This window comes from uncultured Parvibaculum sp. (genome assembly GCF_963975745.1).
Taxonomy (GTDB): domain Bacteria; phylum Pseudomonadota; class Alphaproteobacteria; order Parvibaculales; family Parvibaculaceae; genus Parvibaculum.
In genome coordinates this window covers 1-55,810 of record NZ_CAXBIB010000012.1, presented here as the reverse complement: position 1 = coordinate 55,810, position 55,810 = coordinate 1, and the positions used below count along the sequence as shown (strand labels likewise).

Annotated in this window: 59 protein-coding genes and 1 pseudogene (1 of these 60 cut by a window edge); 39 read left to right on the top strand and 21 right to left on the bottom strand. The window is 63.2% G+C overall.

All coding sequences use genetic code 11. From position 1 onward, the window contains the following. The 3 genes from carA to greA form a co-directional block, all read left to right on the top strand. Positions 1–348, top strand: partial view of a glutamine-hydrolyzing carbamoyl-phosphate synthase small subunit gene (gene carA / locus AAC071_RS11015; protein WP_339832485.1) — the 3' end only. Its footprint begins 852 nt before the window's first position; only the last 348 of its 1,200 coding nucleotides appear in the window; its start codon lies beyond the left edge, outside the window; its stop codon occupies positions 346–348. Between the two features lie 3 nt (positions 349–351). Continuing rightward, complete coding sequence (gene carB, locus AAC071_RS11010) at positions 352–3,612, top strand: carbamoyl-phosphate synthase large subunit (RefSeq protein WP_339832483.1); 3,261 nt, start codon at positions 352–354, stop codon at positions 3,610–3,612. Positions 3,613–3,798: 186 nt separating this feature from the next. After that, on the top strand, positions 3,799–4,272 hold the full coding sequence (gene greA, locus AAC071_RS11005) for a transcription elongation factor GreA (protein ID WP_339832481.1): 474 nt from the start codon (positions 3,799–3,801) through the stop codon (positions 4,270–4,272). Positions 4,273–4,279: 7 nt separating this feature from the next. On the opposite strand, the gene AAC071_RS11000 is transcribed toward greA, so the two are convergent. Next, positions 4,280–4,765, bottom strand: coding sequence for an Lrp/AsnC family transcriptional regulator (locus AAC071_RS11000; RefSeq protein ID WP_339832480.1), 486 nt, complete (start codon positions 4,763–4,765; stop codon positions 4,280–4,282). A 98-nt stretch (positions 4,766–4,863) separates the two neighbouring features. Here AAC071_RS11000 and AAC071_RS10995 point away from each other — a divergent pair, with 98 nt between their 5' ends. The 3 genes from AAC071_RS10995 to AAC071_RS10985 all read left to right on the top strand — a co-directional run bounded on the left by AAC071_RS10995 (position 4,864) and on the right by AAC071_RS10985 (position 8,642). Then, entirely contained in the window at positions 4,864–5,862 is a 999-nt protein-coding gene (locus AAC071_RS10995; protein ID WP_339832478.1) for a mitochondrial fission ELM1 family protein, read from the top strand. Between the two features lie 112 nt (positions 5,863–5,974). Then, positions 5,975–6,622 (top strand): 2OG-Fe(II) oxygenase, encoded by a 648-nt coding sequence (locus tag AAC071_RS10990; protein ID WP_339832477.1) that lies wholly within the window; start codon positions 5,975–5,977, stop codon positions 6,620–6,622. 40 nt (positions 6,623–6,662) lie between these two features. Then, positions 6,663–8,642 (top strand): hypothetical protein, encoded by a 1,980-nt coding sequence (locus AAC071_RS10985; RefSeq protein WP_339832474.1) that lies wholly within the window; start codon positions 6,663–6,665, stop codon positions 8,640–8,642. Positions 8,643–8,703: 61 nt separating this feature from the next. Here the strand turns inward: AAC071_RS10985 and AAC071_RS10980 are convergent, their stop codons facing one another. Further along, a complete protein-coding gene (locus AAC071_RS10980; RefSeq protein WP_339832472.1) occupies positions 8,704–10,503 on the bottom strand; it encodes a hypothetical protein in 1,800 nt (599 codons plus the stop codon). A gap of 341 nt (positions 10,504–10,844) precedes the next feature. Here AAC071_RS10980 and AAC071_RS10975 point away from each other — a divergent pair, with 341 nt between their 5' ends. From AAC071_RS10975 to AAC071_RS10965, 3 genes are all read left to right on the top strand, one after another. Further along, entirely contained in the window at positions 10,845–11,450 is a 606-nt protein-coding gene (locus tag AAC071_RS10975; RefSeq protein WP_339832470.1) for a peroxiredoxin, read from the top strand. A 91-nt stretch (positions 11,451–11,541) separates the two neighbouring features. Further along, positions 11,542–12,507: a thioredoxin-disulfide reductase gene (gene trxB, locus AAC071_RS10970; RefSeq protein WP_339832468.1), complete on the top strand. Its 966-nt coding sequence runs from the start codon at positions 11,542–11,544 to the stop codon at positions 12,505–12,507. 157 nt (positions 12,508–12,664) lie between these two features. Beyond that, positions 12,665–13,588 (top strand): sulfotransferase domain-containing protein, encoded by a 924-nt coding sequence (locus tag AAC071_RS10965; protein ID WP_339832466.1) that lies wholly within the window; start codon positions 12,665–12,667, stop codon positions 13,586–13,588. Here the strand turns inward: AAC071_RS10965 and AAC071_RS10960 are convergent. Together AAC071_RS10960 and AAC071_RS10955 are read right to left on the bottom strand one after the other, a co-directional pair. Then, complete coding sequence (locus AAC071_RS10960; RefSeq protein ID WP_339832464.1) at positions 13,585–14,253, bottom strand: HAD family phosphatase; 669 nt, start codon at positions 14,251–14,253, stop codon at positions 13,585–13,587. The genes AAC071_RS10965 and AAC071_RS10960 overlap by 4 nt on opposite strands. Before the next feature lie 68 nt (positions 14,254–14,321). After that, entirely contained in the window at positions 14,322–14,789 is a 468-nt protein-coding gene (locus tag AAC071_RS10955) for a Dps family protein (protein ID WP_339832462.1), read from the bottom strand. Between the two features lie 163 nt (positions 14,790–14,952). Here AAC071_RS10955 and AAC071_RS10950 point away from each other — a divergent pair, with 163 nt between their 5' ends. Then, positions 14,953–15,765, top strand: a complete 813-nt coding sequence (locus AAC071_RS10950) for a M48 family metallopeptidase (protein WP_339832461.1) — start codon at positions 14,953–14,955, stop codon at positions 15,763–15,765. Between the two features lie 49 nt (positions 15,766–15,814). On the opposite strand, the gene AAC071_RS10945 is transcribed toward AAC071_RS10950, so the two are convergent. From AAC071_RS10945 to AAC071_RS10925, 5 genes are all read right to left on the bottom strand, one after another. Next, positions 15,815–17,017, bottom strand: coding sequence for a pyridoxal phosphate-dependent aminotransferase (locus AAC071_RS10945; RefSeq protein ID WP_339832459.1), 1,203 nt, complete (start codon positions 17,015–17,017; stop codon positions 15,815–15,817). 79 nt (positions 17,018–17,096) lie between these two features. Beyond that, positions 17,097–17,471, bottom strand: coding sequence for a hypothetical protein (locus tag AAC071_RS10940; protein WP_339832458.1), 375 nt, complete (start codon positions 17,469–17,471; stop codon positions 17,097–17,099). Next, on the bottom strand, positions 17,471–18,094 hold the full coding sequence (locus tag AAC071_RS10935; RefSeq protein WP_339832457.1) for an FMN-binding negative transcriptional regulator: 624 nt from the start codon (positions 18,092–18,094) through the stop codon (positions 17,471–17,473). The genes AAC071_RS10940 and AAC071_RS10935 overlap by 1 nt, the downstream gene beginning before the upstream one ends. Before the next feature lie 11 nt (positions 18,095–18,105). Beyond that, the gene (locus AAC071_RS10930; protein WP_339832456.1) at positions 18,106–18,720 is read right to left on the bottom strand and encodes a pyridoxamine 5'-phosphate oxidase family protein; all 615 of its coding nucleotides are present in this window, start codon (positions 18,718–18,720) and stop codon (positions 18,106–18,108) included. Between the two features lie 12 nt (positions 18,721–18,732). Beyond that, the gene (locus tag AAC071_RS10925) at positions 18,733–18,912 is read right to left on the bottom strand and encodes a DUF1272 domain-containing protein (RefSeq protein ID WP_339832455.1); all 180 of its coding nucleotides are present in this window, start codon (positions 18,910–18,912) and stop codon (positions 18,733–18,735) included. A gap of 117 nt (positions 18,913–19,029) precedes the next feature. On the opposite strand from AAC071_RS10925, the gene AAC071_RS10920 reads away from it, so the two are divergent. From AAC071_RS10920 to AAC071_RS10895, 6 genes are all read left to right on the top strand, one after another. Further along, complete coding sequence (locus AAC071_RS10920; RefSeq protein ID WP_339832453.1) at positions 19,030–20,538, top strand: PLP-dependent aminotransferase family protein; 1,509 nt, start codon at positions 19,030–19,032, stop codon at positions 20,536–20,538. A 13-nt stretch (positions 20,539–20,551) separates the two neighbouring features. Further along, positions 20,552–21,160, top strand: coding sequence for a glutathione S-transferase family protein (locus AAC071_RS10915; protein ID WP_339832452.1), 609 nt, complete (start codon positions 20,552–20,554; stop codon positions 21,158–21,160). A gap of 145 nt (positions 21,161–21,305) precedes the next feature. Next, positions 21,306–23,576, top strand: coding sequence for a marine proteobacterial sortase target protein (locus tag AAC071_RS10910; RefSeq protein WP_339832451.1), 2,271 nt, complete (start codon positions 21,306–21,308; stop codon positions 23,574–23,576). After that, a complete protein-coding gene (locus AAC071_RS10905) occupies positions 23,573–24,175 on the top strand; it encodes a class GN sortase (protein WP_339832450.1) in 603 nt (200 codons plus the stop codon). The genes AAC071_RS10910 and AAC071_RS10905 overlap by 4 nt, the downstream gene beginning before the upstream one ends. A 178-nt stretch (positions 24,176–24,353) precedes the next feature. Then, complete coding sequence (locus AAC071_RS10900; protein ID WP_339832448.1) at positions 24,354–24,977, top strand: TetR/AcrR family transcriptional regulator; 624 nt, start codon at positions 24,354–24,356, stop codon at positions 24,975–24,977. 25 nt (positions 24,978–25,002) lie between these two features. Next, positions 25,003–25,617 carry a TetR/AcrR family transcriptional regulator gene (locus AAC071_RS10895; RefSeq protein WP_339832446.1) on the top strand — a complete coding sequence of 205 codons (615 nt, stop codon included), beginning with the start codon at positions 25,003–25,005 and terminating at the stop codon, positions 25,615–25,617. Positions 25,618–25,623: 6 nt separating this feature from the next. On the opposite strand, the gene AAC071_RS10890 is transcribed toward AAC071_RS10895, so the two are convergent. Beyond that, entirely contained in the window at positions 25,624–26,406 is a 783-nt protein-coding gene (locus tag AAC071_RS10890) for a class I SAM-dependent methyltransferase (protein ID WP_339832577.1), read from the bottom strand. A 5-nt stretch (positions 26,407–26,411) separates the two neighbouring features. After that, positions 26,412–26,870, bottom strand: a complete 459-nt coding sequence (locus tag AAC071_RS10885) for a PH domain-containing protein (protein ID WP_339832444.1) — start codon at positions 26,868–26,870, stop codon at positions 26,412–26,414. Between the two features lie 188 nt (positions 26,871–27,058). Between AAC071_RS10885 and AAC071_RS10880 the strand changes: the two genes are divergently transcribed. Together AAC071_RS10880 and uvrB are read left to right on the top strand one after the other, a co-directional pair. Beyond that, on the top strand, positions 27,059–27,187 hold the full coding sequence (locus AAC071_RS10880) for a hypothetical protein (protein ID WP_339832443.1): 129 nt from the start codon (positions 27,059–27,061) through the stop codon (positions 27,185–27,187). A 188-nt stretch (positions 27,188–27,375) separates the two neighbouring features. Next, positions 27,376–29,553: pseudogene (uvrB, locus tag AAC071_RS10875) on the top strand (excinuclease ABC subunit UvrB); the annotation flags it as partial. Between the two features lie 4 nt (positions 29,554–29,557). Here the strand turns inward: uvrB and AAC071_RS10870 are convergent. The 3 genes from AAC071_RS10870 to AAC071_RS10860 all read right to left on the bottom strand — a co-directional run bounded on the left by AAC071_RS10870 (position 29,558) and on the right by AAC071_RS10860 (position 31,589). Then, positions 29,558–29,965 (bottom strand): hypothetical protein, encoded by a 408-nt coding sequence (locus AAC071_RS10870; RefSeq protein ID WP_339832442.1) that lies wholly within the window; start codon positions 29,963–29,965, stop codon positions 29,558–29,560. Positions 29,966–30,096: 131 nt separating this feature from the next. Beyond that, positions 30,097–30,798: a hypothetical protein gene (locus AAC071_RS10865; RefSeq protein ID WP_339832441.1), complete on the bottom strand. Its 702-nt coding sequence runs from the start codon at positions 30,796–30,798 to the stop codon at positions 30,097–30,099. Positions 30,799–30,851: 53 nt separating this feature from the next. After that, positions 30,852–31,589, bottom strand: a complete 738-nt coding sequence (locus tag AAC071_RS10860; protein ID WP_339832439.1) for a hypothetical protein — start codon at positions 31,587–31,589, stop codon at positions 30,852–30,854. A gap of 201 nt (positions 31,590–31,790) precedes the next feature. On the opposite strand from AAC071_RS10860, the gene AAC071_RS10855 reads away from it, so the two are divergent. Next, on the top strand, positions 31,791–32,345 hold the full coding sequence (locus AAC071_RS10855; protein WP_339832437.1) for a hypothetical protein: 555 nt from the start codon (positions 31,791–31,793) through the stop codon (positions 32,343–32,345). 3 nt (positions 32,346–32,348) lie between these two features. On the opposite strand, the gene AAC071_RS10850 is transcribed toward AAC071_RS10855, so the two are convergent. Together AAC071_RS10850 and AAC071_RS10845 are read right to left on the bottom strand one after the other, a co-directional pair. After that, entirely contained in the window at positions 32,349–32,960 is a 612-nt protein-coding gene (locus tag AAC071_RS10850; RefSeq protein WP_339832435.1) for a hypothetical protein, read from the bottom strand. Positions 32,961–33,036: 76 nt separating this feature from the next. Then, a complete protein-coding gene (locus AAC071_RS10845; protein WP_339832433.1) occupies positions 33,037–34,293 on the bottom strand; it encodes a GNAT family N-acetyltransferase in 1,257 nt (418 codons plus the stop codon). 138 nt (positions 34,294–34,431) lie between these two features. Here AAC071_RS10845 and AAC071_RS10840 point away from each other — a divergent pair, with 138 nt between their 5' ends. The 8 genes from AAC071_RS10840 (at position 34,432) to moaE (ending at position 40,913) form a co-directional block, all read left to right on the top strand. Continuing rightward, positions 34,432–34,785 (top strand): cupin domain-containing protein, encoded by a 354-nt coding sequence (locus AAC071_RS10840; RefSeq protein ID WP_339832432.1) that lies wholly within the window; start codon positions 34,432–34,434, stop codon positions 34,783–34,785. A 182-nt stretch (positions 34,786–34,967) separates the two neighbouring features. Then, on the top strand, positions 34,968–36,020 hold the full coding sequence (locus tag AAC071_RS10835; RefSeq protein WP_339832430.1) for a calcium/sodium antiporter: 1,053 nt from the start codon (positions 34,968–34,970) through the stop codon (positions 36,018–36,020). A gap of 10 nt (positions 36,021–36,030) precedes the next feature. Next, complete coding sequence (locus tag AAC071_RS10830; protein ID WP_339832428.1) at positions 36,031–36,792, top strand: SDR family oxidoreductase; 762 nt, start codon at positions 36,031–36,033, stop codon at positions 36,790–36,792. Between the two features lie 12 nt (positions 36,793–36,804). Continuing rightward, positions 36,805–37,212, top strand: a complete 408-nt coding sequence (gene folB / locus AAC071_RS10825) for a dihydroneopterin aldolase (protein ID WP_339832425.1) — start codon at positions 36,805–36,807, stop codon at positions 37,210–37,212. A gap of 334 nt (positions 37,213–37,546) precedes the next feature. Next, a complete protein-coding gene (uvrC, locus tag AAC071_RS10820; RefSeq protein WP_339832424.1) occupies positions 37,547–39,514 on the top strand; it encodes an excinuclease ABC subunit UvrC in 1,968 nt (655 codons plus the stop codon). 73 nt (positions 39,515–39,587) lie between these two features. Then, on the top strand, positions 39,588–40,211 hold the full coding sequence (gene pgsA, locus AAC071_RS10815; RefSeq protein ID WP_339832423.1) for a CDP-diacylglycerol--glycerol-3-phosphate 3-phosphatidyltransferase: 624 nt from the start codon (positions 39,588–39,590) through the stop codon (positions 40,209–40,211). Then, positions 40,208–40,459, top strand: coding sequence for a molybdopterin converting factor subunit 1 (moaD, locus tag AAC071_RS10810; protein WP_339832421.1), 252 nt, complete (start codon positions 40,208–40,210; stop codon positions 40,457–40,459). Before pgsA ends, moaD begins: the two co-directional genes overlap by 4 nt. Positions 40,460–40,463: 4 nt before the next feature. Next, positions 40,464–40,913: a molybdopterin synthase catalytic subunit MoaE gene (moaE, locus tag AAC071_RS10805; RefSeq protein ID WP_339832419.1), complete on the top strand. Its 450-nt coding sequence runs from the start codon at positions 40,464–40,466 to the stop codon at positions 40,911–40,913. A 58-nt stretch (positions 40,914–40,971) separates the two neighbouring features. Here moaE and AAC071_RS10800 read toward each other — a convergent pair whose 3' ends face one another. Beyond that, a complete protein-coding gene (locus AAC071_RS10800; protein WP_339832418.1) occupies positions 40,972–41,871 on the bottom strand; it encodes a branched-chain amino acid aminotransferase in 900 nt (299 codons plus the stop codon). A gap of 308 nt (positions 41,872–42,179) precedes the next feature. On the opposite strand from AAC071_RS10800, the gene AAC071_RS10795 reads away from it, so the two are divergent. The 4 genes from AAC071_RS10795 (at position 42,180) to AAC071_RS10780 (ending at position 45,322) form a co-directional block, all read left to right on the top strand. Further along, positions 42,180–42,668: a MarR family transcriptional regulator gene (locus AAC071_RS10795; protein ID WP_339832417.1), complete on the top strand. Its 489-nt coding sequence runs from the start codon at positions 42,180–42,182 to the stop codon at positions 42,666–42,668. A gap of 76 nt (positions 42,669–42,744) precedes the next feature. Beyond that, positions 42,745–43,425 carry a response regulator gene (locus tag AAC071_RS10790; protein WP_339832574.1) on the top strand — a complete coding sequence of 227 codons (681 nt, stop codon included), beginning with the start codon at positions 42,745–42,747 and terminating at the stop codon, positions 43,423–43,425. A 29-nt stretch (positions 43,426–43,454) separates the two neighbouring features. Beyond that, on the top strand, positions 43,455–44,834 hold the full coding sequence (locus AAC071_RS10785) for an ATP-binding protein (protein WP_339832415.1): 1,380 nt from the start codon (positions 43,455–43,457) through the stop codon (positions 44,832–44,834). 47 nt (positions 44,835–44,881) lie between these two features. Continuing rightward, the gene (locus AAC071_RS10780; protein ID WP_339832412.1) at positions 44,882–45,322 is read left to right on the top strand and encodes a nuclear transport factor 2 family protein; all 441 of its coding nucleotides are present in this window, start codon (positions 44,882–44,884) and stop codon (positions 45,320–45,322) included. Between the two features lie 4 nt (positions 45,323–45,326). Here the strand turns inward: AAC071_RS10780 and AAC071_RS10775 are convergent, their stop codons facing one another. The 4 genes from AAC071_RS10775 to AAC071_RS10760 form a co-directional block, all read right to left on the bottom strand. Then, on the bottom strand, positions 45,327–45,923 hold the full coding sequence (locus AAC071_RS10775) for a helix-turn-helix domain-containing protein (RefSeq protein WP_339832410.1): 597 nt from the start codon (positions 45,921–45,923) through the stop codon (positions 45,327–45,329). A 69-nt stretch (positions 45,924–45,992) separates the two neighbouring features. Beyond that, on the bottom strand, positions 45,993–46,820 hold the full coding sequence (gene proC, locus AAC071_RS10770) for a pyrroline-5-carboxylate reductase (protein WP_339832408.1): 828 nt from the start codon (positions 46,818–46,820) through the stop codon (positions 45,993–45,995). 49 nt (positions 46,821–46,869) lie between these two features. Beyond that, positions 46,870–47,373: a YbjN domain-containing protein gene (locus tag AAC071_RS10765; RefSeq protein ID WP_339832406.1), complete on the bottom strand. Its 504-nt coding sequence runs from the start codon at positions 47,371–47,373 to the stop codon at positions 46,870–46,872. Between the two features lie 172 nt (positions 47,374–47,545). Then, a complete protein-coding gene (locus AAC071_RS10760; protein ID WP_339832404.1) occupies positions 47,546–47,845 on the bottom strand; it encodes an accessory factor UbiK family protein in 300 nt (99 codons plus the stop codon). Between the two features lie 166 nt (positions 47,846–48,011). On the opposite strand from AAC071_RS10760, the gene lgt reads away from it, so the two are divergent. The 8 genes from lgt to ychF all read left to right on the top strand — a co-directional run bounded on the left by lgt (position 48,012) and on the right by ychF (position 55,445). Further along, on the top strand, positions 48,012–48,839 hold the full coding sequence (gene lgt, locus AAC071_RS10755; protein WP_339832402.1) for a prolipoprotein diacylglyceryl transferase: 828 nt from the start codon (positions 48,012–48,014) through the stop codon (positions 48,837–48,839). Then, the gene (locus AAC071_RS10750) at positions 48,836–49,918 is read left to right on the top strand and encodes an SAM-dependent methyltransferase (protein WP_339832400.1); all 1,083 of its coding nucleotides are present in this window, start codon (positions 48,836–48,838) and stop codon (positions 49,916–49,918) included. Before lgt ends, AAC071_RS10750 begins: the two co-directional genes overlap by 4 nt. A gap of 10 nt (positions 49,919–49,928) precedes the next feature. Continuing rightward, entirely contained in the window at positions 49,929–50,699 is a 771-nt protein-coding gene (gene pgeF, locus AAC071_RS10745) for a peptidoglycan editing factor PgeF (RefSeq protein ID WP_339832399.1), read from the top strand. Between the two features lie 164 nt (positions 50,700–50,863). Further along, positions 50,864–51,781, top strand: a complete 918-nt coding sequence (locus tag AAC071_RS10740) for a hypothetical protein (RefSeq protein WP_339832397.1) — start codon at positions 50,864–50,866, stop codon at positions 51,779–51,781. Between the two features lie 167 nt (positions 51,782–51,948). Next, positions 51,949–52,884, top strand: a complete 936-nt coding sequence (locus tag AAC071_RS10735) for a ribose-phosphate pyrophosphokinase (protein ID WP_339832395.1) — start codon at positions 51,949–51,951, stop codon at positions 52,882–52,884. Positions 52,885–53,037: 153 nt separating this feature from the next. Next, on the top strand, positions 53,038–53,685 hold the full coding sequence (locus tag AAC071_RS10730; protein WP_339832392.1) for a 50S ribosomal protein L25/general stress protein Ctc: 648 nt from the start codon (positions 53,038–53,040) through the stop codon (positions 53,683–53,685). 26 nt (positions 53,686–53,711) lie between these two features. Further along, positions 53,712–54,332: an aminoacyl-tRNA hydrolase gene (gene pth / locus AAC071_RS10725; protein WP_339832391.1), complete on the top strand. Its 621-nt coding sequence runs from the start codon at positions 53,712–53,714 to the stop codon at positions 54,330–54,332. 3 nt (positions 54,333–54,335) lie between these two features. Then, positions 54,336–55,445, top strand: coding sequence for a redox-regulated ATPase YchF (ychF, locus tag AAC071_RS10720; protein WP_339832390.1), 1,110 nt, complete (start codon positions 54,336–54,338; stop codon positions 55,443–55,445). The last annotated feature ends 365 nt before the right edge of the window (positions 55,446–55,810 follow it).

Genomic DNA, 55,810 nt, shown 5'->3' with positions numbered 1-55,810 from the left:
GTTTTCGGCATCTGCCTCGGCCATCAGATGCTGGCGCTGGCGCTCGGCGCGAAGACCGAAAAGATGCATCAGGGCCATCACGGCGCCAATCATCCGGTCAAGGACCACACGACCGGCAAGGTCGAGATCACCTCGATGAACCACGGCTTCGCGGTCTCGCGCGAAAGCCTCGGGGCCGATCTCGAGGAGACGCATGTCTCGCTCTTCGACGGCTCGAATTGCGGCATCCGGCTGAAGGGCAAGCCCGTCTTCTCGGTGCAGTATCACCCGGAGGCCTCGCCCGGGCCGCAGGACTCACATTATCTCTTCGACCGCTTCGTCAAGCTGATCGAGGAGGCACGCGGATAATCCATGCCCAAACGCACCGACATAAAAAGCATCATGATCATCGGCGCCGGGCCGATCATCATCGGCCAGGCCTGCGAGTTCGACTATTCGGGCACCCAGGCCTGCAAGGCGCTGAAGGACGAGGGCTACCGGATCATCCTGGTCAACTCCAATCCGGCGACGATCATGACCGACCCGGAACTGGCCGACGCCACCTATGTCGAGCCGATCACGCCGGAAGTCGTCGCCAAGATCATAGAGAAGGAGCGGCCCGACGCGCTGTTGCCGACCATGGGCGGGCAGACCGCGCTCAACACCGCGCTGGCGCTGGCCGATATGGGCGTGCTCGAAAAATTCGGCGTCGAGATGATCGGCGCCAAGCGCGAAGCGATCGAGATGGCCGAAGACCGCCAGCTCTTCCGCGACGCGATGGACCGCATCGGGCTTGAAAGCCCGCGCTCGCGCGTCGCCCACAACATGGAAGAGGCGATGGCGGCGCTCGACTTCGTCGGCCTGCCGGCGATCATCCGCCCCTCCTTCACCATGGGCGGCACCGGCGGCGGCATCGCCTACAACAAACAGGAATTCGCCGACATCATCGAAAGCGGCCTCGACGCGAGCCCGGTCAACGAAGTGCTGGTCGAGGAAAGCGTGCTCGGCTGGAAGGAATACGAGATGGAAGTCGTCCGCGACAAGGCGGACAACTGCATCATCATCTGCTCGATCGAGAATATCGACCCGATGGGCGTGCATACCGGCGACTCGATCACGATTGCCCCGGCGCTGACGCTGACCGACAAGGAATACCAGATCATGCGCAACGCCTCGATCGCGGTGCTGCGCGAGATCGGCGTCGAGACCGGCGGCTCCAATGTGCAATTCGCGGTCAACCCCAAGGACGGGCGCCTCGTCGTCATCGAAATGAACCCGCGCGTCTCGCGCTCGTCGGCCCTCGCCTCGAAAGCGACCGGCTTTCCGATTGCGAAAGTCGCCGCAAGGCTCGCCGTCGGCTACACGCTGGACGAATTGCAGAACGACATCACCAAGGTGACGCCGGCGAGCTTCGAGCCGACCATCGATTATGTGGTGACCAAGATCCCGCGCTTCGCCTTCGAGAAATTCGCAGGCGCCGAAAAGCTGCTCGGCACGGCGATGAAATCGGTCGGCGAGGCCATGGCCATCGGCCGCACCTTCCAGGAAAGCCTGCAGAAGGCGCTGCGCTCGATGGAAACGGGGCTCACCGGCCTCAACGAAGTCGCGGTGCCCGGCATGGGCGAAGGCGACGACAAGAATGCGATCCGCGCCGCGCTGGGCCGGCCGACGCCGGACCGCCTGCTGGTGATCGCGCAGGCACTGCGCCACGGCATGAGCCACGACCAGATCCACGCGGCCTGTTCCTACGATCCCTGGTTCCTCGAACAGTTGCAGGGGCTGATCGACGCCGAGGCGGCGGTGCGCGCGGACGGCCTGCCGGCAACCAAATCCGATATGCGCCGGCTGAAGGCGATGGGATTTTCGGATGCGCGTCTGGCCGAACTTTGCGGCATGGAAGAAGACGCGGTGCGCGCCGCGCGCCGCGCGCTGGACGTGCGGCCCGTCTACAAGCGCATCGACACTTGCGCGGCCGAGTTCGAAAGCCTGACGCCCTACATGTATTCGACCTACGAGACCGATTTCGACGGTCACGCCGATTGCGAGGCCGATCCGTCGGACCGCAAGAAGGCGATCATCCTGGGCGGCGGGCCGAACCGCATCGGTCAGGGCATCGAATTCGACTATTGCTGCTGCCATGCCGCCTTCGCGCTCGACGAGATCGGCATCGAAAGCATCATGGTCAACTGCAATCCGGAAACCGTCTCGACCGACTACGACACATCGGACCGTCTCTATTTCGAACCGCTGACGGCGGAAGACGTGCTGGAACTGATCGATGTCGAGTGCTCGAAGGGGACGCTGGCCGGCGTCATCGTGCAGTTCGGCGGGCAGACGCCGCTGAAACTGGCCGGCGATCTCGAACGTGCGAAAATTCCGATCCTCGGCACCTCGCCCGACGCCATCGATCTGGCCGAGGACCGCGACCGCTTCTCGGCGCTGCTCGGCAAGCTCGGCCTGAAGCAGCCGCCCAACGGCATCGCCCGTTCGGCCGCGGAAGCGAAAGCGATTGCCGAGCGCATCGGCTATCCGGTCGTCATCCGCCCCTCCTATGTGCTGGGCGGGCGCGGCATGGAGATCGTGCGCGACGCGGCGCATCTCGACCGCTACATCACCGAAGCCGTGATCGTCTCGGGCAAGAGCCCGGTGCTGATCGATTACTATCTGCGCGACGCCATCGAAGTCGATGTCGATGCGCTGTGCGACGGCAAGGACGTCGTCATCTGCGGCATCATGGAACATATCGAGGAAGCCGGCGTGCATTCGGGCGACAGCGCCTGTTCGCTGCCGCCCTATTCGCTGAAACCCGAAACCATCGCCGAGATCGAACGCCAGACGCGCGAGATGGCGCTGGCGCTGAATGTCGGCGGGCTGATGAATGTGCAATATGCCATCCAGGACGGCACGATCTATGTGCTCGAAGTCAATCCGCGCGCCTCGCGCACTGTGCCCTTCGTCGCCAAGGTGATCGGCGTGCCGGTGGCGAAGATCGCCGCCAAGGTGATGGCCGGCAAGAGCCTTGCCAGCTTCGACCTGAAGCCGAAGGTCGAGGGCCGCGTCGCGGTGAAAGAGGCCGTCTTCCCCTTCGCGCGCTTCCCCGGTGTCGACACGATCCTCGGGCCGGAAATGCGCTCGACCGGCGAGGTGATGGGTCTCGACAGGAGCTTCGCCGTCGCCTTCGCCAAGAGCCAGCTCGGCGGCGGCACGAAAGTGCCGGTCGAAGGCACGGTCTTCGTGTCGGTCAAGGATGCCGACAAGACGAAGATCATCGCGCCGGCCAGAAAACTGATCGCGATGGGCTTCAAGCTGGTGGCCACCGGCGGCACGCAGCGCTATCTGGCCGAACAGGGCGTCGAGGTCGCGACCATCAACAAGGTGCTGGAAGGCCGCCCGCATATCGTCGACGCGATCAAGAACGGCGAGGTGGCGCTGGTCTTCAACACCACCGAAGGCGCACAGGCCCTGACCGATTCGATGTCGCTGCGCCGCGCCGCGCTGATGATGAAGGTGCCTTACTACACGACCGTGGCCGGCGCCCGTGCCGCCGTCGAGGGCATTGAAGCCATCCGCAAGGGCAAACTGGAAGTTGCCTCGCTGCAGTCCTACAATATGGGGCAAAACGCGGCGGAATAACGAGGCCGGGCGGCGGCGGGCACAAAACGGATTTGACCTTTCCCGCCGCGCTGACCCACAATCGTCATCCGTCACCCGCCTTCATGGGCGCCCCGAGCGCCTGGCGGGATTTTTCATGATGCGGACCGCACCCGCCGACCCGGGATTTCCGGGCGGGGCAAACCTTGAGAGAGATCGTCGAGCGAGATGGAAAAGGTTCCAATGACTTCCGAAGGCTACAAGGCCCTGGAAGACGAGATCAGGTTTCTCAAATCCGTGGAGCGCCCGCGCATCATCAAGGCGATCTCGGAGGCGCGCGCCCATGGCGACCTCAGCGAGAACGCCGAATATCACGCGGCCAAGGAACAGCAGGGCCTCAACGAGAGCCGCGTGGCCGAGCTCGAGGACAAGATTTCGCGCGCCGATGTGATCGACGTCTCGAAACTCTCGGGCGACACGGTGAAGTTTGGTGCGACCGTGACGCTGGTCGACGAGGATAATGACGAGGAATCGACCTATCAGATCGTCGGCGAGCTTGAAGCCGATGTAAAGAAGGGCCGCATCTCGATTACCTCGCCGCTGGCGCGCGCGCTGATCGGCAAATCGGCCGGCGACTCGGTCGAGGTCGTGACGCCTGGCGGCGGCAAAAGCTACGAAGTCCTGAAGGTGGAATTCAGATAGGCGGCCGCTAGTCCTCTTCCAGCGCTTCGAGCGGCACGCCGGGCTCATGCTTCGACTGCCGGATGGTGAGCGAGGTGCGCACGCTGGCGACATTGGGTGCCGGCGTCAGCTTCTCGGTCAGGAAGCTCTGGAAGGTCGAAAGGTCCGGCGCGACGCATTTCAGGATGAAATCGATCTCGCCGTTGAGCATGTGGCATTCGCGGACCAGCGGCCAGGTCGCGACCGCGGCCTCGAAGGCCTTGAGATCGGCTTCCGCCTGGCTGTGCAGCCCGACCATCGCGAAGACGGTGACCTCGAAGCCGAGCGCGCGGCCGTCGAGATCGGCGTGATAGCCCTGAATGAGGCCGGCCTCCTCCAGCGCCCGGACGCGCCGGAGACAGGGCGGCGCCGAAATGCCGACACGGGAGGCCAGTTCGACATTGGTGATCCGCCCGTCAGCCTGGAGCTCGGCGAGGATTTGCAGGTCGATCTTGTCGAGCTTGGCCCGCTTCATGGATCGGCGCCTTCCCTCATGGCTTGTGATTGGCGGCGTAATCCTTACTCTCAACGCCGCCGCGATTCAGCAATAAAATTACCCAGTAGCGCACGATTATGACCGAAATTCCGCCTGTCAGCGAGACCGCCCGCAATCTGCGCGTCTGGGTTCTGACCAACGGCATGGCCGGCTTCGAAAGCCAGGCCATCGGCATCGCCGAGGCGCTGGGGGCGGCGCCCGAGATCAAACGCGTGGCGCCGAGAGGCCCCTGGAAATGGCTGGCCCCATGGGGCCCGGCGGCGCCGCAAGCCGACATCGCTCCGCCCTGGCCCGACCTGCTGATCGCCTCGGGCCGCCAGTCGATTCCCTATGCGCGCATGATCCGCCGCCAATCGGCCGGCCGGACCTTCACGGTCATCCTGCAGGATCCGCGCGTGGCACCAGCGCATTTCGATTTCGTCTGGGCGCCAGCCCATGACCGGCTGGAAGGGCCGAACGTGCTCTCGACACTGGCCTCGCCACATCGCCTGACACGCGAGAAACTGGCCGCCGAGGCCGCGCGTTTCGCAACGCAAGTGGCGCATCTGCCGCATCCGCGCATCGCCGTGTTGCTGGGCGGCAGCAACGCGGTCTATCGACTGAGCGAGGATACCGCCGCCCGCATCGCCGCGCAGCTGGCCGGGCTGGCCGAACGCGAAGGCGCCGGCCTGATGGTGACGCCGTCGCGGCGGACCGGCGCGGCGCAGACCGAGACGATCCGGGCCGCGCTCGAGGACAAGCCCGCCATCGTCTGGGACGGCAGCGGCGACAACCCCTATTTCGGCTTTCTGGGCCTGGCCGACGCCGTCATCGTGACCTGCGATTCCGTCAACATGGTTGGCGAGGCAGCCTTCACCGGAAAGCCCGTGCATGTGATCGAACTGGAGGCACACCGCCGGAAAAAGGAAGCCAAGTTCCGCCGCTTCCTGGACGGCATCTATGCCAGCGGCGCGGCACGACCCTTCACGGGCCGCCTTGAAAGCTGGGAGTACGCGCCATTAAATGCTACCGATGAGATCGCGGAAGCGATCGCCCTGCGGCTGCGCGCATGCATGGCAGAAGCCCGAAAGGGTTAACAAGGCGCGGCAAGGCGTCGCCGCGACATTTGTGTTGTTGCGAAGCGCGCAGGGGCTTCCGAAAATCGCCGTCACGAAGCCGACGGGCTGGACCAATCAAGGGCATCGAACCATGAGCCTTCTCGATATCGACGCGCTGCGCGCTACGCCGCTGAAGACCGATCCTTACGAATATCTGGTGGTACCAAATTTCATCCGCGCCGCCGAATTCGACAAGGTCGTCGCCGATTTTCCGTCGATCACCTCGACCGGCTCGATCCCGCCCAGCGAACTGGAGATCAAGGGGTCCTTCGAGGAGCTGCTCGAGGAGATGGAGGGACCGGCCTTCCGCCAGGCGATCGAGGAGAAATTCGGTCTCGATCTCTCCGCGAACCCGACCATGGTCACGGTGCGCGGCAACTGCGCCAGGAACAACGGCAAGATTCACACCGACACGGAATCGAAGATCATCACCGTCCTGCTCTACATGAACCAGGAATGGGACAAGGATGGCGGCCGGCTGCGCATCCTGCGCTCCGCAACCGATCTCAACGACGCGGCCGAGGAAGTCTCGCCGAATGGCGGCACGCTGCTGGTCTTCAAGCGCTCGGACAAGTCGTGGCACGGGCACGAACCCTTCGAAGGCCCGCGCCGCGCCATCCAGCTGAACTGGGTGCGCGACGAAACGGTGGTCGCGCATGAACAGCGCCGTCACCGCGTTTCGGCCTTCCTGAAGCGCATCAACCCCTTCGGAACGCAATCCGCCGCCGGAACTCATTGAGCCCCGCCTGCGGGCAAGACAAAGAACAAGGACAAGAGGCATGGCGCTTCAGATCGAAACCTTCAAGAACGCCGATCTGTCGCATGGCTGGCGGCCCGGAAACAATGCCGGCGGCGCAACGCTGTTCAAGGCGCTCGGCCATCCGCTGACGGCACCGAAAGGCAAGGCGCTGATCGCCGACCTCGCCGGCGCCGGGCCCGTCGCCATCTACGATCCGCTCGGCACGGTAAGTGATTTTCACGCCTATTACGATCTGTCGCGCCTGAAGATCGCCGGCTACTACGTGCAACGCGTCGAGGATCTTGGCGGCGCCTTTCTCGGCCACGACGCGCAACCGGTCAGCGCCATCGCGGCGTCGGGCGCGAAGGCGGTTCTGGTGCTCACTTTCGATGCGCAGAAGACGCTGCCCTCTATCGCGCATGTCTTCCCGAAAGGCGCCCGCATCGCGACGCTCGACGACATCCGCCTGCCCGACGACATGCTGACCAACAAGGCGAATTATCTCGACCCGATGAATTTCGCCACCAACTTCGCGCTGCTGCGCGACCGCAAGGGCGCAAACGGCGCCGACGGCCTGCACACCCGCGTCGCCAGCGCCAATTACTGGGCGCTGCATGGTGCCGAGCAACCGGAACTCTGGCTCTGCCTCTTCGACGAAAAGGGTGCCGAACTGGCCGAATGGCGCGAGCCGCTGCCGGCGCCGGGCGCGCCCTTCATCATCGACAGTGCCGAGGTGCGTCACCGTTTCGGCCTCGACGACTTCGCCGGCTCGCTCTTCATCCATGCGATCCGTATCAAGGGGCACGACGTCGTCAAATATGCCCTCGATATCTATGGCGAAGGCGGCCTGGCGCTCTCCTGCAGCCACGACGCCAATGCCTGGCCGGCCGACTATTATGCCGGCATGCCGGCCGGCGACGCCGATGAGAGTGTGACGCTCTACATCCAGAACTCGCATCCGATGCCGATTCCGCCACGCACGGTCGGACTCAACATCATGGGTGCGCAGGACATCGCCTGGTACGAGGACGAGATCCCGCCCTTCGGCACCCGCGCCATTCCGGTCGACACGCTGTTGCCGCAGGCGAAATGGCCCGACCAGATCGAGATCGTCGCCGGGCGCTATTTCGTCCGCCCGCGCTACGAGGTCTTGCGCGAAACCGGCCAGCGCCGTCTCGCCCATGCCAATGTCGAGCGCACCGACCTGAAGCCGAACCCGGAAATCGCGACACTCGAAAAGCACATGGGCAAGGGCTACATCATGCCGCTGCCGGTGCTGCCGCGCGACAAGTTCTCGACCGTGATGCTGCCGACGCCGATGGCGCGCGACGAACATGAAATGCCGATCCGCGCCGAAATGATCGACGCCACCGGCACGACCGTGGCAACGAAATTCCTCGGCCGCATCCCGCGCCGCGAAAGCGTCGAAGTCGATATCGAAGCCTGGATTGCGGAAGAGGCCGTCAAGCTGCCGTCAGGCTATGGCCATGTCGAGTTTCTCTACGACTTCCGCGACGGCGGCGACGGCAATGGCTGGCTGCACGCGCTGGGCCGCTTCGAACAGAAAGCGAGCGGTCACCGGGCCGAGACGATTTTCGGCGCCCATATCTACAACACGGCCGTCATCTACAAGGACGAACCGCAAAGCTACACCAACAAGCCGCCGGGGCTGACGACACGCCTGTTCCTGCGCATTGCCGGGCCGGCGCTCGAAGACGGTGCGCTCGACACGCTTTGCCACCTGATCTATCCGGCCTCGACGCCCTGGCACCCGAAGAGTTCGACGCTGCTGATCCTGCATGACGCCGAGGGCCGGCCGGTTGCCGAAAGGAAGATCGAAATCGCCTGTGGCGGTTCGTTCCACTGGCGCCTGTCGGAAGTGTTCGATGCCGAGGAGCGCGAACGGATGGGCGGCACCGGCTATGTGATCATCCGCGACACGACCTGCCGCCTCTTCGGCTTCCACGGCCTCGTCAACGGCGACAAGAGCTTCTGCCTCGATCACATGTTCGGATTCTGATCGGAGTCTTGCCCCCGGCCGGTGCGGCGGCCGTGAAAGCCGCACCGGCCGGAGTAAGGACTTACAGCCGGTCGAGCGTGATGGCGCCCGGATCGAAGGCGGCCTTCTTCAGCAAGTCCGCCGTGTAGCGCGCAGCGCCCGCATCGCCTGCCGCCTCCTGCGCCTTCATCAGTCCGTAGAGCGACCACGCATTGTTGGGGTGACGGACAAGCGCGGCCCGGAACTGCTCCACCGCCGCATCCGCCTCGCCGGCTTCCAGCAACACGGCGGCCAGTGTCTGTTCGACCGGATAGTACCAGTAGGGCGGCTCCGAATAGATCAGGCCGTCCTGGAGCACGAGCGCCTGTTCGAGTTTCACGCGCGCCGCATCGAGATTGCCTTCGTGCTGGTCGATACGGGCGCGCAGCACCGTTTCGGAGAGAAGCAGGATATCTCCCGCCGGCACATTCGCGGCGGCAAGTGCTGCCAGTGCCCCGTCGTCCCGCAGCACGGCGATGGCATCGGCCTCGGCCCGCGCCGCCGCGAGATCGCCGGCCCGCGCGGCGGCGACACCCTGCACATAGCGCCAGATTCCCTTGACGAAAGGAAGATTGGCGGGCGGTTCGGGCATGTTGGGGATGTCGTCCGACGTTCCGAATTCGAGGAAGGCATAATAGGGCGCCACCTTGACCGGCTGGACGATGGCGGCGGATGTCACCGCCTCGAAGGGAATGAGCCCGTCAAGTTTCCGCGCATATTCGAGCGCCGTTTTTGCATCGCCCGCCATCTGCGCCGAGACCAGAACGAAATGGACGTTGTGCGGATAGTAGCCGTAGCGATAGATGGGCGACCCTTCTGTCTTCGCCAGATAGGCTTCGTCCACCGCAACCGCGCGCAGATTGGTCTCGAGTGAATCGAGATAGCGGCCGATGCGGAAATAGATGTGGCCCGGCATGTGAACGAGATGTCCGGAGCCCGGCATCAGGTCGGCCAGACGATCCGCGCCTTTCTCCGCGCGCTCCGGCATGGCGGAGGCTTCCATCAGATGAATGTGGAGATGGATGGCGCCCGCATGCTTCGGATTCGCGGCGAGCACCCGCTCGACAGCCGCGATCGCGCCGGCAATATGCGGCTTCGGCGTCCGGTGATCGCGTTCCCAATAGTTCCACGGCGACAGATCCATCTGCGCCTCGGCATAGAGCACGGCGATGTCCTGATCGCCGGGATAGCGCTTGTGAATTTTCTCCATCGCCTCGGCATAGTGCTTGTCGAGGTCCGCGCGCGTCGCCTCCTGATCCGCCACGTAACGCAACGCCAGCGCCTCGATCAGCAACCGCTCTTTTGTGGAAACCTTGTCTGCAAGCGCCAGCGCCTTGTTGATCGCGGCAAGCGCGGGATCTTCCTCACCCGCATCCATCGGCGCATTGATGTTGGGCCCGCGCGCCTTCGCTTCGCCCCAGTAGCACATCGCGCAATCGGGATCGATCCGCTGCGCCTCCTGAAAGGCACGGATGGACTCCCAGTGATTGAAGCCGTAGAGCAGCGCAAAACCCTGATCGAAATAGGCCTGCGCCTCATCGCTCGCAGTCGTGATCCGGACGGTACGGTCGCCAAGGCCGGGCCAGAGCGGCAGTCGCTCGGCCGGGTTGGTCGACGCGCGTGCCGACGCCGCCAGCGCCCACTGAAAGGACGGCTTGAAGAACGCCGCACGCTCCCTGCCCCCGCGTCCGCACTGATTCTGCGCGACGAGCCGCGGATCCAGCAGGATCGCAAGGTCGGCTTCGGACGGCGCTTTGTCCTGCACCGGAACGCTCGCGAACAACGCAAAGCCCGCAGCGGCGGCAGCGGCACCAATGGCAACGAAAGACGACATTCTGGCCATGGCTCATCATCCTTTTTTCTGAACGGGAATTGTCTGCGCGGTATCTGCCCGAACCGCACCCGAACGGCAATTGAACGCATGGAACAAAGACGTCATGGACAAGAGATAAGGATTTTCGGTCAAGCGCCAGCGCCAATCATCAGCCTTGGCCGCCGGCCAGACGCGCCGCGAAGAAGCCGGTGCCAGAATGACGACCTCGTTTCGGCCACAGCCTCCCGCCTCATACGACCGAGCCAGTTTGTCGCAGTGCAGCATTTTCGCTTGAACAAATTTTAGAATGCGTCTAATTAACGGAAAACCACAGGCCCGCCCAACGAACAATCTGCAAAGGAGTTTCCGCAATGGCCGTTCTCGTAGGCAAACAGGCCCCCGATTTCACCGCCGCCGCCGTCCTGCCGGATGGCGCGATCGTCGAGGATTTCAATCTCCGCGCCCATCTCGACGGCGCCTATGGTCTGGTCTTCTTCTATCCGCTCGATTTCACCTTCGTCTGCCCCTCGGAAATCCTCGCCTATTCGAACCGCGTGCCGAAATTCGAGGCAATGAACGTGAAGGTGGTCGCGGTCAGCGTCGACAGCCAGTTCACCCATGCCGCCTGGCGCAACACTGCGCCGAAGGATGGCGGCCTCGGGCCGGTGAAGTTCCCGATGGTGGCCGACCTGACCAAGCAGATCGCGCGCGACTATGACGTGCTGATCGAAAAGGACGGCGTGGCGCTGCGCGGCACCTTCCTGATCGACCGCCAGGGCGTCGTCCGCCACCAGCTCGTCAACGACCTGCCGCTCGGCCGCAACGCCGACGAGGCGCTCCGCATGGCCGATGCGTTGCAGTTCCACGAAGAGCATGGCGAAGTCTGCCCGGCAGGATGGAACAAGGGCGACGAAGGCATGAAGGCCGATGCGGCAGGCGTCGCCAGTTATCTGGGCGCCCACGCCGAAGCGCTCTGAAACCGGACCCTTTGGCGGGCCCGCCAGACCCCTATATAGTGGGGTGCGGACCCGCCGCCCCTGCCTCATCCCGAAGCGACACGGAAACATCATGTCCGACAAGAAACACGCAAAAGTCCTGATCGTCGGCGGCGGCGCGGCCGGATATACGGCCGCCATCTATGCCGCACGCGCCATGCTGGAACCGGTACTCATTCAGGGCATCCAGCCCGGTGGCCAGCTCACCATCACGACCGAAGTTGAGAACTACCCGGGCTTTGCCGAAGCCATCCAGGGCCCGTGGCTGATGGAGCAGATGGAGGCACAGGCGCGTCATGTCGGCACCGAGATGGTTGCCGACACGATCGTCGAGGCGGATCTTTCGAAGCGCCCCTTCGTGCTGAAGGGCGACAGCGGCACCCTCTACACCGCCGATGCGCTGATCATTGCAACCGGTGCCCAGGCGAAATGGCTCGGCATCCCGTCCGAACAGAAATTCCAGGGCTTCGGCGTTTCGGCCTGTGCCACCTGCGACGGTTTCTTCTACCGCGGCAAGGAAGTGCTGGTCGTCGGCGGCGGCAACTCGGCCGTCGAGGAAGCACTGTTCCTGACCAACTTCGCCACCAAGGTGACGGTGATTCATCGCCGCGACACGTTCCGCGCCGAAAAGATCATGCAGGACCGCCTGTTCAAGCATCCGAAGATCGAAGTGATCTGGGATTCGGCCATCGACGAAATTCTCGGCACCGACAATCCGCCCGGCGTCACCGGTGCGCGCATCCGGAACGTCAAGACAGGCGAGACGCGCAACTTGAAGGCTGACGGCGTTTTCATGGCGATCGGCCATGCGCCGGCCACCGAACTCTTCAAGGGCCAGCTCGACATGAAGCCGGGCGGCTATCTGAAGACGGTGCCGGGCACGGCAACGACGAATATTGCCGGTGTCTTCGCAGCCGGTGACGTGACCGACGACATCTACCGTCAGGCGGTGACGGCAGCCGGGATGGGCTGCATGGCCGCTCTCGAAGCCGAACGCTGGCTGGCAGCCCAGGAAGCCCACGCAGAGGCCGCAGAGTAGCTTCCGGCGCGCAGGGCCCGACCCCCGGCGACACAGACCTCGGAACAACGCCATCCGGACGCCAATCCGGGTGGCGTTTTCGATGTCGATTCTTGCTTTCCAGAACCCTCCGCACAGGGATAGTCTTCGCCGCCACCCCTGCTGCAAGGAAACCCCAATGGACTCGGACGTCACCTGGCCCAAAAAGAGCCGCGAGCTGCACAGCAACCACTTTCAATCGACAGTCTGGAATGATTTCAAATTCCGGAACGACGACATCGTGATCTCGACCTATGGCAAGGCCGGCACGACATGGACCCAGCAGATTGTAGGCCAGCTGATCTTCAACGGCGCCGAAGACGTTCCGGTGAGCGAATTGTCGCCATGGCTCGATCTGCGCGTACCGCCGCCCGAGATCAAGCTGCCGCTGATGGAGGCGCAAACGCATCGCCGTTTCATGAAGACACATCTACCGGTGGACGCCCTCGTTTATTCACCCCAGGCCAAATACATCTATATCGGACGTGACGGACGCGACGTCCTCTGGTCGATGTATCATCATCACGCCAATGCGAATGATGCTTTCTATGACGCATTGAACGAAACGCCGGGTCTCGTCGGCGAAAAGCTCGGACGCGTCACCACGGATGTGAAGACCTATTTCAATACATGGATCGAGAAGGACGGCTATCCCTTCTGGTCCTTCTGGGAGAATGTGTCGGGCTGGTGGGCGATCCGGCACTTGCCGAACATTCTCGTCGTGCATTTCGAGAATCTGAAACGCGATATGCCAGGCGAAATCCGGCGGATTGCGGCATTTCTCGATATTCCCATCGATGAGACCAGGTGGCCGGCGATACTGGAACACTGCAGCTTCGACTATATGAAGAAGAACGCCGACAAGTCCGCACCGCTCGGCGGCGCGCTCTGGGAAGGTGGCGCGTCGACCTTCATCAACAAGGGCACCAACGGCCGCTGGCGTGACGCTCTGAGCGCGGAGGAGAGTGCCGCCTATGAAGCGCTGGCACGCGAGAAGCTTGGCGATGTCTGCGCCCGCTGGCTGATGACCGGCGAAGGCCTGGACGTTGCGAGAACGGCCTAGCCCAGACCGATAAGCCCCGGCAGGGCGCTCATGTCGTCAAAGACACGAGCGCCCGCACATTCAAGCGCGGCTGCATCCGTATGCGGGTCGCCGGCATAGCCGAGTACCGGCATGCCGGCCGCTACTGCGGCCCGCACACCCGGCACGGAATCCTCGATGACGAGACAGGTCTCGGGTACATGACCCATCGATGCCGCCGCATGCAGAAAGAGATCGGGCGCCGGCTTTCCGTGCGCCACTTGCTCGGCACTGAACAATACTCCCTCGACCAATGGCAGAAGCCCGGTCCTGCCGAGCGTGAACCGCATCTTTTCGAACTTGCCGGAGGACGCAACGCAACAGGGAATACTGCGGTCCGCGAGCAGCCGTAACACTTCCTGCACGCCGGACACCGCAGATACGCCGGACGCAAAGGCCTTCAGCGTCTCGTCGCGGATATGAGCCGGCCAGTGATCGCCCAGCGGGCGGCCGATTGCCGCCTCGACATGCGCCATGACCGATTCCATCGTTCGCCCGACAAAGAGCCGACGGCATTCCTCGTATGAAATGTCGAAACCGTCTTCCGCCAGCACGCGCACAAGCAGACGGTTGGCCACCGGTTCGGTATCGACCAGCACGCCGTCGCAGTCGAAAATCACCAGAGACGGAGAAACGGAAAGCGCCATGACCGGGATTTATATCCGCAGTCACGGCGCTTGCCGCATCAAATCGCGTGACGGAAAGTTACAGCGCCTTATTCGACAACGCTCCGCAACATCCATGCGGTCTTTTCGCTGGCCTGCATCCGCTGCACCATCAGATCCGCCGTCACCTCGTCATCCGCCTCGCTGGCTTCCTTGAAGAGATCGCGCGCGGTCTTGACGACCTGCTCATGGCCCTTGACGAGATTCTTGACCATCTGTTCGGCGCTCGGCACGCCATTGTCTTCCTGCAGCGAGGTCAGCTTGCCATATTCGGCATAGGTGCCCGGAGCAAAGGCGCCCAGCGCCCGGATGCGCTCGGCAATCTCGTCGGTCGCCGCCCAGAGTTCGCGGTACTGCTCCTCGAACATCAGATGAAGGGTGCGGAAATGCGGGCCGGTCACGTTCCAATGGTAATTGTGCGTCTTGAGATAGAGCGTGTAGGTGTCGGCCAGAACACGCGAGAGCCCCTCGGCGATCTCGCTCCGGTCCTTCGCTGCAATGCCTGTGTCAACTTTCACATTTGCCTCCTTTCAAAGGGTACACACTCCATATAGTTCAGGAACAAAGGATTGCAAGGCTTATTAGAATTTCTCTAATGTAAATCGTATCATATTCAGGCGACATGACCGTTAACCCTGCCCTAGAGTGCCAACGCGTCGACCCATCCACTGGAGGCTGCCGATGGAGACAACATTCCGTTTTCTCGACACGAAGCCGATCGAACTCGACCGGCGCCAGCTCGTGCGCGGCCTCGCGGCGGGATATGTCGTTGCACTGACCGGCTGTGTCGAAAACAAGGCACTCGGACGGCAGCAGCTGCTGCTGGTTTCGGAAGCGCAGATGAGCCAGCTCTCTGCATCCGCATGGACCCAGCTGCGGCAACAGAAGAAGGTTTCGACCAACAGGAAGCTCAACACGCGCCTGCAGACAGTCGGACGAAAGATTGTCACCGCAGCCAACCTCCAGAACCAGCCATGGGAGTTCACGGTCTTCGAAGGCAAGGAAGCCAATGCCTTTGTGTTGCCAGGCGGCAAGGTCGGATTCTACGAGGGCATTTTCCAGCGCATGGAAAACGACGATCAGCTCGCCACCGTCATGGGGCACGAAACGGCACATGTGACAGCGCGCCATTCGGCCGAGCGCTATAGCCAGCACATGGCGGCCGGCGTCGGCATGCAGGCGGCGCAGATCGGATTGCAGAGCGCCAATGTCAGCAATCCCGGGGCCATTGCCGCTATACTCGGCGCCGGCCTGCAATTCGGCGTGCTGCTGCCCTATTCGCGCCAGCACGAACTCGAAGCCGACCGTCTGGGCGTCGCCTACATGCAGAAAGCCGGCTACGATCCGCGGCAGTCGCTGCGCTTCTGGCAGAACATGTCCAAACAGCGCACCGGTCAGGCGCCGCCTCCGGAACTGATGTCGACCCACCCCTCCGATGCCACGCGCATGGCCGCTTTGCAGGCGCAGCTTCGCAGCATGGGCTATCAAGTGTAATGAAATTGGGCCCCGCGCTTCGCGCGGGGCCCTTCGGTTTCAGATTTCGTCAGCGCAGGCTGGCGCAGAAGCGTTGAATCCGTTCGCAGGCCTTGACGAGGTTCTCAGTCGAGGTCGCATAGGAGATTCGGAAGAAGGGCGCCAGACCGAATGCCTCACCATGCACGACGGCAACGCCTTCTTCTTCCAGCAGCGCTTCGGCAAAATCCTTGTCGGTCTCGATCAGCTTGCCCTTCGGCGTCGTCTTGCCAAGACAGCCCTCACAAGACGGATAGACATAGAACGCGCCTTCCGGCGTCGGACATTTCATGCCCGTCGCCTGATTGAGCATCGATACCACGAGATCGCGACGCTCCTTGAAGCTCTGCGCGCGTTCCGCAATGAAGTCCTGCGGTCCGTTGAGCGCCTCGACAGCCGCCCACTGGCTGATCGAGGTCGGATTCGACGTCGACTGGCTCTGGATCGTCGTCATTGCCTTGATGAGTTCGATTGGCCCGGCACAATAGCCGATGCGCCAGCCGGTCATCGAATAGGCCTTCGAGACGCCGTTCATCGTCAGCGTACGGTCGTAGAGTTTCGGCTCGACCTGCGCCGGTGTCGCGAACTTGAATCCGTCATAAGTCAGATGCTCGTACATGTCGTCGGTCAGCACCCAGACATGCGGATGCTTCACCAGTACGTCGGTCAGCTTCTTCAGTTCGTCCCATGTATAGGCGGCACCTGTCGGGTTCGACGGCGAATTGAAGATCAGCCACTTGGTCTTCGGCGTGATCGCCTTTTCCAGCGCCTCCGGCTGCAGCTTGAAACCTGTCGCCATGCCCGCTTCGGCAAAGACCGGCGTACCGCCGGCCAGCAGCACGATGTCGGGATAGGACACCCAGTAAGGCGCGGGAATGATCACCTCGTCGCCGGGGTTCAAGGTCGCCATCATCGCATTGTAGATGATCGGCTTGCCGCCGGGCGCGACAAAGCACTGGGCGGGCTTGTAGTCGAGCCCGTTCTCCCGCTTGAACTTGGCCGCTATCGCCGCCTTGAGCTCGGGGATGCCGTCGACGGCCGTGTACTTGGTTTCGCCGCGCCGGATAGCCGCGATGGCCGCTTCCTTGATGTTGTCCGGCGTATCGAAATCGGGCTCGCCCGCACCAAGGCCGATGACGTCGACACCGGCCGCTTTCAGGTCGCGTGCTTTCTGGGTCGCGGCAATGGTTGCCGACGGCTTGATGCGCGATAGCGAGTCCGAAAGGAAGCCCATGACACGGTCTCCATGAGGGCGGTTGGTCCGAAAAGCGGCTGCAACCTATGCCGCCCCGAGGGCCCACGCAACCGCCTTCCTAGCCGCGAAGCCAATAAAGCACGAGGGCAACGAACAGCAGTCCCGAGCCGGCCACATCCGCTACCGCCACCTTCGATATCCATCGGCTCGGGTCATCCTGCAGCCGGGCGAAGACCACAAAGGAGAGCATGCTGGCGAAACCGAGAACAAAAGCCGCTAGCTGAAGTTCGCGGCGGAAGGCCGCCACGATCAGGAAGGCACCGACAAGCCCCAGCATGACGGCCCGATGCTGCATCAGGGTCAGCAGGTTGGTGTCGGTGAAGGTGAGACCGTAAAGTCCGGCAAGTTGCTTCGCGCCCAGCATCCCGATGGCCGGATAGGCGTTGAGCAACCCGACCAGCACAAATATCCCGCCCACAATAAGTCCATGCATCAGACAGCCTCCCTCTCCATTCTCATGGCTTCGGCGAGCGCCGCATCGCCGCCTTCCCGTTCGAGCCCGGCGACGGCCCCCATGCGGTCCGCCTCCGCCATGTGCTGACCGAGCTTCCATTTGCCCTCAAACCGTGCGACCGGCATCTCGAAGACGACAAGCGCGGTCAGCAACTTCCCGACATCACGATTCGGCAGCACATCCACGGACCACGGCGCGGGACGCGCGCGCTCGAAGCGATCGGTAAGCGCCGCAATCATCGCCTTGGCGGCACCGGCATCGTCGACGATGCGCGGCACGCCATAAGCGTGCACGGCAATGTAATTCCATGTCGGCACGCGCCCCGCCGTCGAATACCAGGCAGGCGAGATATAACCATGCGGCCCCTGAAACACGGCAAGCGCCTCTCGTGCGCCGTCGAAGGCCTGCCAATGCGGATTTGCCCGCGCGACGTGGCCGACAAGCACAACCTCCTCGCCGCGCCGCTCGACATGAAGGGGAATATGAGTAGCGAAAGGCATGCCGTCCGCGCCCGCCGTCACGAGGAGGCCGAACGGCTCCCGTTCGATCAGCGCTATACATTCGTCACGATCCGCCTGCGCGAAACGCGGTGGCACATACATGATCTCTTCTCCTAATCCGCCTGCACGGCGGCAATGTCGCGCACCGGCTCGCCGAAAACCGTCTGCATCGGCACGATGCCGGCCCAGACCGGCAGGTCCATATCTTCCGGATCGTCGAGCGGCCCGCCACTGCGGACCTTGGCGGCGACCTCGACCAGCGGCAGCCGCAACACCTGCGTCGCCTTCAACTCCTGCGCATTGGCGGGCCGTGTCTCGGGCGGGTGCCCCTGCCGGACACGGGTCGTGAACAGGTCAAGTGCACGCGGCTTCTCCGCCTCCGCGACGGTCTCGGCGACGCCATGCGCCATCACCGAGCGATAATTCATCGAGTGATGGAAGGCCGAGCGCGCCAGCACCAGCCCGTCGATCAATGTGACCGTCAGACAGATCGGTACGCCGCCGCCGATCATCCGCATCAGCCGGCTCTTGCGCGAACCGTGCAACAGAACGCTTTCACCATCGCGGACATAAACCATCGGCAGCGCCACGGGGCCGGCCCCGCCCATGAAGGCGACATGCGCGACATAACCGGCATCGAGAATGTCGTGCATCGTCGGCCGGTCGTAAGTTGCGCGCTTCGGCACCTGCCGCACCCGGTGCGCCGCCGACGTCTCATAGTTGCTCATCACAAACTCCCTTCAGACGTCCAGCGTCCGCGGCGGCCGCGTCAGAAGCGCACCCCCGCAATTCGGACAGATGTGCCCCATCGTCTCGGCGCAACCGGGACAGAAGGTGCATTCGAAGCTGCAGATTTCGGCCGCGCCGTCTTTCGGCGTCGGCGCCGCACACTTCTCGCAACTCGGTTTCATTTCCAGCATGGCGCTCTCCTCGGCTCCGGATTGACCCGGCCCGCACCATTTGCCGAAATTGGCTCTATCAAAAGGTCCATTTGACAAAATATGATAGGTCCACTGAAGTTCACGAGGAATGCCGCCATGCCCGCAAGCCCCCTGCCCCTCGGAACGCTGGCACTCGACAATGGGGCCGAGGCCCCGCTTTATCGCCAGCTCTACGACGCACTGCGCGAGGCCATCCTCGATGGAAGGCTGCACCCCGGCGCGCGCCTGCCCTCGTCCCGCAGCCTTGCCGGCGACCTCGGGGTCGGGCGCAATACTGTGCTGACCGCCTATGATCAGTTGACCGCAGAGGGCTATCTGGAAGGACAGGTCGGCGCCGGCACCCGTGTCGCTGCAGTCCTGCCCGACAGCCTGTTGCAGATGGACCGGCAGGCCCGGCGCCCGATCCCGGAACGGCCGACAGGCAATACACGCGGTCTGTCGGAGCGCGGACAGGCGCTGTCAGCCACCCGCCGCGCCGCGCCCACCTACAGGCGCGGCGAAGGCCGGCCCTTCCTGCACGGCCTGCCGGCGGTCGACCGGTTTCCGAACCTCCTGTGGAGCCGCCTGCTCGCCCGTCACGCGCGCGACCCGCGACGGGGCAATCTGGGCTACGAAGTCGGCATCGGCCTCCAGGCGTTGCGCGAGGCGATTGCAGCCTATGCAGGCGCGGCACGTGGCGTCGTCTGCACGGCCGAGCAGGTGATCGTGACGGTCGGCGCGCAGGGCGCCCTCGACATGACGGCGCGCATGCTGCTCGACCCCGGCGATCCGGTCTGGATCGAGGATCCGGGCTATCTCGGCGCGCGCGGCGCCTTGATGGGCGCCGGTGCGGCGCTGGTGCCGGTGCCCGTCGATGCCGACGGTATCGATGTCGCGGCGGGCATCGCCCGGCACGCAGCGCCCCGCCTGATCTATGTCACGCCATCCCACCAGTTTCCGCTCGGCGCAACGCTGTCGCTGCAGCGCCGCCTCGCCCTGCTCGATCATGCGCGCCGCTGCGGTGCCTGGGTGCTCGAGGACGACTATGATTCGGAATACCGCTATCAGGGCCGCCCCATCGCCTCGCTGCAGGGCCTCGACCGTGCCGGCTCGGTCATCTACATGGGCACCTTCGCCAAGACGATGTTTCCGGCCATCAAGATCGGCTATCTGATCGTGCCTGAAAATCTGGTCGACGCTTTCGGCACCGCCATCCGCATCACCGGCCATGTGCCGCCCGCCACCATTCAGGGCGCCCTGGCCGATTTTATCGGGGAGGGACATTTTGGCGGACATGTACGACGCATGCGGGCGCTCTATGCCGAGCGGCGGGACTTGCTGCTCAAGGCGCTGGAGAATGATCTCGCGCCCTGGCTCGAAGCAGCGCCTGGCGAAGGCGGTCTGCAGCTCTCGGCCTTTCTGGCGTCCGGAGCCGACGACACGGCGCTGGCCCAGACCGCAGCCGCGGCCGACATCCATGTCAGCCCGCTTTCGCTATACCGGCTGGAACCCGGCCGGCCGGGTCTATATATGGGCTATGCCTCGGTGCCCGAGGCAGAGATCGGCAAGGCCGCGACACGCCTCGCCGAGGTACTGACATCGGCCGGTTGCCCCCGGCGCACCTGACGGAATCTCGCTCATGCGCCTCTACCAGATGCAGGACAGCGGCAATTGCTACAAGGTGAGGTTGCTGGCCCACCAGCTTGGACTGCCGCTCGAACTTGTCGATGTCGATATCCTGAAGGGCGAGAGCCGGACAGATGACTTCCTGAGCCTCAATCCGAACGGCCGCGTGCCGACGGCTGAATTCGAGGACGGGCGCACGCTGGCGGAATCGAATGCCATCATGTTCTACCTGGCCGAAGGCACGGCCATGCTGCCCGAAGACCGCATGGCCCGTGCGCAGGCCCTGCAATGGATGTTCTTCGAGCAATACAGCCATGAGCCCTATATCGCGGTCGCCCGTTTCTGGCAGTCGATCAAGCCCGGCGGCTTCGAGGAAAAGAAGGACAGCTTCCCTCTATGGCACGAACGCGGCTACCAGGCCCTCGACGTCATGGAACGTCACCTTGCCAAGCATGACTGGTTTGCCGGCGGCCGGCACTCCATCGCCGACATCGCGCTTTACGCCTACACGCATGTTGCCCATGAAGGCGGATTCGACGTCACACCCTACAAGGCGATCGGCCGTTGGATGGGCCGCATACGGAGCGAGCCAGGCCACGTCCCGATGGACTGGCGGCCCTGACAGAACGGGGCCGTCACAAAATGGCCTCAAAATGGCGCGGCTCTCGCCGGTTTTCCGGACCCGGAACGCCCCATTTCCCCGCGACACTTTGTCCGCCTGAGGAGGATCGGCTCCTCACGCATCAGCACATTGCGGGGACATCATCATGGATTACACATCGCGCCGCGCCGCATCTGCCCGGCCACGGCAGAGCCGGCTCCAGGCCCTTGGTCAAATTCTCTTCATCGTCTGCATTTCTCTCTTTGTTTTCGTCAGTCTTGCTCAGCATCAGGCCCGTGCCGACAGCACGGGCCTTGTTCGTCTGGCGGATGTGGAAAGCGGCGCCCTGCTGCTGAACTCGACCGAGCCCGGCAAGTATGTACCGGCCCCGCTTCTGGCCACGGACGTCAAGATCGACATCTCCGGCCCGATCGCCCGGGCCCGCGTGACACAGCATTTCATCAATCCGGGCGACGGCTGGGTGGAGGGAAAGTATGTCTTTCCGCTGCCGGAGAACTCGGCCGTCGACACGCTGAAAATGGTGATCGGCACCCGCATCATCGAAGGGCAGATCAAGGAAAAGCAGGAAGCGCGGCAGATCTACGAGGAAGCACGCGCCGACGGCCGCCGCGCCAGCCTGGTCGAACAGCAGCGCCCCAACGTCTTTACCAATTCGGTCGCGAATATCGGTCCGCAGGAAACGATCGTCGTCCAGATCGAGTACCAGCAGACGGTGCGCCAGGACGGCGACGCCTTCTCGCTGCGTTTCCCGATGGTCGTTGCGCCGCGCTATGTGCCGAAGAGTGCCACGCCACAGCTTGTCGACTTCAAGCCCGGCGAGGGCGGCTGGGGCGAGATACTGCCGCCCCGGGAACCGCTCGATCTCGAACAGCCGCCGGTCCTGCACCCGGACATGGGCCAGATCAACCCGGTGAGCCTCGCGATTTCGCTCGACGCCGGCTTCGCGCTCGGCACGGTCGAAAGTGCGCATCACGAGATTTTGCTGTCGCGCGACGGCACCCGCAAGGCGACGCTGACGCTGGCGGAGGAACTGACGCCCGCCAACAGGGACTTCGAGCTTGTGTGGAAACCGGCCGCTGCATCTGCGCCCGCCGCGGCCCTCTTTCGCGAACGCGTCGGCGACGAGGACTATGTCCTCGTCATGCTGACGCCGCCCGCGGGCAGCACCGTTTCGGCGGCAAAGCCGCGCGAAGTGATCCTCGTCATCGACAATTCGGGATCGATGTCCGGCCCGTCGATGGACCAGGCCAAGAAGAGCCTTATCTGGGCCCTCGACCGGCTGAAGCCCGCCGACACCTTCAATGTCATCCGCTTCGACGACACGACGACGGTGCTCTTTCCGCAGGCCGTCCCGGCGCATGGCGAGAACCTCGACCTCGCGCGCCGCTATGTCGGCAACCTTGAGGCAAACGGCGGTACCGAGATGCTGCCGGCGCTCAAGGCGTCGCTTTTGGACCCCGATGCCGGCGACAGCTCGCGTTTGCGCCAGGTCGTTTTCCTGACCGACGGGGCGATCTACAACGAACGCGAACTCTTCACCGAGATCACGAGCAATCTCGGCCGATCGCGCATCTTCACGGTCGGCATCGGTTCGGCGCCGAACAGCTACTTCATGGCCCGTGCCGCCGAAGCCGGGCGCGGCACCTTCACGCATATCGGCAGCGAGATGCAGGTTGCCGAACGCATGAGCGTGCTCTTCGAAAAGCTGCAGAACCCGGTCATGACCGACATCGCGGCAAGCTGGCCCGACGGGCGCAATACGCAGAGCTGGCCGAACCCGGTCCCCGATCTCTACAAGGGCGAACCGATCGTCCTGTCGGCCCGCATGCCGAAAGCTGAGGGTACGCTGACGCTGAAAGGCCAGCTTGCCGGCGCCCCCTGGGAAATCCGCCTGCCGCTCGACGCCGGCCAAACGCGGCCCGGCATCGGCAAGCTCTGGGCAAGGCGCAAGATCGAACAGCTTGAGGCCGATGCCCGCATCGAGGGCGACTGGCAGAAACACGACGGCGACATTCTGAAAACCGCGCTCGACCACCATCTGGTCAGCCGGCTGACCAGCCTGGTCGCGGTCGACGTGACGCCGGTGCGCCCCGATGGCGAAGAGCTGACGACCCGCGATATGCCGATCAACCTGCCGGATGGCTGGGACTACGAAAAGGTCTTCGGCAGCGAGACCGCGCCGGCGGCAAGGCGCACCACTTTGCACGCTGCTCCGTCACCGATGCTGGCGATGGCAGCAACGGCGCCAGCAGCTGACGCCGCAACGACCGGCCTCGCCTTGCCCCAGACATCGACCGACGCCGCCACAATGATCACTCGTGGCCTGTTGGTCATCATGCTGACGGCCCTGCTGGCCATAGGCCTCTGGCTGCAGCGGCAATGGCGCCGCCCTGCTGACTTCGGGCGGCCGCTGTGACCGCGATCCGACACGATGCGACGGCCCGTTTCCGGGCCGTCGCCATCATGCTCAGTCTCGGCCTCGGTCTCGGCATCTGGATGGTCGGGCAGGGCCTCTATATCAAGGCGAAAGCCGAAGTCGCGCAGATCCTGCTGGAACGCGCCTGGCAGCGGACTCTGACCAGCGGTCAGCCCCACAAGGCCTGGCCCTGGGCCGACGCATGGCCGGTTGCCCGGCTCGAAATTCCGGCAAGCGGCAAGAGCCAGATCGTGCTGTCGAATGCGAGTGGCGCGGCGCTAGCGTTCGGTCCCGGACACCTGGCCGGCTCACCTCTTCCCGGCAGCGGCGGCACGTCGGTGATTGCCGGACACCGCGATACGCATTTTTCGTTTCTGCGCGATGTCAAAAATGACGACACCGTCATCATCACGACAACCGACGGATTGCCACAACGTTACATCGTCGACGCGACAGAAATCGTCGATGCCAGACACGCGCAAATAGACCCGGGACTGGAAACAGGCATTGCCCTGGTGACATGCTATCCGTTCGACGCGAAGGAGCGCGGGGACTTGCGCTACATTGTTTTTGCGACGCCGGACGACGATGCGATCTGAAATCAAGACAGACTGATCCAACGTCGCGCCTCAAGCGTATAGGTCAACTGAGATTGACGCGCGCGTAAGGCAAGACGACGGTTTTCCCAATTCTGCTTGACCGATGAAGTGCAATTTCGCCGTATAGAGAACGGGGTATGCGTCGGCCGACTAGCGGCCTATGGAAGGCGGTTTGGGCTTGGGATTGGAAAACTATCGAAGGACGATCAGCGAAACGAAACGTGCGGCGATCCTGACGGCGGCACGCGAGAATTTTCTCAAGGGTGGCTACAGCCGCGCGGCTATGGCCGAGATTGCGCGCGATGCCGACGTGTCGACAGCGACGCTCTACAAGCATTTTGCGTCCAAGGAAGCCCTGTTCACCGCGGTTGTGGAAGCCGTCTACGAGAACATCGGCGATCCCGGCCTTGGCAATATCGAAGGCGCAACGGCGCGCGAAGTTCTGACGCGAATATGCGCCATCTATGCACGACAGCAATTCGAAGGCGAGATGAACGGCATACTCCGGATCGTCATCGCCGAAGTTCCGTCATCGCCTGAACTTGCGCGCGCCGTGTTCGAGCGCGGCGTAACGGCGCGATACGAACAGTTCAGGGCCGCACTCGATGCGCTTGTCGCACGCGGCGACCTGAAGCCTCACGACACGGCAACCGCAGTCCGGATGCTGGGCGGCATGGTGAAGGAATTTGTCGTCTGGCCCGCGCTGTTCATGAAGGACTTCGACCGGCCAAACGATATCGATCGCAAGATAGAGGCCTGCATAGACGCCTACATCAAGATGCATGAACGAATCTCGAAATAGCTGAAACCTTCAAGGGATAAGAAAATTGGGTCTGGACACGCATAGACGAAATGTCAGCGACAAGAAGCGCGCCGCCATTCTCAAGGCGGCCCTCGACAATTTCCTCCGAAACGGATTCAGCCGCGCCGGTATGGCCGATATCGCCCGCGAAGCGGATGTTTCGACGGCGACGCTCTACAAGCATTTCGATTCGAAAGAAGCCCTCTTCGCGGCAGTGGTCAAACAGGCAGCGCGAAGTGTCGGCGACTATTCCGGCCTTGTTGCACCAGACGACAGTGCCCGCGACATCCTGCGAAAGCTGTGCAGGGCCTATCTGAGCGTTCAGTTCGAGCACAATGCAAACGCCCTGATGCGTATCGTGATCGCAGAGGTGCCGGGTGCGCCGAAGCTTGCCGCCGAGATGTACGACGTGCTGGCAAATCGGCGCAACGACAGCGTAATGGCGGTCATGGATGCGATGATCGAACGTGGAATGCTGAAGCCGCATGACGCGGCCTTCAGTGCCCGGCTGGGCAGCGGCATGTTGAAGGAGCTCTTCGTCTGGCCGGCACTTTTCGACGCCGACTTCCAGCTTCCGGCCGACACCGACAGGAAGATCGACATGTGCGTGGATGCCTTTCTGGAACTTTACGGCGCCTGACGCATTCTAGCGCGTCGCCAGAAAGGCGTAGCGATTGACGCTGAAAAAGAACTCGCCGCGTTCGATCAGCCGAAGCTGATCCTCATGCCACGCCTGGGTTTCGGCATCCGTGAGACCGTATTTCGCACCATTGCCGCGCGCATAGCCGTGAATGGCGCGCATGATCCCCGCCGCATAGGAAACGGGCTGCCATTGCGCTGCAAGCATCGGCACGATCTCGACCCGCGCAACAGTGAAGCCGGTGCGCCGGAACAGCGGCCCGAGCTTTGCCGGCAAATGCGGATCAGCAAGATGTCCGTCCCAACAGGCAAGCATGCGCGCCATGCGCGCCTCATCGGACGAATGCCAGACCACGCTACGCCAGTCGGTATCGAGAATGAGCACCCGTCCGCCCGGTCGCAGAACACGATGAAGTTCCGCCAGCGCTTTCGGCATGTCAGCCACATATTCATAAACCTGCGTCGACACAGCCGCATCAAAGACACCCTCGGGAAAGTCGAGCGCCGTGGCATCGCCCGCAACACATTCTGCCTGCGGCAGCGCGGCCAGCCGCGTGCGCGCCATCTTGATCATGGCCGGTGCCATGTCGAGCCCGACGATCCGGCCGGTGTCGCCGACAAGCCGCGCCAGATCGTGTGCCAGCAGTCCCGGCCCGACGCCGATATCGATCACGCGTTCGCCGGGCTTCGGCGACAGCATGTCGAGCACGCGCATGCGCTGGCTGACGACATCGGGGGTCAGATACATGGCTTCGACGGACCTGGCCGCCGCTTCGTCGAATTCGATCATCTGGCTCACTTGCTGGTCTTCTCCCTGTCGACAAGGATTGCACGGACAATCGATTCCGGTTGCGCCAGATCGGCAATCATCCGCCGCGTGCCGTCGCTGAACGTCAGGGCCAGCGCACCCCCGCCGAAAAATCTCTGCGCAATGGCAGGACGCACCTCGGCGGCAGCCACATCGCGCACCGGCACGGCAAGCCGGCGGCGCCAGGTGAAGCCCCATTGCATGTCGATCTCGTCTGCCGCAACCTCGACACGCAGGTTTCGCGCCCGCATGAACGCATGGAACAGCAGAAGCGGGACCACCACCGCCTCGATCGCCAAAGCGATGCTGCGAATGGCGGCAAGCGGCGGTTGACGCGTATCGGCCCAGACATAGACCCCGACCCAGACCGCGGCGACGGCAAGCGATGGCAGGTAGATCGTCCAGTGGGCGCCTGAAACGGCTGACGGGGCGGCAGAATCGGTCATGGCCGCAGGATCGCAGAAGGCTCATGGCTTGAAAAGCGCCGGAACCCGCCTTCCGCCCGGAATGGCATGCATCGGCTGCCCAGACGCGCTATAAATGATACTGGCCGCGAAACGCGGGGCCCCGATAGTTCGTGCGGGCCTTCGAGACGGCGCCCGCACCCCCGACGGCAAGGACGACGGGAGGTAACATGACTGGCATTGTTCGCGATACCGACGACACACGACAGGGCGAGACCGGCCATGGCGTTCGCTATGTGCTCGGCATCTCGCTTTTCGCCGCATGGGCGGCGCTCAGTCTGATCGTCATTTTCGGCTGACCGTCACTCTGGCGAATCCGCGGCCATGGCCCCATATTGGGGCCATGGCGCGCGACAAGTTCAAATCATTCGGCCGGGGTTCGGAACGTCCCCTGCCCGCAAAAGGCGGTTCGGGCCTTGCCGAAGCGCCCGGCGCCGCCTTTGCGCCCGCGCCAGGCCGCGCCGACAGCGAAACCTGGGCGGGCGCGCTGCAGGGCGACCCCGCCAACTGGCCGCTCTTCGCGCCGCACCGGCCCGAACGCCCCGAAAAATCCGAAGGTGGCCGCACGCTGAAGCTGGTCTCGGAATACGAACCGGCCGGCGACCAGCCGACAGCCATCGCCGAACTTGTGGAAGGCATCGAGCGCGGCGAGAACGACCAGGTGCTGCTCGGCGTCACCGGCTCCGGCAAGACCTACACCATGGCCCAGGTGATCGCCCGCACCCAGCGCCCGGCGCTGATCCTCGCGCCCAACAAGACGCTGGCCGCCCAGCTCTATGGCGAATTCAAGAGCTTCTTCCCGGAAAACGCTGTCGAGTATTTCGTTTCCTATTACGACTACTACCAGCCGGAAGCCTATGTGCCGCGCACCGACACCTATATCGAGAAGGAAAGCTCGATCAACGAGCAGATCGACCGCATGCGCCACGCGGCGACCCGCGCCCTGCTCGAACGCGACGACGTCATCATCGTCGCTTCCGTTTCCTGCATCTACGGTATCGGCTCGGTCGAAACCTATTCGGCCATGACCTTTTCGGTGAAGCGTGGTGAGCGCCTCGACCGCAAGCAGCTGATCGCCGACCTCGTGGCGCTGCAATACAAGCGCAACGACCAGTCCTTCGTGCGCGGCACTTTCCGTGTGCGCGGCGACACCGTCGAGATCTTTCCGGCCCACTACGAAGACCGCGCCTGGCGCGTCTCGCTGTTCGGCGACGAGGTCGAGGAGATCGCCGAGTTCGATCCGCTGACCGGCCAGAAGACCGGCAAGCTCGACGAGATCAAGCTCTACGCCAATTCGCATTATGTGACGCCGCGCCCGACGCTCAATCAGGCGATGGAGGAGATCAAGCATGATTTGCAAGTGCGTCTTCAGGAGCTGAAGGGCCAGGGCAAGCTGCTGGAAGCGCAGCGCCTCGAACAGCGCACGCAGTTCGACATCGAGATGATGGAGGCGACCGGCAGCTGCGCCGGCATCGAGAATTATTCGCGCTACCTGACCGGCCGCAAGCCCGGCGAACCGCCGCCCACGCTCTTCGAATATCTGCCCGACAACGCCCTGGTCTTTGCCGACGAGAGCCATGTCACCGTGCCGCAGATCGGCGGCATGTTCCGCGGCGACTACCGGCGCAAATCGACGCTGGCCGAATATGGCTTCCGCCTTCCCTCCTGCGTCGACAACCGGCCGATGCGCTTTGAGGAATGGAACGCAATGCGGCCGCAATCGGTTTTCGTGTCCGCCACACCCGGCCCATGGGAGATGGAACAGACAGGCGGCGTCTTCGTCGAACAGGTGATCCGCCCGACCGGCCTGATCGACCCGCCGACCTTCATCCGCCCGGTCTCGACGCAGGTCGACGACCTGATTGCCGAATGTCACGAAGTGGCGGCCAAGGGCCAGCGCGTCCTCGTCACGACGCTGACCAAGCGCATGGCCGAGGACCTGACCGAATACATGCACGAGCAGGGCATCCGCGTCCGCTACATGCATTCGGACATCGACACGCTGGAACGCATCGAGATCCTGCGCGACCTGCGCCTTGGCGCCTTCGACGTGCTGATCGGCATCAATCTGCTGCGCGAGGGCCTCGACATCCCGGAATGCGCGCTGGTGGCGATCCTCGATGCCGACAAGGAAGGTTTCCTCAGGTCCGAAACCTCGCTGATCCAGACCATCGGCCGCGCCGCGCGCAACATCGACGGCCGCGTGATCCTCTATGCCGACAAGGTGACCGGCTCGATGGAGCGCGCGATCGCCGAAACCAACCGCCGCCGCGAGAAGCAGACGGCCTACAACATCGAGCACAACATCACGCCGGAAAGCATTCGCCGCAACATCGGCGACATTCTCGAAAGCGTCTATGAGCGCGACCATGTGCGCGTCGATACCGGCGAGGCCGACGAAGCCTTCATCGGCCACAATCTGCGCGGCCATATCGCCGAGCTCGAACGCAAGATGAAGGACGCCGCCGCCGACCTCGAATTCGAAACCGCCGCCCGCCTGCGCGACGAGATCAAACGCCTCGAAGCCACCGAACTCGCCATCGCCGACGACCCGATGGCAAGGCAATCGGCTGTCGAGGACAGCGTCGCCCGGACAACAAAGCCGAAGGGCCGTTCGACGAGCGGAAAGCCGGGAACGCGGGCAGGGAAGTACAAGAGACGGTAGGCCCTCAGACCACCATCAGGTATTCCACCACATCCTTCGCATCGAAGACCAGCGACACGATCATCGTCGCCAGCGCCGCGACGAACCAGACGCCGTAGACGCTCTTCTTGTCGATCTGCCCCCAACGGCGGATGAAGAGGAGGGCGACCGGCGTCCAGAAGACGAGATGCGTGACGCCCCAGAGCTTGTTCCAGCCGATGGTCATGCCGAGTCCCATCGCCGCGACGATGGAGAGGAAGAAGGCCAGCAGCAGCCAGCGCGCCTCGGAACGGAAGAACGAAAACACCAGGCTGCCCACGCCCAGCACGGCCAGCATCCAGAACATCCAGAACTGCACCCATTGCGGCAGTGCCGCCACATAGGCGTCCTGCGCCGCCTGCGCGGCGATGAAGGCGTCCAGAAACTCGGTCATGGCACTCCCCTCGAATGCGGCCGGGATTTTTGCAGAGGTCGGACTCCGGCCGCAGAAAATCAAGCCTGCGTCACAGAGACGTGATCGGCCGAAAGCGGGCCCGCCCCTTCGCTTGCCGGCAACCGGTTGGCTTATGTCCCTGCAGCGAGCGCTGTGCGCATCCGCGGCAGAAAGCGCTCGACATTGCGCCGGACGACGATCTGGTAGCTCTTGAGAATCGAAATCTGGACGTCGTCGCCGCTCAGGCCGGCGGGCCGCTGACCGATCGCGGCAGTCGACCCCGTGATGCCGGCGGCGACACCCTGGCCGACCGCACCGCCAATGCGCGCGCCCCATGCGATCGAATAAGGATCGACGCCGCTGTCTGTCACCCGCTCCTCATGCAGCAGGCGGCCATCTTCCGCCGAGGTCAGCCGATAGACGAAATCGGTTTCGTAACCGATGCCATTCGGTGTCGAGGCCACCCAGTACTTGTCGACCTTGACATCGAGCAGATATTTCGCGGCCGCCTTGTCGCGATTGTAGAGCTTGTTGCCATGCAGAAAATGTACGACCCACGACCGTGTATCGGGCTCGATACCGCCACTCTTGTCGACCCAGTGGGACATGAACTTCCGCTCCGACTCGACCGGGAACACGCTCTCCATCGTGTAGTCGCCGGATACACCGGTCACATGGACCGCGCCGAACAAGGGGTCGGTCTCGGTGACATGAACGACCGGCTGATAGGGCGTGCGTTGCGCGCAGCCCGCCAGCATGACAATCGCCAGCATCAGAGCCGGCATCAGAGCCGGCAGCCGCGCGGCCGCGAATGTGTTCGATCGAATGGACATCGAAATCTCCTGTCTGGCTGTCGTCCGGCGCCACCGCGTGCTGCGGACCGCGATCACTCCGCCGCAACGTCCTGCGCGGCGGCGGCCTCAAGCGCGGCTTGCCGGACCGCCGTGTTGTAGCTGATGCTTGAGGGCATATCGCTGTAGTACCTGTCGGCATTCCTTGCGATGGCATCGCGCCAGCCATAGACCAGCGCCTTCGCGAGAATGGACGGTTGCAGTCCCGACTCGGAGCCTGTCGTCATGCCGGGACCGTGGACGACGGCGGGAACGCCGGTCAGTCCGGCGGCCAGTCCTGCGCCTGCAGCCGCGAAGACGGCCCCCCAGGTGATGTTGTCGGGCTTGACGCTGAAGCCGCCATCGTCGAAGCGGCGATCGACCAGCGGCTCCGTCGTGCCGGCTTCGGTGATCCGGTAGACGAAGGATGTCCGATAGGCCATCCCCTTCGGCTTGCCGATCACCTCGATCGTCTGCACATCGACATCGAGAAAATATCTTGCGCTTTCGGCGCTGCCGGCTGCGAGCCCCTTCTCGCCCAGATAATGTCCGAGCCATTTGCGTGCATCGGCCGCAAGAAAGGCCTGATCGGAGGTCACGAGCTGGCGCTCCGCATCGACCGGAAAGACCTCGGCCAGCGTCGGCGCAAAATTGACATCGCGCAGCCATATGGCGGCGTGGAAACGGTTGCTCGCATCGTGAACCAGTTGGGGTTTGTAGGGGTCGCGCGGACCGCAGGCGACGAGCACAAATCCGCACAGGGCCAATATGGCCAATCGCCAGAATGACGTCATGTTCCATCCCCCCTCGATTCCCCGGATCATTTGGTGCCTTGCTGTCGGCATTGGCAACGACTTTCTGCAGGAAACGGGAAGGAGATCCCGTATACGGAGCACTGGTCCGCAGTTTGGATCTCGGGCGGAGCGCATGGTTGCGCCGGCGCTGATATGCGATTTCCTCCTCGATACATCGCCATGAATGCATGATAATTCCGCATGAGCACCGCCCTTCTCATCGGTACCACCGGCATGTTGTGCGATGCGGCTGCCCATGCCGCAGCACGGGTCAGGGAGGCGGTCGTCGTCTCGCGCCACGCCGACCGCTTTTCCTTCGGCAACGATGTGCTCGACGTCAAGCTGACGCGCATCGCGCAGGACTATGAGGATCAGGCCGCATTCCTGGCCGCGCTGGTGCGCCACGCGCCCTTCGATCTGGCGCTGACATGGATCCGCCCCCGCGCCGAACTGCTGCGCGCCGCGCTCGACGCATTGGTGGCGCCGGGCGGCTTGCTGGTCGAGGTGATGGGGTCGCGTTCGATCCTGACCAGCGAGAACGGTACGCCCTCGATCGCCGCCTTGCGCGGCGAGGCGCTGGCGCATCAGACGGGCTTCACCTATGCGCAGGTGGTGCTCGGCTTCGTGCGCGAGGGCGAAACGTCACGCTGGCTCAATCACGAGGAGATTTCGGCCGCGGCCATCGCCCAGATGGAAATGCCGCTCGCCCGCCGCATCGCCGGTACGCTGGAACCCTGGGAAGCGCGGCCACGATGACCCTCAGCGCGCGTACCAGCCGAACGGGCGGAACATGAAATGCAGCGCAAGCCCCAGCGCCGCGAAGACGAACGCCACGAGAAACCGTACCGAGATCAGGCTGAAGCCGATATGCGTCGGGAAGACATGCGTCTTCGAAACCGAGGCTTCCTTCAGATGCCGGATTTTTTCGGCATCCGGCCCCGTGATCATGTCGAGCATGTCGCGCATCGAACGGTAGCGCACGATGGCAACGAAATCCCAGGCATCGAGCCCTGCAGGCTCGATAAAGCGCGCGATCGGCCGCGACAGGAACACCGGATGCCCGGCGCGCGCGAAGAGCGCTGGCAGGATGACGCGATTATAGGCCTCGGCCGCAGCCATGTCGGCCGGGTCGTCGACCAGATTGACCATGAAGAATTCGCGACCGTCATCGGCACGCGCCCAGGCTTCCAGGGGCGCGCGCAGGCCTAGCGCCCCCTGTGTACCGCCAGCCAGAGCGTCGAGACGCGCCATGTAGCGGTCGACCTCCGCAGCCGAAAGCGGCTTTCCGGCGCCGCCATACCAGACCCAGAAGACCGCATAGAACAGCACGAGCGTGGCTGCGAGAATTCGGGGACCGGAAAGATGATGCACGGGGCTGCCCTCCAATTGTCGTGGGTAGCCTAGGTCCGGAGGCTTAAATTGGCAATAGATGTGTCAATATATGGGCTCAGGCGCTGCCGGTCGTACGCGCCCTCTGCCCGCGCCCCAATCGTGCGCGCGTGCGGCCGACAATGTTCATCAGCCGCTGGTCATGCTTGACCCGCCTTTTCAATGCCAGCACCGCATTTGCGGTGCCGGCGAAGGCGGCGCCGGGCAGGCTCGTCCCCTTGACAAAATTCCGCATTTTCATCGGCGTATCGCAGAAGCTTTCCTTGTAGGGAAGATAGCCGACCGAGAGATCATAGACCGTGTCGCCACGCACAATGCCGGCCTGAAGCAGTTTGAGAAGATGCATCCGGCCAGGGGAGAGGCGGCTATACGCGCCGGCGTCATAAGTATGCACCATCAACGTCGTGCGGCCCTGCCAGCGATGGCCGATGCTGCCGGAAAGAAACGCGCCGTCGAGCCGCAACTCGGCGACATCGAGCAATTGCCGTTCGGCAGGCAGCGCAGCCAAAGCCAGATAGGTGTCGCGATATGCCGGCTCGGCAAAGATCGAGGCGATGCCCTGCGCGGCAAGCTGCGCTGCCTTGCGCGCAAGAATTTCGTCTGTCATGGCAACACATTCTTCGGGCGTCTCCGCAAAGCGAAAGACAAGGTCCCCCGACGCTTCAAGTTTCCGCATCTTGGACCGATCGATGCGCCGGGTCTCGGCACGGTAGCGCAGCGTCAGTTCCTCGAAGCTCGCCGGCAGATCGAAGACATAGGCATCGTCGGGGGCAGCCACGCCGCCGAGTTCCATCAACGGATTGGCGACGGGTGCGTCCGGCGTACCGAGCGATACGGGTTGATCTGTCAGCATCACGAGATCGTGCCGCGGCAGCGCGCGCACGATCTGTCGCCACAGGGCCGGAAATCCATCCTGCGGAATGCGCGTCTCGAAATCGGGCGCCAACAGCGGCGCCTTGTAGTCAGCCATGCGTCCGCCAAGGAGGACAAGACGCCGGAGACCCATGAAACGTTCAATGCCGAAAGGTGCCAGCAGCACCGGTTGGCCCTGCCGCGACACGACGACGATCGCCGGCTCGACAGCCGCGCCGACATGGGCGTGCCAGGCGGAGAGCCAATCGAAACTCTGGAAGGCCGTACCGTTCGCACTCGCCTCGAATGCACGCCAGACTGGCTCCGCCGCCTCGAAACTCGAATAGACGGCAATGCCCGCCGCCCGGGCCAGACGCGCGGAGAAGGAAGCCGCCACGCCGGGATGGCGCCACCGCGGCGGCGTTGCCGAATCCAGATCCCGTTCGTCTGATGCCAGGCTCATCCTAAAATCCACTGTCCAGTTGCAATGCAGCGCGATCCCGATTCGGGACATGGCTCTGCCGTCGCCCAGATCCAAGCAAGCAGCCTGCCAGCAGACACATGCTAGAATTCAGCGTTTCAACCTGCCGAGGAGCGGCCCATGTCCCCTGCCCTGATCCCCTTCGACATTGACGGGATTGCGCCCGAAACCGGAACACCGACGCCCGAACGTCTGATAAGCGGCCACCCATCCAGCCGGACCTGGAACCTCCATGCATCTCCCGACGGCAAATTCTTTTCCGGCATCTGGGAAAGTGAGCCGGGCGCCTGGCGGATCGAGTACACGGAGCATGAATTCTGTCACATCATTGAAGGCATCAGCCGCATCACGCCAGACGGCGGCAATCCGGTAACCGTCAAGGCGGGAGACGCCTTTGCGATTCCGGCAGGTTTCCGAGGCATCTGGGAAGTTGTGGAAAAAACGCGGAAACACTATGCCATTTATGAAGCATGACGCTGCGTAAGTAGGCCGATTCTTGTCAGCCGCACTCCGGGGCCCTATATGGCATCGTGAACGCGTGAATGGCCCGGGGGCGGACCGTCAACGATCAAGGGGCTCGAAATCGGAAACCGGTTGAAAATTCGCTTTGGCGGCGGTCCTGCGAGCCGCATTTCCGGCAGGGAGCATCGCGTCTGATGCTGCCTGATTTTCTCGTTCTGGCAACTGGCCTCGTGATTCTGCTGGTCTGCGGCGACCTGCTCGTTCAGGGCGCCACGTCGCTTGCCACTCGCTATGGGCTCTCGCCGCTGCTGATCGCCCTCACGATCGTCGCCTTCGGAACCTCGGCCCCCGAACTGCTGGTCTCGGTACGCGCCGCACTGGCAGGTGCACCCGGCATAGCGCTCGGCAATGTCGTCGGTAGCAATACCGCGAATATCCTGCTCATTCTCGGCCTGCCCGCCCTGATTTATCCAATCGCCTGCGCCGGCCGCATCGTGCCGCACAACATGCTGATCATGATGGCGGCGAGCATTCTGCTGATTGTCCTCTGCTTCATCGGACCGCTCGGCTTCTGGCAAGGTCTGTTGCTGCTGGCGATGCTGACGGCCTATCTCGTCTATTCGGGCTGGGATGCCCGCATGAACCCTCACGAGCCGACGCCACTTGTGGCCGAAATGCCCGATGATGCGTTTGCCCAGAACCGGTCATGGGAGGACACCCGCGATCTTCCCCACGGCACATTGCCGCCTCCGATTCAGTCACGCCGCCTCATCGCGCTGAAGATCGTGTTCGGAATCGCCGGTCTTCCTCTCGGTGCGCGCCTGGTGGTCGATGGCGGCATCGATATCGCCCAGGTCTTCGGCGTATCTGACGCCGTAATCGGCCTGTCGATCATTGCGGTGGGCACCTCGCTGCCTGAACTTGCAACCTCGATGATGGCCGTTTTCCGCCGCAACGACGACATGGTGGTCGGGAACATCATCGGCAGCAACATCATGAACATCCTGGCCATTCTCGGGATTACGGCGCTGATCGCACCGCTGCCGGTCGACAAGGACTTTCTGTCCTTTCATCTCTGGGTCATGCTGGGCGCCGCGGTGCTGCTTCTGCCGATGGCAATGACGGGCCGCAAGGTTGGCCGCCTGGCAGGGGCCGTCTTCCTTGCCGGTTATGTCGGCTATCTCTACGCGATGTTCGCACTTGGCCATGTACCGCCCGAGGTCGAGAACGGACTGAACGGCTTCTGAGAGAACTCTGATGGCATCCAAAGGCACGGCACTCGTCACCGGCGCGGCGCAGCGTATCGGTCGCGCCATTGCGCTGGCGCTGGCCGGCGACGGATGGCGCATTGCCATCCACCATCGCAGCTCGGCCGCCGAGGCGGCCGAAGTCGTGCGTGAGATTGAAAAAACGGGAGGCCGCGCCGCTGCTTTTGCGGCCGATCTGGCCGACATGGACGAAACGCGCGGGCTGATTGCCGCCGTCGCGACAACCCTCGGCCCGCTGACACTGCTGATCAACAATGCGTCGCTCTTTGAGACGGACGAGGCGCTCAGCATGACACCTGAAAGCTGGGCCACGCATATGGATATCAATCTGCGCGCGCCGGCCTTTCTGGCCCAGGCCTTTGCAGCACAACTGCCGGCATCGGCCGAGGGCAATATCGTCAATGTGATCGACCAGCGTGTCTGGGCGCCCACACCGAAATTCTTCTCCTACACGATCAGCAAGATGGCCTTGTGGGACATGACGCAGGTACTGGCCCGATCATTGGCACCTCGTATTCGGGTCAACGGCGTGGGGCCCGGACCCGCGATGATCAATGCCCGCCAGTCCGAGGCCGACTTCGAACGGCAATGCGCGGCCACAATCCTGAAGCGGGGAACGACGCCGGAAGAGATTTGTGACGCCATCCGGTTTATCCTCTCGGCGCCCGCCATGACCGGCCAGATGATCGCACTTGATGGCGGTCAACACCTCGCATGGGAAACACCCGACGTCGCCGGCGTTGCCGAATAGAGACCCGCAAAAATGACCCAGCCCGATAACGTCACCCGCCTGAAGATCGCCAGTGCCGCCGAAGCCACACGCCATGTTTTCGTACGCGACCTGCTGCTGGACGCCCATATCGGCGTCTTCCGTCACGAGCGGGGATCGGCCCAGCCGGTCCGTGTCAATGTCGATCTGACGGTAACAGAAGCGGCCCATGGCGACGACCTGGCGAATGTTGTCTGCTATGCGACAGTGGTTGACCAGATCAAGACGATCGTCGCCGAAGGGCATCTCAACCTTGTCGAAACGCTGGCCGAGCGTATCGCGGCCGCTTGCCTGTCGGACGACCGGGTAAGGGTGGCGCTGGTGCGGGTCGAGAAGCTGTCGGTGATTCCGGAGGCGTCAAGCGTCGGCGTCGAGATCGAGCGTGTTCGCCCGCGTCCTTGAGTACGACAAACACGCTGAAAAGCGGCAATGGAATCAACATGTTGGATGGACCAAACGCCGCATACGGAGGGTTTGTACACAGCACGTCGGTGACGCCTCCGGGCGGCACAGATTATGCGCAAGGAATAGGCGCCGCAGCTGTGACACGAACACAGGTCACAAAACTCTATGTATTACAATGACTTAGAAACAGGGCGGTTTTTTGTCCCTGTCACAAATCCTAATTATTACAAGAAGTTGACGTCTCCGGGCGTCTCGAAACCGGAAAGTGTCAACACACTTATCCACAGGCGCCGCCAGGCCAGCCGCCCTTGTCGATGCTATACAGACCGAAATGGACGAGACCGAACACAAACCGGCCAGAGAGCCCGCCAATCCTGAAGCCGGCGCCGGGAGGCATGGCCATGCGAACAGGACGGGCGTGGCTTTGATTGCGGCCAAGGTCCGCCTGCTGCCCGACAGTCCGGGCGTCTATCGCATGTATGACGCCAGCGGCGAGTTGCTTTATGTCGGCAAGGCCCGAAGCCTGAAGAAGCGTGTGGCGAGCTACACCAAACTGGCCGGACAATCGAACCGCATCGCCCGTATGATTGCGATGACGGCGCAGATGGAATTCATCACCACGGCGACCGAGACCGATGCGCTGCTGCTCGAAGCCAACCTGATCAAGCGGTTGAAGCCGCGCTACAATGTGCTGATGCGGGATGACAAGTCCTTCCCGCATATCTTGCTGACCGGCGATCACGCATTTCCGCAGGTACTGAAACATCGTGGCGCACGCAGCCGGCAAGGTGATTATTTCGGCCCCTTTGCCAGCGCCGGTGCGGTCAACGCAACCCTCAACGCGCTGCAAAAGGCCTTCCTGTTGCGATCCTGCTCCGACAGCGTCTTTGAGAGCCGAACGCGCCCCTGCCTGCTGTTCCAGATCAAACGCTGCAGTGCGCCGTGCACGGGCGAGATTTCCGGCGAGGCCTATGCTGAACTGGTCGCGGAAGCGCGCGATTTTCTGAAGGGCCGCAGCCGCAAGACGCAGCAACAACTCGTACGGCTGATGGACGAGGCGGCCGCCAATCTCGACTATGAAGCCGCAACGATATATCGCGACCGCATCCGTGCCTTGACGCAAGTGCAGCAGCATCAGGGCATCAATCCTCAGACCGTGTCAGAGGCCGACCTGTTCGCGGCCTGGACGGAAGGGGGCCAGATCTGCATCCAGGTCTTTTTCATCCGCGCCGGCCAGAACTGGGGCAATCGTGCCTATTTTCCGCGCCATGACCGCGATTTGCCGACTGAAGAGGTGCTGGATGCCTTTCTCGCCCAGTTCTACGAGGACCGGCAACCACCGCGCATGGTTTTGCTGAGTCACGACGCTCCGGGCAAGGCGCTGCTCGCCGAGGCATTGACGATCCGTGCCGGCCGCAAGGTGGCGGTGGGCGTGCCCCGTCGCGGCGAAAAGCGCGAATTGATCGAACATGCCATGACCAATGCCCGCGAGGCTTTGGGCCGCCGGCTGGCCGAGAGCTCCAGCCAGCGCAGGCTGCTGGAAGGCGTGGCCGAGGTCTTCGGACTGGAACAGGCGCCGGAACGCATCGAGGTCTACGACAACAGCCATATTCAGGGCTCAAAGGCTGTTGGGGGAATGATCGTGGCCGGGCCGGAGGGATTCATGAAATCCCAGTACCGGAAATTCAACATCAGGGACGCGGAGATGGCGGCCGGCGACGACTATGCCATGATGCGCGAAGTGCTGACCCGGCGCTTCACGCGGCTCCTGAAAGAAAATGACGGCGACGGCAACGCTGCCGACACGGGGCCGGAGGAAACCCGTCCGGATGCCGCATGGCCCGATCTCATCCTGATCGACGGTGGCGCCGGCCAGTTGAAGGTCGCGCTCGAAGTCCTGAGCGAACTCGGCATCGACAGTGTGACGGTCGTCGGCGTGGCCAAGGGACCCGAACGCGATGCGGGTCGCGAGCGCTTTTTCATGGCGGGGCGGCGCGACTTCATGCTCGAACCGCGCAATCCTGTACTTTACTATCTACAGAGACTGCGCGACGAAGCGCACCGCTTTGCAATCGGTAGCCACCGCGCGCGCCGATCGAAAGCCATCGGCACCAATCCGCTGGACGAAGTGCCGGGCGTCGGGCCGGGCCGAAAACGTGCACTTCTGAAGCATTTCGGATCCGCTCGCGCCGTCGCCCGCGCCGGACTCGCCGACCTCGAATCGGTCGATGGCATCAGTACCCGGGTCGCTCGCGCCGTTTATGATCATTTCCACGGGAATCCGGACGGCACGGCTTGATAACCGCCGGCCTGTTCGCGACATTGGGCGTTGGGATGCTAGAATATAGGTATAACAAGACACGGAGCCAGAAATGGCGACCAGCCTGCCGAACCTGCTGACCTATTTCCGCATCGCACTCGTGCCGGCGGTCGTGGTCTGCTTCTACATCCCCGGAGATGCCGGCCATTGGGCCGCTTTGGCTCTCTTCGTCATCGCCGGTGCGACAGATTTCTTCGATGGCTATCTGGCGCGCGCCTGGGAGCAGCAGTCAAACCTCGGTCGGATGCTCGATCCCATCGCCGACAAGCTTTTGGTTGCCGTCGTGTTGATTGCGCTGACATGGCAGGATGTTATTGCCGGATTCTCGCTCTGGGCAGCGATCATCATTCTTTGCCGGGAAATACTGGTCTCGGGTCTGCGTGAATTTCTGGCCGAGTTGCGCGTCAGTGTACCCGTGACGCAACTGGCAAAATGGAAAACGGCGATCCAGATGGTGGCGCTGGGATTTCTGCTGGCAGGTCCGGCCGGCGACAAGGTTTTTCCGGGTATCACCGAAATGGGCATTACCCTGCTCTGGGCTGCGGCCATACTGACGCTCTACACCGGCTATGACTATTTTCGGGCCGGAATCCATCATCTGACGGACGAAACGCCGAAGCGGCGCGAGCCGTCGGCTGCGGCCAAACCGGCTGCCGAGCAGGATGGATGCGCGTGAAGCTGCTCTATTTTGCGTGGGTGAAACAAAGGACCGGCCTTGCCGAAGAAGACGTGGTGCTGCCCTCCGATATTCACGACGTCCATGGCCTGATCGCCTGGCTGAAAGCGCGTGGCGAAGGCTACGAGGCGGCATTTGCAGATATTGGTGCGATCCGCTGCGCCGTCGATCAGGAACATGGGGACCTCGACACGCCGATCGCAGGAGCAAGCGAAGTTGCCTTCTTCCCGCCGGTAACAGGTGGCTGAGCGCATGATCCGCGTACAGACCGGAGATTTCGATATCGGCGCCGAAGTCGAGGCATTGACCAGGAACCGCGCCGATATAGGCGCGGTCGTGACTTTTTCCGGCCTCGTCCGCGATGCAAGCGGCGGCAGCGCCGTCACATCAATGGACCTCGAACACTATCCCGGCATGACGGAGAAGGAACTCGCCCGCATTGAGGCCGAAGCCCATGATCGCTGGCCGCTGCAGGCGACATTGATCGTGCATCGCGTCGGCCGGCTGGCGCCCGGCGACAACATCGTCCTCGTCGTTGCAGCTTCGGCACATCGCAAGGCGGCATTCGAGGCCGCGGCATTCTTGATGGACTACCTGAAAACAAGGGCGCCTTTCTGGAAGCGGGAGGTCGGCCAAGGCGAGAGCCGCTGGGTCGATGCGCGGGAGGATGACGACAGGGCGGCCGAAAAATGGCGTGACTGAACGCCAATGACGAAGGGCGGCCGAAGGGCCGCCCTTTTCAATTTGACTTCGGAGCCCGCTAGGCGGTCGCAGCCTTTGCTGCCACCTTCGGATTGACGGCCGCCATATAATCCTCGAACAGCGTCGCGGTGATGACGCCAGGCGTAAACCGGTGCGGGCCGATCTCGCCGACCGGCGTCACTTCAGCAGCCGTACCGGTGATGAAGCATTCGCTGAAGTTCGACAACTCGTCCGGCATGATATGTCGTTCGACGATTTCATAGCCGCGCGCCTTTGCCAGCGCGATGACGGTCTGCCGCGTAATACCGTCGAGGAAGCAATCCGGGGTCGGCGTGTGAATGACGCCGTCCTTGACGAAAAAGATGTTCGCGCCCGTCGCCTCGGCGACATAGCCACGATAATCGTACATCAGCGCGTCTGCATAACCCTTGTTCTCGGCCGCATGCTTGGAGATCGTGCAGATCATGTAGAGGCCGGCGGCCTTCGCCATCGACGGCGCGGTTTCCGGCGAGGGGCGCTTGTATTTCGCAATGTCGAGGCGAATGCCGGCCTTGCGTTGTTCCGGATCGAAATAGGACGGCCATTCCCAGGCCGCAACGGCGAAATTGATGCGGTTCTTCTGCGCGCTGACACCCATCATTTCGCTGCCGCGCCATGCAACCGGCCGGACATATCCGTCGACTAGCTTCTGCGCCTGAAGCGCCGCGCGGCACGCCTCGTCGATCTCTTCAACCGAATAGGGAATCGTGAAGCCGAGAATTTCAGCCGACTTGATCAAACGCAGGGAATGCTCGCGCAGCCTGAAGATCTCGCCGCCATAGGCACGGCAGCCTTCGAACACGCTGCTCGCATAATGCAGACCATGGGTCAGCACATGCACCTTGGCATCGGCCCAGGGAACGAGTTCGCCGTTGAACCAGATGAAGCCGTCGCGTTTGTCGAAAGGAATGTCTGCCATGACCTGATTTCCTGGTATTTCCGCGCCGTGCGGGCTTTCGCCGTTGCCGACAGCACCCTCTCCCGCCCTTGCGGTCCCGCTTCTCGGGTTTGCCGGAGGCAGATTTACGCGGCAATCGTTTATTATACTGACAGTATAGTGACAGGAAGATTCGACGCTTCTGGCCTTGCCGCGCATTCTGTCTCAAGCGATTGGCAAGAGGTAGCACTCTGGTAAAAATATGTCAACATGGCTGACATAAAATGACGACGATTGCGAAATCGATGGGGAAAACCCAGACGAAGCGCCCGCTGGCGCCGGAAACGTCCATGCCGGACGCGAACACCGGAACCACGGCGGATCGCCTGACGGAAGCGATCGAACTGCTCTTCTTCGCTTATCGCGACTTCATCAGCGACCCCGACGCGATCCTGAGCGAGTATGGATTCGGCCGTGCCCATCACCGCGTGGTGCATTTTGTGGGCCGCAATCCGGGCATCACCGTGGCCGAACTGCTGGACATCCTGCGGATCACCAAGCAGAGCCTGGCCCGGGTGCTGAAGCAACTGATCGAACGTGGATTCATCGAACAGGAAACAGGCAAGCAGGACCGCCGGCAGCGCCTGCTTTTCCTGACGGTAACGGGCAGGGAACTCGAACAACGCCTGGCGGCACCACAGCGGATGCGCGTCGCCACGGCAATGGAGAAGGCCGGGCCCGATGCAGATGCGGCATGGCGAGCCATTCTCCTGGCATTGGTGAACGAAGAGGATCGTGCGGAAGTCGAAGCCCTGATCGCAAAGACCTCGGCAGGCTGAACGGCAACGCCGGGAAGGTTCACAGGTGACGACGGAAACCAAGATCGACAGTCCAGACCGGACGGCAGACAAGCCGATGCCCGCAGACGATGCGCCGCACATTCTGGTGGTCGACGACGACCGCCGCATCCGGGAACTGCTGAAGCGCTATCTCACGGATAATGGTTATCGCGTAACCGCGGCCGAAAATGCGGCCGAGGCACGGGCGCGGCTCGCCGGACTGTCCTTCGACCTGCTGGTTCTCGACGTGATGATGCCCGGAGAAAGCGGACTCGACCTGACGCGCGATCTGCGCCGCAATTCGACAGTGCCGATCCTGATGCTGACCGCGCGCGGCGAGGCGAGCGACCGCATCGATGGGTTGGAACGCGGCGCGGACGACTATCTCGCCAAACCCTTCGAGCCACGCGAACTTTTGTTGCGCATCGGCACCATCCTGCGGCGCGCGCAGGCGCCGGGAACGGTGCGCCATGACGAGGTTTCGCTGGGCTCGTGCCGCTTCAACGTCACCCGTGGTGAACTCTGGAACGGCGACGTCCAGATACGGCTGACAACGCGCGAGGTCCAGCTTCTGCGGCTGTTTGCCGCCAGCCCCGGCAAGCCACTGTCGCGCATGGACCTCTGCGACAACGAGGCCGCCGAACGCTCGATCGATGTCCAGATCAACCGGCTACGGCGCAAACTCGAAAGCGATCCACGAAACCCGGTGTATCTGCAGACCGTGCGCGGCGAAGGCTACGCGCTGATGCCCGATTGAGACCGGTCGACATGCAAACAGGAAAGTCAATGAACGCGCATTCGGAGCGCAAGACGGCGGCGCCGATGGCATGGCATCCGTTTCAGGTGATCAAACGGCTGATGCCGCGTGGCCTCTATGGCCGCTCGCTGATCATCATTGTCGCGCCGATGGTGCTGCTTCAGTTCGTCGTGACCTATGTATTTCTGGAGCGACACTGGCAACTCGTGACACAACGATTGTCTGCGAAAACGGTCGCAGAGGTTGCCCTGATACTCGCCGAATTCGAGGAAAACCAGTCGCCGCAGCAGGCGGCGAAGATCGCCGCACGAGTGAACGCACATATCGGACTGCCGGTCGCCTTTCTCGATGGCGAGGTTCTGCCGGAAACGCCCTCATCGTCCGGCAGCCTGCTCGACGAATCGCTCAATGACGAACTGCGTCTGCGCATCGCGCGACCTTTCTGGATCAATACCTCGCAATATGACAAGTATGTGGACATCCGGATTGCCTACAATGGCGGTGTCATGCGCGTCCTGACGCCGGCGTCACATGTCTATGCGTCGAACTGGCATATCTTCCTTGTCTGGATGTTTGGCACGTCGGTCGTTTTGATCATTGTCGCGATCGTCTTCCTGCGAAACCAGATCCGCCCGATCGAACGTCTGGCCGAAGCCGCGACATCCTTCGGCATGGGGCGCGACGTGCCGAGCTTCCGGCCACAGGGCGCAGCCGAAGTACGGAGTGCTGCCCAGGCCTTTCTCGACATGCGTGCCCGCATCCAGCGCCAGATCGAACAGCGCACGGCAATGCTGGCCGGTGTCAGCCACGATCTGCGAACACCGCTGACCCGATTCAAGTTGCAACTCGCAATGTTGGGGGAAGGTCCCGAAATCGAGGAGCTGCGCGCCGACATCGCCGAGATGGAACGGATGCTGGAGGACTATCTCGCATTCGCCCGCGGACATCAGGGCGAGACATCCGAGGAGACGGATCTGGCCGAGCTCATCGAAGAGGTGCGCGGCGATGCGCAGCGAAAGGGTCACGAGCTGCGGCTGGAACTGCATGGCGACCTCGTCCTGCCGCTCCGGCGGCACGCCTTCAAGCGCTGCCTCACCAATATCGTCGACAATGCCTGTCGGCACGCGGCACATGTCTGGGTAACGGCAATTCGCGATTCCGACGAAGCCGGCGATGGCGGCGGCATCGATATCATTGTCGACGACGATGGCGTCGGCATCCCCGACGAACAGCTCGAGGAAGTCTTTCGTCCGTTCTACCGGCTCGACGCGGCCCGCAATCTCGAAGATGGCGGCTCGGGCCTCGGACTGGCAATTGCACGCGACATTGCGCGTGGTCATGGTGGCGACATTCTACTCGCCCGGAGCCCGATGGGCGGCCTGCGGGCTGTCATCCATGTGCCGGTCTGACGACTTGATGCCGTTGTCGCCACGTATCGCAGAATAAGTCAGCAATATTGACATTTATCGCAATAACTGCATATTTTCAAGGTGTTTTTGGCAGCAGGGTCACGACTGAAGTCATCATGACAACGCCCGACATGGTCACCCGCTGGCAGGCTGCCTGGGAAAGTCTCGATCCCGCTCGGATCGAGGCGATCTATGCGTCCGGCGCCATCCATATGAGTTCGGTTGTTGCTGAGCGGATGAAATGTTCAGACGGCACTTTACGGGGACGGGCGGAGATTCGCGCCTATGCCGAAGCTTCCACCGCCCGGCTCAAAAGCTTCAAGGCAGACATTCTCAGTGTGATTGCCGACGCAAAGGACGGCACGGGGAGAGCCTCGGTCGAGTATTGGCGCATTCTTGACGGCGATGAGAAGCGCCGCGCCCGCGTCGTCGAGATTCTCGAGTGGGAAAACGACAGGGTCACGGCCTGCCGCGTCTTTCATTTCTGACGGCTCACGCCGCCGCTTCACGCCGTCCAAATCGCGACAGCCGCTCAATCAGCGCCTCGCCACGGCGCAGCCTGCGATCAAGCTCCGCCATCGTCCGGGCCTGGTCGTCGCCGTCTTCAAGCCACGTACGGAAAACAGCCCCCCAGATCAGCGCAATCCCCCGAACACGCATCGCGCCGGCAAGACCCGAACTGTCGATGCCTGCAGCTTCGAGCATCCAGCCCAGCGATTGCAGCATCGCTCGCACCAGACCCGCCGCCGCCACCGGGTCGCGTTGCATATCCCGGGAGATGCGTTTCAGTGCCGGCTTGTAGGGGGCGAGCGTGTCAAAACGCATCATCAGCACATCGAACAACCGGTCCCGTGCCGCTTCATCCGACAGGTCCTCCGCCGAAGCCGCCTTCAATACTGCGGCGTCAATGCGCCGGCTGAACGCGGCGAGAATTTCGCTTTTCGAGGCAAAGAAGCCGGAAAGCACGGGCAAGCCAACCCGCGCCGATTTCGCAATGTCGGCCAGTGACAGGACCGACCACCCGCGCGACGCTGCAAGCTTCAGCGCCGCATCGATGATTTTATCCTCGGGATCGCGCTTGGCGGCCATGTCTCGTTCCTCGATACGCATGAGCAACGAAAGATAGGGCGTTCGCGCAGGTTTGACGAGGGCGGCGGCCTATTTGCCGAGCTCGCGTGCCCGGTCCCGCGCCGCCAGCGCCGCCCGCCGCATCAGCGGCGACAACCCGCCCTCGCCCATCAGCACATCGAGCGCAGCCGCGGTCGTGCCGCCCGGCGAGGTCACATTGGCACGCAGCTGCGACGCCGTCTCCGGCGAGCGGTGCAGCATCTCGCCCGACCCGCTGACCGTCTCGCGCGCCAGCTTCATGGCCATCGCCGGATCGAGACCCAGAGCCTCGCCCGCTGCGGCGAGGCACTCCACCATGTAGAACACATAGGCGGGGCCGCTTCCGGAAATCGCCGTCACCGCGTCGATTTGCGCCTCGCTCTCGACCCACCCCACCTCGCCCACGGCGGCAAGCAGTGCATCGGCTATGTCGCGCTGCTGCTGTGTCACCCGATCATTGGCACAGGCAATGGTGATGCCGCGACCGATCGCCGCCGGCGTATTGGGCATGGCACGCACAGCATGCACCTCGGCACCCAGAAGTTCCTTGAGGCGGTGAAGACTCGTGCCAGCGGCAATGGAAATGAACAGCGTTTCGGGGGCGGTGAGAAGCGCGAGTCCCGGCAGCACCTCGCCCATGGCCTGCGGCTTGACGGCGATCAGCACAACCGCCGGCTTCGCTGCAGCGATGTCGTGCACCGGCGCATTCAGCGCAATGTTTCTCACAGTCACGATCTGGCCGATCTCGGGCGACGGCGCGGGATCGAGCACATAAACCTGCGCCGGTGAAAGCCCCTTGTCGAGCCAGCCCGAAAGAAGCGCGCCGCCCATCTTGCCGGCGCCCATCAGGACCAGCGGACGCTCGAGAGAAAGAGTCATGGCTGAAACCGTCTTCTGATTGAAATGGCCGGAACCGGACAGGCCGGGATCAGGCGCGGCCTTGCGTCTCGAACATGGCCGCCGCGATCGCTTCCTCGGCCGACTTTCCCGCCCACATGACGAACTGCATGGCCGGATAATAGCGCTCGCAGGCCTCGACGGCGAGACGCAGCAGCGCCTCGCATTGCTCGGGCGTCGCCGCGGCGCCGCCGCACAGCAGGAGGCTGTTGCGGAACAGTACGACACCGTCTTCGGACCAGATGTCGAAATGGCCCGACCAGAGCTGCTCGTTGATCAATGTCAGGAGATGACGCATGACCGGCCGTTTTTCGGGATGCACGCGCAGATCGAGCGCACAGGCCACGTGAAGGCCGGACAGGTCATCGCGCCAGTTGAGCGAGATCTGGTAGTCGCGCCAGTCGCCCGCGACACAGATGTTCAACTCGTCCTCGTGGCTCCGCTCGAAAAACCAGTCGCGAACGGACGCCACCTGTTCCAGTAGATCGAGAGGATTGCCGTCGAATTCCACAGCCTCGGCGACGGTGCCTTTCATTCGTTCCCCCGCATCGGATGCCTCGGATCGGGGCCAAAACCCCATATCTAGTAGGCAGTCCTGCCCCTGAACACGATACCTAACCTGCATGATGCGTTGAGTCGGCGCAACCCTGAGGGAAGGATCGTCGGTCGAAAACGGGACAAAAGCTGTGGGAAACTGGCCGCTCCGATCAATCGCCGTCACTTGCAGCCGGCGCCGGCTTGGCGGGCTTCAGCTTCTTCGCCGCAAGCGCAGCTTCCAGCACCTCGATGCGCGTCTTGAGGGCTTCGTTTTCTTCCCGCGCGAGCCGGGCCATGGCCTGTACAGCCTCGAATTCCTCGCGGCCGACAAGGTCCATATCGGCCACCAGCCGCTCGGCCTGGGCGCGGATCAGCGTCTCGACCTCGGTTCGCACACCCTGCGCGGCACCGGCGGCATTGGTGAAGAGCCGCCCGAGTTCGTCGAGAATACGGTTCTGGGTCTGTGTCATTATCGGGTCTCCGGTTGCGGCTTCGCGATCGAGGATAGCGCCTCCCGGCCCGAAAGCGAACCGGACCGAACGACGCGCTCCGCCCGGCACCTTCCTTGACATGAAGTGACCCCGGGGCAAACTAGCGCGCCATCGCCCCTGAGGGGCCATATCGAGGCCGAATCCCATGCCATTCCCCGACATCGACCCGGTGCTGATCCAGATCGGTCCCTTCGCGATCCGCTGGTATGCCCTGGCCTATATCGCCGGTCTCATCCTGGGCTGGCGCTATGTCGTTGCGCTGGCCGAAACGCCGCGCCTCTGGCCCACCAGGTCGCCGGTGACGCGGCTCGACATCGACGATGCGCTGCTCTGGGCCGCGCTCGGCGTGATTGTCGGCGGCCGTCTCGGCTATGTGCTGGTCTACAATCCGGCCTACTACTTTCAGCACCCGCTCGAAATTCTCTATGTCTGGCAAGGCGGCATGAGTTTCCACGGCGGTGCCTTCGGCGTTCTCGTCGCGATGTTCTGGTTTGCCCGCAAACGCGGCTTCCCCGCCTTGACGATGATGGATCTGGTAAGCGCGGCAGCGCCGATCGGGCTCTTTTTCGGCCGCATCGCCAATTTCATCAATGCCGAACTCTGGGGCCGCGTCACGGATGTTCCCTGGGGCGTGGTCTTTCCGGGCGGCGGTCCCCTTCCGCGCCATCCGAGCCAGCTCTATGAGGCGGCGCTGGAAGGCGTGGTGCTGTTCCTGGTTCTCCGCCTGCTGACGCATCGCTTCGGCATGCTGCAGAAGCCGGGCGTCGTGATGGGTGGATTCATCGCCGGATATGGCGTCGCGCGAACCATAGTCGAATTCTTCCGCGAACCCGATGCACAGATCGGATTCCTGTTCGGCGGCTGGGCGACCATGGGTATGGCGCTGTCGGTGCCGATGGCCCTGATCGGCGCCGCGATCATCTGGAAGGCGGCAACAGCCGACGCCGCAACGCCCAAGCCCAAACGGAAATGAGCAGCGGCCGCACGGCGCTCGCCCGCCACATTGTGCGCCTGATCGAGGAGACGGGCCCGATCCCGCTCTCGCAATACATGGCGCTCGCGCTCGGGCACCTCGAACACGGCTACTACATGACGCGCGACCCGCTGGGCATGCGCGGCGATTTCATCACTGCACCTGAAATCAGCCAGATGTTCGGCGAACTGATCGGCCTCTGGCTGGCCGATTCATGGATGGCGCAGGGTGCGCCGAAATCCTTTGTACTGGCAGAGCTCGGCCCCGGCCGCGGGACGCTGATGAGCGATGCCTTGCGTGCCATGCGCGCCGTTCCAGACATGGTCGCGGCGGCGGAAGTGCATTTCGTCGAGACAAGTCCCGTGCTGCGCAAGGCCCAGAAAGACCTTGTGCCCCAGGCAATATGGCACGACCGCATCGACAGCCTGCCCGATCGGCCGCTTTTCCTGGTCGCGAATGAATTCTTCGATGCAATGCCAATCATCCAGTATCAGCGGACCGGGCGCGGTTGGTGCGAACGCCAGATCGGCCTGACAGATGGCAGACTCTCCCCGGTTCTCGCTCCCGTTCCCCTTGCCGGCGACAAGGGACTGCCGCCCGCGATGCGCGACGCGCCGTCAGGCGCCATTGCCGAAATTTGCCCCGCCGCGACGGCAATCGCCGAAACCATATCGTCGCGTATTTCCGCAAGCGGCGGCGCGGCCCTGATCGTCGATTATGGTCATCTCCGCAGCGCGCCGGGCGACACGTTGCAGGCCCTGCGCGGCCACCAATATGTCGATCCCTTCGACACACCTGGCGAAGCGGATCTGACGGCACATGTCGATTTCGAGATGCTGGCGCTGGCTGTCCGCGACGGCGGCGCACAAGCGCACGGGCCGGTCGAGCAAGGCGCCTTTCTTGCGGCGCTGGGAATCGAGGCGCGCGCGGCACGATTGCGCGAGAAGGCAACCGGAAGTCAGGCCCGCGACATCGATGCGGCGTTGCGGCGGTTGACCGCGCCCGGCGAGATGGGCAGCCTGTTCAAGGTTCTGGCCGTCACGCCACAGGGCGCGGCGGCACCCGCTGGATTTGTCTGAGGTAGCGCCGATGCTGACCGCAAAGCCCCTCGAAGTCGTTCCGCATATCCGGCACGGGTTCTTTACCCGGAAGGGCGGGGCGTCGAAAGGCATCTATGCGTCGCTGAATTGCGGTCTGGGCTCGGGTGACGACAAGGCGGCCGTGCGCCGGAATCGCGCCCATGTCGCACAGACGCTGGGCGTGGAACCGGACAATCTGGTCACTGTCCACCAGATTCACAGTGCCGATGTGGTCGAGGTGACGACACCCTGGACGTGGGAATCAGCGCCGCAGGCCGATGCGATGGTGACGGCCGCGCCCGGGATCGTATTGGGTGTGCTGGCCGCCGATTGTGCGCCGGTTCTGTTTGCCGACAAGAAGGCCCGCATTGTCGGCGCTGCCCATGCCGGCTGGAAGGGCGCCCTGACCGGCGTCATGGAGGCCACCATTGCGGCCATGGAAGGGCTTGGCGCAACGCGCGGCAGCATTGCGGCCGCGATCGGCCCCTGCATCTCGCGCGAAGCCTATGAAGTGGGTCCCGAATTCCGGAATCGCTTCATCGAGGCGGATGGCACCAACGCCAGATGGTTTACTGCCTCCGAAAAGCCCGATCATTTCATGTTCGATCTGCCCGGCTATGCCGAAGCCCGGCTTCATGCCGCCGATATCGGCGCCGTCGCCATGCTCGGCCATTGCACCTATACCGAGAAGTCCCGATTCTTTTCCTATCGCCGCGCGACGCACCGCGGCGAACCGGATTATGGCCGCCAGATATCGGCCATCATGCTGCGGCCGGAATAGACGACAGGCCGGCAACGGCGGTCCGAATCGGACTAGACTGCTCGATCAGAGGCGCCCGCCATTCGGGCAGGGCAATGGGGCATCCGGCGGTGCTGGCACAAACGCGAACAGATGTCAGGCAGAACGCTTCGGACTGGAAACGGTCCGGCGCGCACAGGCTGCGCGTGGGCACAGCCATCGCCATTTTCGCCATGGCGGCCTGTGCCGACGACGCAGCATCGGACCGCAATGCGCGTGTCAGCGAACCGGCCGGACCGGCGGTCGCGATGCCTGAGGTGGTGCCGGCGATCGCGATTGCCGCATTGAGCGGCGTACCCGCGGCAGAGGCCGAGATGTTTGCCGCGCTGTTGCGGGAAGAAGCTGCAAGGGCAAGGCTGCCGCTCGCAGGCGACGGCAGCGGCCGATATGAACTGTCCGGCGCCCTGGGTGCCGGCGGGAATGCAAACGGCACCTATGTCGTGACGGTGATCGATATGCACGACGCGCAGGGCGAGCGTGTTCACCGTGTCGTCAACGAGGAAAATCTGCCGCGCCGCGCCGGGAGCAACGATCCCTGGGCCGATATCGACAGCAACGATCTGCGCCGCATCGCGGCCGGCGCGGCCGCGCAGCTGGCCGCCTGGCACCGGAACGAAGCCGGCGGCGGGGTGCAGGCTGCAGTCGACACCGATAGTGGCATCGTGACCGGCAGCATCGCCGGGAACATGGCAGAACTGCAGCCGGACCGCCGGCCCTTTGAAATCATCGTCGGCGCAGCACCGGGCGACGGCAACGCGGCACTGACGCAGGCCCTCGACGGCGCGCTGGCGCGCCGCATGCCGACGGCGACATGGCTGCGCAACGAGGGATACCGGATCGAGGGCAGCGTCGTCACCGCATCGCGCCGCGATGGACGCACCGAAGTCTCGATCCGCTGGGTGGTCACTTCACCGGAGGGCAAGCGGCTCGGCGAGGTGAAACAGCGAAATGCCATCGAGGCGGCACGTGTTGCGGGGAGTTGGGGCAAGCTTGCCGAAACCGCGGCCGAGGCTGCCGCCGATGGTGTATTGGCGCTTCTCGCCGCACCTGCCGGCAAGTCCTGAATGTCGATACAGGGCGTAAAAACAGGCAATTTCGGGCACGGAGTTGCGTGTTTACAGGCCCCGGTCCCCTTGTTACAAGGCGCTCGCACCGTCACCGGACCGTCATGCTTCCGGCAGGATCGGCGGCGGCAATGTGAGACACAGGGGCGAAGGACGGGGTTCACGGCATGAAACTGGTCGCAGGCAATTCCAACCGGTCGCTTGCCGAAGCAATCGCCGCCTATCTGAACCTGCCCCTGACCAAATCGGTGGTCCGCCGTTTCGCCGACATGGAAGTCTTCGTCGAGATCCAGGAGAACGTCCGCGGCGAAGACGTCTTCGTGATCCAGTCGACCTCCTACCCGGCCAACGACCACCTGATGGAAACGCTGATCATCATGGACGCGCTGCGGCGCGCCTCGGCGCGGCGCATCACGGCGGTGATTCCCTATTTCGGCTATGCCCGGCAGGACCGCAAACCCGGCGCGCGCACACCGATTTCGGCCAAGCTCGTCGCCAATCTGGTGACAACCGCGGGCGCCGACCGCGTGCTGACGCTCGACCTGCATGCCGGCCAGATTCAGGGCTTCTTCGACATTCCGACCGACAATCTCTTTGCCGCGCCGGTGCTGACGCGCGACATCGAGCAGCACTACCCGACCAACGGCAATGTGATGATCGTCTCGCCCGATGTCGGCGGCGTGGTGCGCGCCCGCGCCATTGCCAAGCGCATCGGCGCCGATCTCGCCATTGTCGACAAGCGCCGCGAACGCGCCGGCGAGTCGGAAGTGATGAACATCATCGGCGACGTGAAGGGCCGCTCCTGCATCCTGGTCGACGATATCGTCGACTCGGCCGGCACACTCTGCAACGCGGCCGAAGCGCTGCTGAAGGAAGGCGCGACCGAGGTTTCGGCCTATGTGACGCATGGCGTTCTGTCCGGCGGCGCGGTCGCCCGCGTCTCGGCCTCGCAATTGAAGGAACTGGTGATCACGGATTCGATCCAGGCGACCGAGGCCGTCCGCGTCAGCCACAACATCCGCGTCGTCTCGATCGCACCGCTGATCGGCGAAGCGATGCGCCGCACGGCCGAGGAACGCTCGGTTTCGAGCCTGTTCGACTGAGCCCGGCCGCCGCCGCCCCCCTTCCCGCCCCCGGTTGAGTTTTGCCCGATTGGCGGCTATAAGGCCCGCAATCCCGCACTTCCACACCCCTGGAGGAGACTTGCGGGTCATCGCATGGGCCCTTAAGGCCCTGTTTTTATTGGAGATTTTGTCATGGCCGAGACCAAGATTCTCGCTGCCGAGACGCGCGAGAAAGGCAGCAAGGGGGCTGTCCGCTCGCTTCGTCGCGAAGGCCGCGTTCCCGCCGTCATCTATGGCGACAAGAAGTCGCCCGAACTGATCGCCATCAGCTACAAGGACGTCTATGCGCTCTACCGCACGGGCACCTTCATGAGCCATGTGCTCGATGTCGACATCAACGGCAAGAAGGAACGCGTGATTCCGCGCGACGTGCAGTTCGAACCCGTGCGCGACTTCATCATCCATGTCGATTTCCTGCGCCTCGGCAAGAACGCGACCGTCACCGTCGACGTGCCGGTTCACTTCCACAACCACGAAGCCTCGCCCGGTCTCAAGGCCGGCGGTGTGCTGAACATCGTGCGCCACGAAGTCGAACTGATCTGCCCGGCCGACGCGATTCCCGAGCAGCTCGACATCGACCTCAAGGGCTACGAGATGGGCGACTCGATTCATATTTCGGCCGTCACGCTGCCGGCCAATGTGAAGCCGACCATCACCGATCGCGACTTCACCATTGCGACCGTCGCCGCACCGGCCGCCGTCGTCTCGGCCGAAGCCAGCGCCGGCGAAGAAGCCAAGGCCGAGGAAAAGACGGAAGAGTCTTCCGAGAAGGAAGACTGATCCGCCTGAACTGAAAGGAGCCGGCGATGATCCTGCTCGTCGGTCTCGGCAACCCGGGCGAGAAATATGCCCGCAACCGCCACAATATCGGTTTCATGGCGGCGGACGCGATTGTCCGCCGCCATTCCTTTGCCGCGCCGCGCGCGCGCTTCCAGGGCCTTGTCGCGGAAGGCATGCTGGACGGCGAAAAGGCGATCGTGCTGAAGCCGACCACCTACATGAACGAAAGCGGGCGCGCCGTCGGCGAGGCGATGCGCTTCTACAAGATCGAGCCGGCCGAAGTCGTCGTCTTCCACGACGAACTCGACCTCGCCCCGGCCAAACTGCGCATCAAGACCGGCGGCGGCGCGGCCGGCCATAACGGCATCCGCTCGGTCGCGGCGCATATCGGGCCCGATTTCCGCCGTGTACGGATCGGTATCGGCCATCCGGGCGGCAAGGACCGCGTGCTGGGCGCGGTGCTGGGCGACTTCTCGAAGGCCGAGATGAGCGCCTGGGTCGAACCGCTGATCGAGGCGATCGCCGATGCCGCCCCGCTGCTGGCCGAAGGCAAGGACGCGACATTCGCCAACAAGGTCCATCTGGCGCTCAATCCCGAGCCGCCGAAGACGAAAAAGACCGACGACACAAAGAACGGAGACGCCTAGGCCATGGGTTTCAAATGCGGCATTGTCGGACTGCCCAATGTCGGCAAGTCGACGCTTTTCAACGCGCTGACGCAGACTGCCGCCGCGCAGGCCGCCAACTATCCCTTCTGCACCATCGAGCCGAATGTCGGCGAAGTCGCGGTGCCGGACCCGCGGCTCGACGAGCTGGCGCGCATCGCGAAGAGCAAGGAAATCATCCCGACGCGCCTGACCTTTGTCGACATCGCCGGTCTGGTGAAGGGCGCGTCGAAGGGCGAAGGGCTCGGCAACCAGTTCCTCGCGACGATCCGCGAGGTCGACGCGATCGCCTATGTGCTGCGCTGCTTTGTCGACGACGACATCACCCATGTCGAGAACCGCATCGACCCGCTGGCCGATGCCGAGATCGTCGAGACCGAACTGATGCTGGCCGATCTCGAAAGCCTCGAGAAACGCGCCGCGGCGGCCGAGAAGAAGGCAAAGACGGGCGACAAGGAAGCCAGACAGCTTTTCGATCTGATGTCGGTGGCGCTTGAACTTCTGCGCGAAGGCAAGCCCGCGCGCATGGCAACGGCGCAGGGAAGGATTTCCGACGAGGACATCAAGGCCTGGGAGGGCCTGAACCTGCTGACCTCGAAGCCGGTGCTCTATGTCTGCAACGTCGAGGAAGCATCCGCCGCGACCGGCAACGAATATTCGAAGGCGGTCGAGGCGCGCGCGAAAGCCGAAGGCGCGCAGGCTGTCGTGATCTCGGCCCGCATCGAGGAGGAGATCGCGCAACTGCCGGCCGACGACCGCAAGGAATATCTCGAAACGCTGGGCCTTTCCGAACCCGGCCTCGCGCGTCTGATCCGCTCCGGCTATGCACTTCTCGATCTGATCACTTACTTTACGGTGGGTCCGAAAGAGACGCGCGCCTGGACGATCACGCGCGGCACGCGTGCGCCGGCGGCCGCCGGCGTCATCCATACCGACTTCGAGAAGGGATTCATCCGTGCCGAGACGATCGCCTATGACGAATATGTGAAACTCGGCGGCGAACAGGGCGCCAAGGATGCCGGCAAGATGCGTCTTGAGGGCAAGGACTATGTGGTGCAGGACGGCGATGTGATGCATTTCCGCTTTGCCAATTGAGCGTCGGAAATGCCATCTGATCACACCTCTCAAGGGGCGGGGATAACCCGGTTTGTGACAGCGGAAATCGACAGCAGACCCCCCCCTCTGTCACGGAACTGTCAAAAAACTGTCACAAATGGAATTCGGAGCCTCGCGAAAAAAAGTAATCCCCGGTTCTGAGGAGGCGCGGCATTCGCGTGACGGCGATTCGAGGGCCGGACGAAAATAACTTATCCCCGGTTCCGGGAGCGGCGGAAAGCGCGCGGCGCGATTCGGCGGCTGAAAAAAACTTATCCCCGGGGGTTACAGAAACGACTTGCGATGACCGACCACCCTCCCCTTGGGGATTCCTCTGCAAAACACAGTGTGCTTTGGTCGTCAGA

Bases quoted from the DNA above. Each gene is read 5' to 3' on its own strand.
- carB (WP_339832483.1), top strand. From the start codon at position 352: ATGCCCAAACGCACCGACATAAAAAGCATCATGATCATCGGCGCCGGG.
- greA (WP_339832481.1), top strand. From the start codon at position 3,799: ATGGAAAAGGTTCCAATGACTTCCGAAGGCTACAAGGCCCTGGAAGAC.
- AAC071_RS11000 (WP_339832480.1), bottom strand. From the start codon at position 4,765: ATGAAGCGGGCCAAGCTCGACAAGATCGACCTGCAAATCCTCGCCGAG.
- AAC071_RS10995 (WP_339832478.1), top strand. From the start codon at position 4,864: ATGACCGAAATTCCGCCTGTCAGCGAGACCGCCCGCAATCTGCGCGTC.
- AAC071_RS10990 (WP_339832477.1), top strand. From the start codon at position 5,975: ATGAGCCTTCTCGATATCGACGCGCTGCGCGCTACGCCGCTGAAGACC.
- AAC071_RS10985 (WP_339832474.1), top strand. From the start codon at position 6,663: ATGGCGCTTCAGATCGAAACCTTCAAGAACGCCGATCTGTCGCATGGC.
- AAC071_RS10980 (WP_339832472.1), bottom strand. From the start codon at position 10,503: ATGGCCAGAATGTCGTCTTTCGTTGCCATTGGTGCCGCTGCCGCCGCT.
- AAC071_RS10975 (WP_339832470.1), top strand. From the start codon at position 10,845: ATGGCCGTTCTCGTAGGCAAACAGGCCCCCGATTTCACCGCCGCCGCC.
- trxB (WP_339832468.1), top strand. From the start codon at position 11,542: ATGTCCGACAAGAAACACGCAAAAGTCCTGATCGTCGGCGGCGGCGCG.
- AAC071_RS10965 (WP_339832466.1), top strand. From the start codon at position 12,665: ATGGACTCGGACGTCACCTGGCCCAAAAAGAGCCGCGAGCTGCACAGC.
- AAC071_RS10960 (WP_339832464.1), bottom strand. From the start codon at position 14,253: ATGGCGCTTTCCGTTTCTCCGTCTCTGGTGATTTTCGACTGCGACGGC.
- AAC071_RS10950 (WP_339832461.1), top strand. From the start codon at position 14,953: ATGGAGACAACATTCCGTTTTCTCGACACGAAGCCGATCGAACTCGAC.
- AAC071_RS10945 (WP_339832459.1), bottom strand. From the start codon at position 17,017: ATGGGCTTCCTTTCGGACTCGCTATCGCGCATCAAGCCGTCGGCAACC.
- AAC071_RS10940 (WP_339832458.1), bottom strand. From the start codon at position 17,471: ATGCATGGACTTATTGTGGGCGGGATATTTGTGCTGGTCGGGTTGCTC.
- AAC071_RS10935 (WP_339832457.1), bottom strand. From the start codon at position 18,094: ATGTATGTGCCACCGCGTTTCGCGCAGGCGGATCGTGACGAATGTATA.
- AAC071_RS10930 (WP_339832456.1), bottom strand. From the start codon at position 18,720: ATGAGCAACTATGAGACGTCGGCGGCGCACCGGGTGCGGCAGGTGCCG.
- AAC071_RS10925 (WP_339832455.1), bottom strand. From the start codon at position 18,912: ATGCTGGAAATGAAACCGAGTTGCGAGAAGTGTGCGGCGCCGACGCCG.
- AAC071_RS10920 (WP_339832453.1), top strand. From the start codon at position 19,030: ATGCCCGCAAGCCCCCTGCCCCTCGGAACGCTGGCACTCGACAATGGG.
- AAC071_RS10915 (WP_339832452.1), top strand. From the start codon at position 20,552: ATGCGCCTCTACCAGATGCAGGACAGCGGCAATTGCTACAAGGTGAGG.
- AAC071_RS10910 (WP_339832451.1), top strand. From the start codon at position 21,306: ATGGATTACACATCGCGCCGCGCCGCATCTGCCCGGCCACGGCAGAGC.
- AAC071_RS10890 (WP_339832577.1), bottom strand. From the start codon at position 26,406: ATGATCGAATTCGACGAAGCGGCGGCCAGGTCCGTCGAAGCCATGTAT.
- AAC071_RS10885 (WP_339832444.1), bottom strand. From the start codon at position 26,870: ATGACCGATTCTGCCGCCCCGTCAGCCGTTTCAGGCGCCCACTGGACG.
- AAC071_RS10880 (WP_339832443.1), top strand. From the start codon at position 27,059: ATGACTGGCATTGTTCGCGATACCGACGACACACGACAGGGCGAGACC.
- AAC071_RS10870 (WP_339832442.1), bottom strand. From the start codon at position 29,965: ATGACCGAGTTTCTGGACGCCTTCATCGCCGCGCAGGCGGCGCAGGAC.
- AAC071_RS10865 (WP_339832441.1), bottom strand. From the start codon at position 30,798: ATGTCCATTCGATCGAACACATTCGCGGCCGCGCGGCTGCCGGCTCTG.
- AAC071_RS10860 (WP_339832439.1), bottom strand. From the start codon at position 31,589: ATGACGTCATTCTGGCGATTGGCCATATTGGCCCTGTGCGGATTTGTG.
- AAC071_RS10855 (WP_339832437.1), top strand. From the start codon at position 31,791: ATGAGCACCGCCCTTCTCATCGGTACCACCGGCATGTTGTGCGATGCG.
- AAC071_RS10845 (WP_339832433.1), bottom strand. From the start codon at position 34,293: ATGAGCCTGGCATCAGACGAACGGGATCTGGATTCGGCAACGCCGCCG.
- AAC071_RS10840 (WP_339832432.1), top strand. From the start codon at position 34,432: ATGTCCCCTGCCCTGATCCCCTTCGACATTGACGGGATTGCGCCCGAA.
- AAC071_RS10835 (WP_339832430.1), top strand. From the start codon at position 34,968: ATGCTGCCTGATTTTCTCGTTCTGGCAACTGGCCTCGTGATTCTGCTG.
- AAC071_RS10830 (WP_339832428.1), top strand. From the start codon at position 36,031: ATGGCATCCAAAGGCACGGCACTCGTCACCGGCGCGGCGCAGCGTATC.
- folB (WP_339832425.1), top strand. From the start codon at position 36,805: ATGACCCAGCCCGATAACGTCACCCGCCTGAAGATCGCCAGTGCCGCC.
- uvrC (WP_339832424.1), top strand. From the start codon at position 37,547: ATGGACGAGACCGAACACAAACCGGCCAGAGAGCCCGCCAATCCTGAA.
- pgsA (WP_339832423.1), top strand. From the start codon at position 39,588: ATGGCGACCAGCCTGCCGAACCTGCTGACCTATTTCCGCATCGCACTC.
- moaE (WP_339832419.1), top strand. From the start codon at position 40,464: ATGATCCGCGTACAGACCGGAGATTTCGATATCGGCGCCGAAGTCGAG.
- AAC071_RS10800 (WP_339832418.1), bottom strand. From the start codon at position 41,871: ATGGCAGACATTCCTTTCGACAAACGCGACGGCTTCATCTGGTTCAAC.
- AAC071_RS10795 (WP_339832417.1), top strand. From the start codon at position 42,180: ATGCCGGACGCGAACACCGGAACCACGGCGGATCGCCTGACGGAAGCG.
- AAC071_RS10790 (WP_339832574.1), top strand. From the start codon at position 42,745: ATGCCCGCAGACGATGCGCCGCACATTCTGGTGGTCGACGACGACCGC.
- AAC071_RS10785 (WP_339832415.1), top strand. From the start codon at position 43,455: ATGAACGCGCATTCGGAGCGCAAGACGGCGGCGCCGATGGCATGGCAT.
- AAC071_RS10775 (WP_339832410.1), bottom strand. From the start codon at position 45,923: ATGGCCGCCAAGCGCGATCCCGAGGATAAAATCATCGATGCGGCGCTG.
- proC (WP_339832408.1), bottom strand. From the start codon at position 46,820: ATGACTCTTTCTCTCGAGCGTCCGCTGGTCCTGATGGGCGCCGGCAAG.
- AAC071_RS10765 (WP_339832406.1), bottom strand. From the start codon at position 47,373: ATGAAAGGCACCGTCGCCGAGGCTGTGGAATTCGACGGCAATCCTCTC.
- AAC071_RS10760 (WP_339832404.1), bottom strand. From the start codon at position 47,845: ATGACACAGACCCAGAACCGTATTCTCGACGAACTCGGGCGGCTCTTC.
- lgt (WP_339832402.1), top strand. From the start codon at position 48,012: ATGCCATTCCCCGACATCGACCCGGTGCTGATCCAGATCGGTCCCTTC.
- AAC071_RS10750 (WP_339832400.1), top strand. From the start codon at position 48,836: ATGAGCAGCGGCCGCACGGCGCTCGCCCGCCACATTGTGCGCCTGATC.
- pgeF (WP_339832399.1), top strand. From the start codon at position 49,929: ATGCTGACCGCAAAGCCCCTCGAAGTCGTTCCGCATATCCGGCACGGG.
- AAC071_RS10735 (WP_339832395.1), top strand. From the start codon at position 51,949: ATGAAACTGGTCGCAGGCAATTCCAACCGGTCGCTTGCCGAAGCAATC.
- AAC071_RS10730 (WP_339832392.1), top strand. From the start codon at position 53,038: ATGGCCGAGACCAAGATTCTCGCTGCCGAGACGCGCGAGAAAGGCAGC.
- pth (WP_339832391.1), top strand. From the start codon at position 53,712: ATGATCCTGCTCGTCGGTCTCGGCAACCCGGGCGAGAAATATGCCCGC.
- ychF (WP_339832390.1), top strand. From the start codon at position 54,336: ATGGGTTTCAAATGCGGCATTGTCGGACTGCCCAATGTCGGCAAGTCG.